Source organism: Nonomuraea sp. NPDC003804 (assembly GCF_040610675.1).
Lineage (GTDB): Bacteria > Actinomycetota > Actinomycetes > Streptosporangiales > Streptosporangiaceae > Nonomuraea.
This window is the reverse complement of sequence record NZ_JBEXMT010000026.1, coordinates 57672-113597: the sequence shown is the minus strand read 5'-3', so window position 1 is coordinate 113597 and position 55926 is coordinate 57672. Positions and strand designations below refer to the sequence as shown.

Sequence of the window (55926 nt, the reverse complement as noted above, 5' to 3'; positions counted from 1 at the left end):
CTGCCCTCATCGGCTGGCTGGCGGTGGCCTCGGCGCTGCTCGTCGCCGTCGTCACCCTGGCCGCCTGGCCGTTCGCCGACGGGCTGAGCCTGTGGCGGGTGGCCTGGATGGGCCTGCTGCGGACGCTCGATCCGGGCACCATGGGAGGCGACGACGGCAACTGGTTCTTCGTCTTCATGATGCTCGTGGTCACGCTCGGCGGCATCTTCATCGTCAGCGCCCTGGTCGGCGTGCTCAGCGCCGGCCTGGACACCAAGCTCGACGAGCTGCGCAAGGGGCGCTCCCGCGTGGTCGAGCGGGAGCACACCGTCGTCCTCGGCTGGTCGGAGGAGATCTTCGCGGTCGTGTCCGAGCTGGTCAAGGCCAAGAAGAGCGAGCGCAGGCCGGTCATCGCCGTCCTGGCCGACCGCGACAAGGTCGAGATGGAGGAGGAGCTCCGTGCCCGGCTGGGCGAGATCGGCAGAACCCGCCTGGTGGTCAGGTCCGGCGATCCGGCCGAGCCGTCCGCGCTGGCCCTGGTCAGCCCGGACGCGGCGCACTCGATCCTGATCCTCTCGTCGGACGACGCCGAGCTCGTCAAGACGCTCCTGGCGCTGGGCAGCAGGCGGCGGACGGCATCGGGTCCGTCGGTCGTCGCCGCCGTCACCGACAGCGGCAACCTCACGGCCGCCCGCATCGCCGCCGGCCCCCACGCCGAAGTGGTGGACTCGCAGAACCTCGCCGCACGGCTGGTCGTCCAGTCCTGCCGGCAGTCCGGCCTGTCGGCGGTTTACACCGAGCTGCTGGACTTCGACGGGGACGAGATCTACATGTGGACCGAGCGGATGCTCGTGGGCCGGATGTACGGCGAGGCGCTGTTCGCCTTCGACACCGCCACGGTCGTCGGGCTGCGGCTGGGCGGCGGCCGGGTGGTCCTCAACCCGCGCAGCGACACCGTCATCGGCGAGGGCGACCAGCTCATCCTCATCGCCGCCGACGATTCGGAGATCCGGCCGGCCACCGCGCCGCCCGCCGTCCTGCCGAACACCATCGGGCTACCACCGGTCCCCCGGGCGGAACCGGCCAGGACGCTGATCCTGGGGGACAACCGCCGCCGACGGCGCATCCTGCGGGAGCTCGGGCATCACCTGCTGCCCGGTTCGGAGATCCACCTGGTCGGCCCGGTCGCCGAGGACGTCCCGCTGCCGAGAGACGTCCTCGTCACGGCGAAGCAGGGAGACATCACCGACCGCGCCACCCTCGAAGCGCTCAATCCCGGGATCTACGACCAGGTGATCGTGCTGTCGTGTGACGCGTACGAGCCCCAGAAGGCCGACGCCCGCACGATGGTGACGTTGCTGCACCTGCGTGACATGGACACGGGGGCGGCGATCGTCAGCGAGATGAACGACGAGCGGAACCGGCTGCTGGCCCAGGTCGCCGAGGCCGACGATTTCGTGGTGGGCGGTCGGCTGGTCAGCATGCTGCTCGCCCAGCTGGCCGAGAACAGGCACCTCGGCCAGGTCTTCGACGCGCTGCTGGCGCACGACGGGCCGGACATCTACCTCGAGCCGGCGGAGAACTACATCACGCTCGGCGCGTCCTCGACTTTCGCGACCGTGATCGAGGCGGCCCGCCGGCGCGGCGAGACGGCACTCGGGTACCGGCTGTCGTCGGACAGCGGCACAGCGCCCCGTTACGGCGTGCGGCTCAACCCGCCCAAGTCCGAGCACCTGGCGTTCCGGCCCGGCGACCAGGTCGTCGTGGTGGCCGACAGGTGACAACCTGACGAGGCCGTCCCTGATGATCAGGGACGGCCTCGTCAGGTTGTCATGAGGCCTTCAGATGCGGCTCCAGGAGCTTCGCCCAGGCGGCGCTGACCTTCTCCCACTCCTGCGGGCAGCGCTCCGCCCTGGCCGCCGGCAGGAAGGAGTCGTCCGCCTCGCCCACCAGATCGGCGAACTTCTCGGGGTCGGAGCCGTAGACGAGGCAGGCGTAGTTGTAGCCCCGCTGCTCGTCCATGGAGTGCTCGTCGTAGAACGGCAGGGAGTCGCGGTCGGTGTCGGCCGCGGCGATGAAGTACGACTGGGCGGCCTGCAGCGCGAAGTTCTCCCCCTCCTCGCCGGCCTGGATCATGAAGATCGCGGACAGCTGGTCGACGGCGTCGTCCTCCTTGCCGACCGTGGGAAGGTCGAAGATGCTGATGACGGCGTGGCCGAGCTCGTGGAAGAGCGTGTCCATCAGGACACCGGCGATGTAGTCCTCCTTCTCCTGGTCGGTGCTGAAGTTCTCCTGGGCCTTGGCGACAGCGTCGGTGAGCAGCTCGTAACAGATGGTGATCTTCTTCTCGTCGGGGCTCCAGAAGGCGTTGGCCTGCTTGCATTCCTCGGCCGCGAGGGTGTAGTCGCCTTCCGGCAGCTTCAGCACGTCATTGAACAGGTCGGCCGCCTCCTCCAGCATTTTCTCGTCCTTGAAATTCTTGGCCATCGCCTGGTTCACCTCGTCCTCGGCATCCGCCACGACAACGGAGAACGCGCCTTTCGCTCCGCTGTGGCTGTCGGACGCCGCGGGGCTCTTCTGCCGGGCGGCCGTCGGCTCGGCGCCGCACGCCGTGAGCATCGTCCCGGCCAGGCACGCCGCGACGGCGATTTCTCTGATCTTCAGGGTCATGCGGGAAACCCTGCCGGTCAGGCATTGACAGTCAGTAGACACCGGCCATGGGCCGGTGCCCGGCGACGCACCAGGTCGTCAACGGCCGTCGGGGCCGGGATCCAGGAGAGCCGAGTCGGCGATCTCCTGGGACAGCGCGCGGGCCTCCTCCTCGTACTTCCGCGCCAGATCGGGGTGGCCGGCCTGGCGGTACGCGGCGGCGAGCCTGGAGGCGTTCTCCAGCGCCATCTGCATCAGGCCCTGCTTGCGGTACGCGGCCAGAGCCTCGGCGTAGCAGGGGATCGCTTCCTCGTATCGCCCCAGGGCGGTGAGCACGACGCCTTTGATCGAGATCTCGAAGGCCGCGACGCCCACCGAGGCCGCCAGCGCGATGGCGGCCTCGGTATGGGCGAGGGCTTCTTCCGCCTGCCCGATACGGAGAAGGATCTGGGAGAGGTACGTCAGCGTCCTGGCTTCCACGCGCGGGTCGCCGGACCGGCGGGCCGTCGCCACGGCGCGCCGTGCCACGCGGACCGCTTCCGGCCAGTCCTGCCGCGTGGCGATGGTGAGGGCGAGCAGCGTGCCGCTCTCGGCGAGGAGGATCCCGTCGGCCGCCTGCCCGACCGCTTCGCGCAGGAGCGGCTCGGCGTCGGCTCTGCGCCCCATCGAGTACAGCACGCTCGCCAGTACGCACGCGGCGCCGGCTCCGGTCTCGCGGTCTCCCCGGTCCTTGGCCGCCTGGCGGAGCCGTTCCGCCGCGCCGCTGAACTCGCGGTGGTGGACGACCCGGTCCACCCGTTCCTCCAGCAGGCGCAGGAGGCGGACCGCCAGATGGATGTCGGCGGCCTGCCCGAGCAGCGGCCAGATGCCCGCCAGCTCGGTCTCCAGCCAGGCGGAGGCCTCCTCCTCGCCGGAGAAGCTCAGGCCGGGCCGGGGGCTCGAGCCGGACCAGGATCGCCCGAGCCCCCATGCCGTGCAGGCGTTCTGCAGGGTGGCCAGCAGGTGACCGGCCAGCCGGTCGACCGCTTCCTCCCGCTCGGGATCGGGTTGCCGGCGGGCGTACACCTTGAGCAGGTCGTGGTAGCGGTAGCGGCCAGGAACGGGCGACTCCAGCAGGCTGAGGTCGACGAGCGACTCCAGGAGATGCTCGCTCTCGTCCTCGTCCAGGTCGAGCAGGTCCGCCGCCGCGGCCAGCGGCAGATCGTCGCAGTCCGGCGCGGCCGCCAGCCGGAAGGCCCGTGCCTGCGCGGGGGTGAGCTGGCGGTAGGACATCTCGAAGGTGCTCTGGACATCCAGTTCTCCGGCGCGGAGCGCGTCAAGCCGGCCGCGCTCGTCGAGGAGTTCGGCGAGCATGGACTCGACGGTCCTGAGGCTGCTGAGCGCCAGCCGGGCGCCCACCACGCGGATGGCCAGCGGCAGATGCGCGCACAGGGCCACCAGCCGTTCGGCCGCGGCCCGCTCGGCCGCCACCCGCTCATGACCGACGATCCGGGAGAGCAGATCGACGGCCTCCCCGGGCGTGAGCGTGGCCAGATCGACCCCGTGGGCGCCACCCAGGCCCGGCAGCTTGGGCCGGCTGGTGACCAGCACCGCGCAACCGGGACTGCCGGGGATCAGCGGGGTCACCTGAGCGGCGGCCCGGGCGTTGTCCAGCACCAGGAGCATCCGCCGGTCGGACAGCAGCGAGCGGAACAACGCGGAACGCTCCTGCACGCCCTCGGGAATCCGCTCGTCGCCCACGCCCAGGGCGTGCAGGAACGACGCCAGCACCGAGGAGGGGTCCAGCGGAGCCGGATCCGCGCCCCGCAGATCCACGTACAGCTGCCCGTCGGGGTAGTCCTGCCGCAGAGCGTGGGCCAGGCGCACGGCAAGCGTGGTCTTGCCCACCCCACCGATCCCGGAGACGGCGACCACCGGGGGCGCCTGCCTTCCGGTTGCCCGCAACGCGCCGAGGAGGCTGTACGTCTGCGCCGCGCGGCCGGTGAAGTCAGGGATGTCGGGCGGTAGCCGGCAGGGAACAGGCGGGGCCGGTCGCCGCTCACCGGCATGGCGATGGGAAGCGGCCAGGGCCGGGTCACCCGAGATGATCTGCTGGTAACGGGCGGCGAGGTCCGTCGAAGGGGCGACGCCGAGCTCGCGGGCCAGGAACCGCGTGGTGTCGGTGTAGACGCCGATGGCCTCGCTCTGGCGGCCGGAGCGGTACAGGGCGAGCATCAGTTGCCCCACCAGGCGTTCCCTGGCCGGGTGGGCGCGGGTCAGCTCCGTCAGTTCGGCCACGAGGTACTGATGGCGGCCGAGCGTCAGATCAGCCTCGATCCTGGCCTCGAGAGCGGACAGCCGCAGCTCGGCGAAGCGGGCCCGCTGTCCTTCGGCCCACGCGCCGGGCAGTCCGGCCAGCGCCTCCCCGTGCCAGAGTCGCAGCGCGCTCGCGAGCGTGTCGCCGGCCTCGGCCGGTGGGGCCTGCCGAGCCTGCCGGACCAACGTGGTGAAGTCGGAGGCGTCCAGGGAGGCGGAGCAGCCATACGCTCCGCCGACCGACCGGATGGCTCCCTCACCCAGCACGGCCCGCAGGCGGGACAGGTACGTGCGCACGGTGGCCGCCCCGGTCCGCGGCGGTTCGTCCGCCCACACGATGTCCACGAGCTGGTCGACGGTCAAGGATCGGCCCTCGGCCAGCAGCAGGGCCGCCAGGGTCAACCGCTGCTGCGGGGAGCCGAGCTGGAGTTCCTCCTCGCCCCGCCAGCCACGAACCGGCCCAAGCACCTCGAAACGCACAGATCACATCGTAGGTTGCGGCATACGACGAGTCCGGCAACTCCGGCAGGGCGGGGATAAATGCCGGGACAGATCGCGGCAATGGGACCGGTTATCGCCTGTCAATGCCGCCCTGTGAGGCTCCAGCTCGTCCGTTGAGAACACGCTCAAGGAGAACTGATGAGCAACGAGATCGAGTTGACCGACGCCGAACTCGCGTCCGTCGTCGGCGGTGTGTGGCCGGATCTGGACTTCAGCCTGCCGGACTACATCGAGATCGGCCACGGCAGGGGCTGCCTCTGCCCGGGCCGGCCGAACCTGTACTAGCGGTTCGGGCCTGTCCGAGGGGACCCGGGCCCGCGTCTGAGGGGCTCGGATCAGTGTTGAGAGGCTCGCGCCCCGTTTGACGGCAAGGGCTGGAAAGAGCGCCGCCGGGACAACCCGGCGGCGCTCGTCATGTGAGGAGTCAGTTGATGCGGCAGGTGTACCGCAAGGAAGCGCTACGACATCACCGGCGAGCGCAAGCTCAGGTTCCTTCGTCCAGCGAGATTCCCCGGGGGTGGATCGGCACCCTGTGGGCGGTGGTCGCCGCGCTGATCCTCGCCCTGGTCGTCATGAGCCTGCGGGTGGCGGGGAAGCTGTGAGGAAGGTTCGGCTGGTCCAGCAGAGCACGGCGGTGGACTGCGCGGCCGCCTGCCTGGCCATGGTCCTCAACCACCACGGCCACGGGGTGTCGCTGCGCGACGTGCGGGACAGGACGGGGGTCGGGAGGGACGGCCTGTCGGCGCGTGACATCATGCGCGCCGCCCGAGGATACGGGCTCAAGACGCGGGCCTTCTCGCTGGAACCGCAGGCGATGGCCGGCAAGCCACTTCCGGCCATCGCGCACTGGCGGTTCGAGCACTTCGTGGTGGTGGAAGCGTGGACCCCCCGCCAGGTGACCATCGTGGACCCGGCGGCAGGAAGGATGACGCTCAGCAGGAGGGAGTTCGCCAGGGACTTCACCGGCGTGCTGCTGACCTTCGAACCGGGACCCGGTTTCACCCGGCAGCCCCGGGCTCGCGGGTGGTGGCACTCGCCGGTGGTGCGCGCCGCCGTACGCGACAAGAAGGCGCTGTTCGCGCAGATCATCGCCGCGTCGGCGCTGCTGCAGGTGATGGGGTTGCTGCTTCCCGCGGCCTCCGGCGTGATCACCGATCGGGTGCTGCCGGGAGGCGATGAGGGGTTGCTGGCGTTTCTCGGGATCATGCTCGCGGTCGGGGTGCTCACCCACCTGGCGGTGGGGCAGCTGAGGACGCTGCTGCTGGCGATGTTGCGCACACGCGTCGACGGGGAGATGACCGAAGGGATCGTCGCCCATCTGATGGCGCTGCCGTACCGGTTCTTCGCCCTCCGGGGAGCGGGGGACCTGGTGACGCGGACCGCCAGCCTGGCCCAGGTACGTGCCCTGCTCAGCGGGCAGATCGTCGCGGCGATGCTGGACGGGCCGATGGCCGCCGGCTATCTCGTCCTCCTGCTGGCCATCGAGCCGAGCTTCGGACTCGGCCTGATCATGATCGCGGGCCTGGAGATCCTCGCGCTGTTGCTCACCCAGCGCAGGGTCGGCGAGCTCATCACCCGCGAGCAGATCGCCCAGGCCGACGCGCAGACCAAGCTGATCGAGTCCATCAAGGGCATGGAGAACCTCAAGGCGGCGGGCGCCGAGCAGCGCGCGTTGAGCCGCTGGCGGGAAGCGTTCGGTCGTCAGCTGGCCGCCGCGCAGCTCGGCGGGCTGACAGCGGGCTCGGTCACCTCGGCGACGGCGACCGTGCGGTTCGCGGCCCCGGCCGCGTTCTTCTGGATGGGGGCCTGGCAGGTCCTGTCCGGGGACCTGAGCCTGGGACAGGTCCTGGCGCTGAACGCGATCGCCGTGGCGGCGCTCACCCCGCTGGGGTCGCTGATGGGCAGCCTGCACCAGCTCCAGACCGTGGGTGCGCACGTGGAGCGGCTCGACGACATCGCCGCCACCCCGCGCGAGACGTTTCCCGTCCAGGCGGAACGGCCGTCGGCCGTGGGCTTCATCCGGCTGCGCGACGTCAGCTTCCGCTACGACCAGCGGTCCCCGTGGATCCTGCGCAACATCTACCTGAGCATCAGCCCCGGAGAGAAGATCGCCCTGGTCGGCAGCTCCGGATCGGGCAAGAGCACGCTCGCCCGGCTGCTGCTGGGCCTCTACCAGCCGGACGAAGGCGAGATCTTCTACAACGGGCAGCCCGCCTCCCAGATCGACATCAGGCACCTGCGCACCCGTTTCGGCATCGTCAACCAGGAGCCCGTCCTGTTCAGCGGATCCATCAGGGAGAACATCTGCCTCAACGACCCTGACGCCTCCTACGAGCGCATGGTGCGAGCGGCCCGGCTGGCCCACATCCACGACACCATCGACGCCATGCCGATGAAGTACGAGACCATGCTCACCGACGGCGGGCTGATCTCCGGAGGCCAGCGCCAGCGCATCGCCCTTGCCCGCGCCCTGCTCACCGAGCCTGCGGTGCTGCTGCTGGACGAGGCGACCAGCCATCTGGACACCAGGACCGAGGCCATCATCGAGCACAACCTGAGCCACCTGCCGATCACCCGCATCGTGATCGCCCACCGGCTGAGCACGGTACGGGACGCCGCGCGGATCTTCGTCATCGACAAGGGCAGCGTCGCGGAGGTCGGCGACCACGACCATCTCATGAGCCGGAGAGGCCGATACGCGGCGCTGGTCGGCCATGACGCCTCCGCTGCGATCACCCGCGACCAGTCCTGACGGGTGGATTCCGCAGGTCCTCGCGGCCGGCGCCCGCGCCCCTTCGCTCCTCGTCCCGGCGGCCCCGAAACCGCGGGCGGGTCAGCTGATCGCGTGAAACAGGATGCCGTAGGTCTCCTGGGTACTGATGGTGATCTCCCGCCAGCCCAGCGGATTGTCCTCCAGCAGGTAGGTGCCGCGATCGGTCCTCGTCATGTCCAGACGGCCCAGATCCTCGAAGGCCGACTCGTCGAGCCGCTGCCTGATCCTCCCCACGGCCTCCGCACAGCCGGACACCCCCTCCTTGGCCGCCATCGCGGCCCTGGCCTGCTCGGTCATGTAAGGCTCGGTGCAGATGCGCGAGATGGAGTCGCTGCCCATCAGGCTGAGGAACGCCTGCGCCTGCTCGACCTCCTCCGGCAGCCCGCTTCCGGAGAACCGGTCCACGGTGGTCAGCGTCGTGGCCAGACACAGGAACCAGGCGACCCCCAGGACCGCCGGCTTGACCCCGCGCAGCCTCCCCTTCCGGTAGAGGACGAACCCGACGATCGGCAGGGCAACGACTCCGACGAAGCTGACGACGGTGAACAGGAACACCATGACGGCCAGCCCGACCAGGATCGCGGCGAACCCGCCCGTTCCCATCCCGCCCAGCGCCTGCTGCACCGCCCCGGGACCCTGATCGCCCCAGACCTGGCGGTTCTTGGCCGCCAGCTCGTCGATGACGCTCGACCCGCCACCAGGCGGCGGGTCTGCATGAGACAGCCTGGGGGCCGACATGCGGGGCGGGGTGCTGGGGACGTGGTGGTCGCGGTACACGCCACCGGACGAGTCGCGTACCTGGTCACCCCATTGGCCGTTCTCGCTCCACCGGGTCTTGCCCTGGGGGTCCTGGCGCCAGCCGGGTCCGTACATGGTGGTCCTCTTCAGGGTGTTCCGGCAGTCGTGTCTGCCGGTCGGGGGTCGGGTGGGCTTGCTCCGGGTTCGCGCGGCGCCGTGCGCCGCGCGCCTCGTCGTCCTCGGTGCCGCCCGCCGTATCGACGTCGTCGGAGGCGGGCAGCGGCGGGGGTCAGCGGGTGGCTTCGCTGCTTTCCCTGACGGCCTCTTCGACGTCGCGCTGGGCGACACGGGCGCTGCTCACCCTGGCGATCGCCCGTGACTGGTTGATCCCGTAGTTGTCGTTCCACCAGATCCGGCCGACGCCCATGATGTAGCCGTCCGTGATCCGCAGGGTGACCGCGTTACTGCGTCCGCTGCTCCACCCGCCGACCGCCGTCGACTGCAGCTGACCGTTGCACACCCCGCGCGTCTGGCTGGGCCGTTGGCAGTGCTTGAGCTGGATGGTCATGTGCTTGGAATAGCCCCAGGTCTGGTTGCTGGAATTGAGGTACGCGCAGGCGACGGCCGTCCGCGAGTCGTAGAAGACGTGGACGTACGCGGCGGTGTCCCCGCTCTGGATCCGCACCGGCGTGTGCAGGATGCGCACGCCTTCGCAGCTCGCCGACTGGGCCGACTGCGCCGGCTGGGCCGAGGCCGCCGCCGGTGAGACCAGCAGTCCGGCTGTGAGCAAACCTATGAACGCGGCACGCATGAGTTCTCCTCGTGTCGTTGGCATGCCAGACAGGTTGGCCAGGAAACGACATCGGTGGAAGGATTTTGGAACTTGAACTGTCCCACCGCCCATACAGCGCTCTGACCTGCTGTTTCAGCGGCCCGGCAACGGTTACACGGGGGATCGCATGAACGTGGATGAAACGGCCGACGCGCTCGGCCATGCACTGGACGAGGCCGCCGCGGGCTTACGCGAAGCGCTGGAATCCGCAGGGAAACAGCAGAAGTACCTGGTGCATCGCGTGAGAAACGCCACGGCCTCGATGGTGTCGAACTGGTTGTCCGGTCAGCGCCAGCTCACCAAGGGCACCAGGCTGCCGGGTGTCGAGGACATGCGCGACATCGTCACCGCCCTCGAGGTGTCCGGCGATCGTGCCGACCGGCTGCTGGCCGTCGGCGAACGGATCGACGACCTTCGCGGCACCCTGGAGAAGACCGGACGTGGATGGCGCCAGAACGCTGCCGGCCGTATCGCCTCCGCCGCAACGGGGTCTCCTGACGCACCGCCGCCGTCCGCCGTCTCGCCGGACCCCCTGACCGCCACGGTGAGACCGGCGGTCGACGCCACGACCGCCGCGGTGGGATCGACGGTCGATGTCACGGCAGCCCCGGTGGGATCGACGATCGACTTCACGACAGCCGCCATGGGATCGGCGGTCGACGCCACGGCAGCCGCGGTGGGACCCGTGGTCGGCTCCACGGCGGCCACCGTGGGCTCGATGGCCGGCTCCCCCACGTCGCCGCCCGTTGCGGGGGCGCTCTCCGCGGCGCCGCCATCCGTTGTGGCCTCGTCCGGCGGCGCTCCGGTGTCCGTGACGGCATCCATCGCCGCCGCACCGCCGCGCGCTGCCGGAACGTCGCAGCCAGACGTCAGGGATGCGCGTGCCGTACCCGTGGACACGCGAGACGTCGGGGTCCTGGCCGACCCGGAGCGCAACCACGGCGGCGGAACCGGGGGCCGGGGCAGGACCCCACGGACGGTCCCGGTGACACACGCCGCGCTGGCCGCCGTCGTCCTGGCGGGGCTGGCGTTCTACGGCGGCACCCTCGTCGGCGGCACCGACCGCCGCGCGGGCGAGGGCACCGAACGCTGCGGCGCGTGGACGCACGCCGGCCAGGGCGTGCAGCTGCAGCCCTGCATCAAGGTCAGCGACGAGACCCTCATGGTAAGGACGCGGCTGCGGGGACCCGTCGGGATCAAGACCGACATGGCCGTCCAGCTGTACGACCCGATGACCGAGCTGCCGGTCTCCCAGCAGCTCAAGTGCCACCAGATGTACATCACGGTAGAGGGGCAGGTGCAGTCGTGCGGGTACTTCGCGGTCCGGACCCTCTCCGGGCGGGACTACGCCGCGAGAAGCTCCTGGAAGATCGAGAACGGCCCGGCGTTCATCGGCGAAGTCCTCAGCCCCACGCTGCGCTGGTGACGGACGCGGTCCATCTGTCGCCCGTCCGCTACGCCGGCCCCGCCTTGGTCGGCCCCACCGACCACCTCGACCCCTACCGGTGACGCCCCTCGCTGGTCAGCACTGACCTGGGAACATCCTTAAGGGCCGCGTCCGGCTTGCAGCGGTTACTCGTGGGTGTCGACGGGATCAATGACGAGGTCCTGAACGCGGGGAAGCGGAGCCGGATCATCGTCGAGGGAGTAGACCTCAAGGCACGACAGGTAGCCGTCCTTGACGAACAGCAGTACACCGTCACCACGACCCGTCACGCTGGCGGAGACCAGCACGCCGTCCCGCACCGGGGACGCGTCCGAACGGCGAGCAGTTCCTGGACCGAGATCCCGCGTCGCGCAACCACAGCCGCATCGACGCAGGACGATCACCTCAGGAACCTGCGCTCGCAGCTCGTCCACGCCAGGAAGGTCCTGAGCGAGAAGGGCCAGGATGACGGCTTGCTCCTCCTCGGACAGCGTGCGCTCGTGATCGGCCATATCGCCAAGGTAACCGTTCTTCCACACCAAGGGCGTGCCGACGCGGCCGACACGTGGCGACCTGCTCAGGGCTTCCGGGCAGTTGGAGTCCAGCCATGTGGCGGTCAGGTCCCGGCAGATCGCAAACCGTGAACCACGCCGCCGGGCAGGGTCATCGACGCGTCGAGGTCGACGTGCTTCATGCGTCGGTCACGTCCGGGAGCGTACGGGGGCTCGAGTGCCCTGTCACCCGGTTTCTCGATCTTTGAGTGCTTTGGATCGGGTAAGGCGGACCAACAGGACGGGTGGACCCAACTTTCTGCGCACCGGCCGATCGTTTTCCCCGCGCGTGCGCCCTCGCCCGAAGGAGGATGACGACGTGGCCGAGAGCGTGATCCCGCAGCAGGGCATGTGGTTCGAACATGCCTTGGAGTACGAGATGGACCCCCAGAACGGCATCCGCCCCGCGCGTTGTGTTGTCACGCGCATCGCCGAACCGGGTGTCACAGTCCTGCCCCAGGTGCTCTGGCGGCGACTTGACGACTCAGACGAGGACAGTCTGAGCAGCATCGACACCGACCTGTTCGACGACGTCGTGCTGCGCTGGCTGACTCCTGAGGAGTGCGCTCTCGCGGTCATGGAGGCGCGATTCCACGAACATTGAGACCACCGGCGCACAACCATCGCGAGGCGCGGCCAGGAAACCGCCAGGGCAGCCGCGCCCCGGACGTCCACTGCGAAGGGCGACCCCAAACGACCGGCGCGGGAGCATTTCGGCCAGCCGCGGCGAGGTGTGGCTCGAGAACGGCCGGGGCAGTGAGGCGGGAGCCGGAAACGGGTACTGCCACCGCCGCCTGGTGCGATCCGAAGCTGGGCACGAGGATCAGCGCGGGGCGGCGGCGGGTGTGCGGGCGGCGGCTCGGGTGACGATGCGCGTGCGGGTCCACCGGGCCATGGCGCCGCGGCGTTCCAGTTCCAGGACGACGAGGAGGCCGAGGGCCGGTACGGCGCCGCCGACGACCGCGCCCGCGAGGAGGGCGAGGTACGGCGCGCCGGAGCGGGCGAGGCGCCGGAGCGCCGGGGCGGGCCGTCCGGTCTCCGCGTCGCGGAACGTGACGTGTACGGACGCCCGGCCCGGTGTGGCGCCGTCCTCACGCGCGGCCGGGATGAGGATGAAGATGACCAGCCCCGTCACCGCGTACGACAGGCCGGGCAGGAGGTCTCGCAGGAGGGCGTCGGCGGGCATCGGGCCGCCGGTGAGGAGCCGGTGGGCCTGGACGGCGAGCAGCCCGAACAGCGGGGAGGCGAAGAACCACACCACGCCGTCGAGCAGCATGGCGAGTGTCAGCCGTCCGATGGTGGGCGGCGCGAGGTCCGGGACGGGTGCCGGCCACGGATCCGGCAGCAGCCGGGCGGCCGGGACCCCCAGTGCCCAGCCGAGTCCCGCGCCGGCCGTGTTGATGATCAGATCGTCCAGGTCGAACAGCCGATACGCGCAGGGGTAGAGGCCCCACAGGCCGGTGAGCTGGGTCAGCTCGATCGCCAGCGAACCGGCGAAGGAGATCAGCAGGGTGCGCGGCAGGCCGAGCCGCTGCCGGTAGCGCAGCAGGAAGCCCATTGGCACGAACAGGGCGACGTTGAACACGATCTGCAGCATCGACCTGCTGTACAGCGCGGCGAACAGGCCCTGTCCGGCGTTCTCCCTGATCACGTCCTGGACGCTCGACAGCGGCTGCCAGCGCGGCGTCGCGAGGCTCTGCCGGATCGCGCAGAAGTCCGGCGTCACCTCGGGCAGCGGGAACAGGGTGAAGGCCACCACGCCGCAGGCGTACAGGACGAGCATCGCCGTGACGAACCCCGACCATCGCCCGATGCGCCCGAAACGGCCGTACTGCCGGGACACGAAGGGCAGCAGCAGCAACGCGATGGCCAGCGGGGCGAGCAGCAAGGCGATTTTCGCCTGGGTCAGGTAGATCTCCACAAGGGGCGGAGTCTAGCCAGAAAGGACATATCACCCTAAATTCCGCATACACCGCATCCGCCCCACATGTCCTCTGCCGCCGTGCTCGCCCGTTCGTCGACGCGACCGCGTCGAAGACGCACGCCGTGCACGGGGAAGCGGGGCGCCCGAGAGCCCTCGCCGCCGCGCCCGGCCGGGGCGGCGGCGAGGAGATGGGTCAGGTCACCGGCTCCGCCTGTGAGTGGCGGAAGACGCGCGTGTCCCAGACGGCGACGCCCGCCAGCACCAGCAGCCCGACGACGGTCAGCGCGAGCGGCGGGACGGCGGGCACCAGCAGCCCCACGACGACCATCGCGCACAGCACGCCGATCGCGACGATCCGGCCGGTCGACAGGGCGCCGAACACGGCCCGCTTGAACATCGTGTGCCCGGCCAGGTAGAGCACGGGCCCGCCGAGCGCCATCAGCACGGTCCAGGGGCTGGAGTGCCCGCCGGGGTGCGCGATCACCAGTTCGTCGCCGACCGCCGAGACGATGATGCCGGCCACCATCGGGATGTGCATGTAGGTGTAGGCGGAGCGTCCGAGGCGTCCGGGGTCGTCGGAGCTCTCGATGCGTTCCGCGGCGAGGTCGGCGGTGAGGTCGAAGTAGACCCACCACATGGCGATGCTGCCGAGCAGGCAGACGGCGAAGGCGACGAACGTCAGCGCGTCGGTCTTGGCGTCGGCCAGCGTGGTGCCGGTGACCAGGATCGACTCGCCGAGCGCGATGATGACGAACAGCTGGCAGCGCTCCGCCATGTGCCCGCCGTCGATCGTCCACTCGGTGGTGGTGGAACGTCCGAGCCCGGGGGTGCGGAAGCCGGCCGCCGGCGCGCCGTAGTCGATCAGCAGCGCGACCACCCAGAGCGCCGCCTGCGCGGTGCCGCCGAGGATCGCGCCCGCGATCCAGAACACCGCGGAGAGGGCGAACCAGAACCCGACCCCCAGGAACACCCGTTGCAGCGCGTGACCGCGGGTGAGCAGGGCGACCACGATGGTACGGCCGATCTGGATCGCCACGTAGGCGCACGCGAACCAGATCGCCCGGTCGCCGAACGCCTCGGGCACCGCGGCCGCCATGACCAGGCTGGCCAGCATGAGCCCGGCCAGCGTGAGTCTGATCACCGGGTGGTTGGGATCACAGAAGTTGGTGGTCCACGCGGTGTACATCCACGCCCACCACACGGCCAGCATCAGGAACAGCGTCTGCAGCGCGCCCCCGGCTGTCGGGTGTTCGAGCAGGAGGTGGGACAGCTGGGTGACGGCGAAGACGAAGACCAGGTCGAAGAAGAGCTCGAAGGGGGCGACCCTGGGGCCCTCCGCGTGGAGGCGCAGCACGCTCATCGGGGCGTGACGCCTTCCGGGCGGGCGCCGCGGGCCCCGGCGGCGGACTCGGGCGCAGGCGTCTGCGATAAGGAGTCAGGCCCGGCGCTGCGCCGGACATCGATCAGGAGCGACATGCGGCACACCTTAGTGACACCGGCCCCCTGATGTTCGCGTCAGGCCTTTCCGGAAGCCCGCTGGCGCTGGTTGTAGCGGCCGACCTTGGCCCGGTTGCCGCACACGTCCATCCGGCACCAGCGGCGGCTGCGGTTCTTGCTCACGTCGAGGAACCACAGCACGCACCGCGGGTTGCCGCACGGCCGTACCCGCTCGGGGCGCTCGCCCAGCTCGCGCACCAGGTCGGCGGCCGCCGTCCACGCGGCGTGCCAGGACGGGTCGTCCAGCACCAGCTTCTCGTACGGCCCGCCGTCGCCGATCTGGGGCCGCCGGCCGCCGTGGGAGAGCACGGCGTTGAGCGGCGCGGAGCCGCGCCCTTCGAGCTGGTCGCGCATGGCGGCCCTGGCCTGTGTCAGGCGGTCGCGGACCCGCTCGAGGTCGTCGCCGCCGGGCAGGTCGTGGTCGGCCAGCCAGGCCAGCACCCCTTCGGGCGTGTCGAACTGGTCGACGAGCGCCCCGTTCTCCACCCAGACGGTGTCGACCAGGTCCAGCCCCAGGGGCTCGTCGCGGAGCGGCCGGATCCTCAAAACTAACCCCTCAAGATGAGTTGACCGGTTAATGTCGGCCATGCTATCACTTAACCACCAAACCTCGTTTAGGGAGTTAATGATGACGATCGCGTACCGCACCGCGGTGATCGACGGGCTTGACGTCTTCTACCGTGAGGCCGGCGACCCCTCGGCGCCCACGCTTGTCCTGTTGCACGGCTTCCCGACCTCGTCGATCGCCTACCAGGAGCTGATCGCCGAGCTGGCCGACGAGTTCCATCTGATCGCGCCCGACTACCCCGGCTACGGGCACAGCTCGGCGCCCTCCGCGCAGGACTGGGAGTACACCTTCGACCACCTCGCCGACGTGGTCGACCGGCTGCTCGACTCGATCGGCGTGACCCGCTACGCCGTCTACGTGCACGACTACGGCGCCCCCGTGGGCTTCCGTCTCGCGGTGCGCCACCCCGAGCGGATCACCGGCATCGTCACCCAGAACGGCAACGCCTACGAGGAGGGCCTGACCCCCTTCTGGGAGCCGATCAGGGCCTACTGGGCCGAGCCGTCCAAGGAGAACGGCGACGCCCTGCGCGGCCTGCTCACCCGGGACGCCACGCACTGGCAGTACACCCACGGCGTGCCCGACACCTCGCTGGTCAACCCCGACAAGGAGGCCTTCGACCAGGCGCTCCTCGACCGGCCCGGCAACCAGGAGATCCAGCTCGCCCTGTTCCTGGACTACGGCACCAACCCGCCCCGCTACCGGGAATGGCAGGACTACCTGCGCACCCACCAGCCGCCGCTGCTGGCCGTCTGGGGACGCAACGACGAGATCTTCGGTCCTGACGGCGCGCGCGCCTTCGCCCGCGATCTCCAGCAGGCGCGCATCCACCTGCTGGACGCCGGCCACTTCCCGCTCACGACCGAACTGGAGCAGAGCGCCGCCCTGATCCGCGACTTCCTCCGCTCGCTGCGAACCTCGCTATGAACGGGGTCCAGCTGAAGAGCGTGCTGACGGCGACCGTGGCCGCCCTGGCCGGGTTACTGCTGCTGGCCGCCGTCACCAGCTTCACCGGGCTGGCGCTGTTCGCGCTGCCGTTCGCGGCCACCGCCGGGATCGTGGCGCTGGCGCCGAGCGCGCCGTTCGCGCAGCCGCGCAGCATCGTGCTCGGCCACGTCAGCGCGACGGTCGTCGCGCTCGTGCTCACCGCGCTGGCCGGCCCGTCGGTGTGGACGGCCGCGGTCGCGGCGGCGCTGTCCACGGCGCCGATGATGCTGCTGCGCGCTCCGCACCCGCCGGCCGGCGCCACCGCGGCGCTCGTCGGTCTCACCGCCCCCGCGCCGCTGTTCCTGCTGAGCCCGGTGGTCACGGCCAGCGCCGTCGTGATCGCGGGCGGCGTGGTGCTCGGCCGGATCCTGCCGGGCCACCGCTACCCGGCCTCCTGGCGGTGACGGCCGGTCACAGTCGCGGCTCGTCGGTGCCCAGCTCCGCCGTCCTCTTGAGTTCGGTGCCCAGCTCCGCCGTCCTCTTGAGGTCGGCCAGCCAGGCACGGATCGAGGCGTCGAGCGCCGCGCGCATGCCCTCGGGGTCGGCCTCGACGGGGGCGCCCGCCCAGGACTCGCGGGTGCGCACCAGCACCCCGCCGTCCACCGGCTCGAACGTCCAGACGTGGACCCCGTCGATGCCGTGGGCCGGGCCGCCCCAGACGATGCGGCGCCGCGGGACGAGTTCGGCGACGGTGGAGCTGATGCCCAGGCCGTGGGTCTCCCAGTCGAAGACCGCGCCGACCGCGAGTTCCTGGCGCAGGGCCGCGGTGTCGATGCCGGCGTTCCAGGTGGGCCAGGCGTCGATGTCGGTGTGCAGCCGCCAGACCTGGTCGAGCGGGGCGCGCACGAGGGTCTGGTGCTCGACGATGACGGGGGCGTGGAGGTCGATGTCCATGGGGGATCCTTCGCTGTCGGTGATGGCGGGGTGTCAGTTGTCGGCGATCCAGGAGCCGTGGATGCCCGCCACCACCCGGCGGGGCAGGTGCACGGTCGCCACCGGCGCCCCGCTCAGGTCGGTGGCGTCCAGCACCAGCAGCTGGGAGGCGTCGGCGTGCAGGTCGCTGACGACGGTCAACAGGTAGCCGTCGTCCTCGCGGGTCGCGCCCTGGGCGGGCACGAAGACCGCCTCGCTGGGCAGGCGCCCGTCGCCGACCGGCAGGATCTGGCGGCCACCGGTGACCCGGTCGTACTTGACCACCCCGTAGCCGCCCACACCCCGCTCGTCAGGGAAGGAGACGGCGTAGTGGTAGCGGTGCTCGCGGCCGAGCAGGTCGTCGTTGATCGTCGGGAACTCCACCACCAGGTCGTCGACGACCTCCTCGGCGACCGTGCCCGCGCGCATGTCCACGGTCCACCGCCGGGTCAGCGACCGCGAGTTCGGCACGACGCCACGTCCGGGCAGGCCCGCCCACCACTTCCATGACTGCTCGAAACCCGCGCGGTCCATCGCCGGGCCCTCGACCACGATCCGCCCCTGGGCGTCCTCGTAGGCGTTGGCGGTGTGCAGCAGGTTGCCCGGCTCGACGTCGAACCACCGCACCTTCGCGGCTCCGCCCTTGCCGCGCGGCATCACGCCGATGCGCGTGGCCTGGGCGTCGCTCCACGCGTACGGGATGCCGGAGGTCTCGGTGTGGTCGAAGGTCACCGACCCCTCGACGAACACCACGAAGTGCTCGGTGATGGCGAAGTCGTGCTTGAGGGAGGCCGTCGCCCCCGGCACCTCCTCGCTGAGCACGATCTCGCCCGCCGCCGAGGCCACGTGGTAGGTCAGGTAGGGCGGGAACGGCGAGGAGCCGAAGAAGTGCAGCTCACCGGTGACCGGGTCGCTCTTGGGGTGCGCGGTCATCACCGTGGTCAGCTTGCCGGCGAAGTCGTAGGCGCCGACGGTCTCCAACTCGGCGGTCAGCTCGAACGGGTAGTTCGCCTCGCACAGCGCCAGCAGCTTGCCCGCGTGCTCGATCACGTGCGTGCCGGCCGTGCTGGCGGTCAGGTCCGGGCCGCTCTCGGTCATGTACGGCGCGCCGTCCAGGGCGGGGGTCCGCACCCAGCGGTTGCGGTACCACTCCGCCCTGCCGTCGCGCAGCCGGATGCCGTGGACCATGCCGCTGCCCTTCCACCAGTGGGTCGGGGTCACGCCGGGCTTGGGGTTGTGGCTGTTGCGGACCAGCCGGCCGTTCAGCTCGACCGGCAGGCTGCCCTCGACCACCAGGTCACGGGCGGTGATCTCGTCGACGTGGGGGGCGTAGTGACCGGTCAGGTAGGGCGTGTTCACCAGGTGCGTCCTTTCAGCGGGCGACGGTCGCCGCCAGGAGGTGGGGGCCGCCGCCCGGCGCCGAAGGCACCATGGCGACAGCCCCTTTCTTTAGTTAGAAGTTATAACTAAAGTATGCATTCATCACCGAAGGGCGTCAACCGGCACCGAACCGCTTGTGCCCCGGCACAACGGGCTCGCGCGCCTCCCAGCCGCTTCATCCGACGTGACCTGCGAAAACCCCCGTAGAACGCCTGCCTTCGTCCCAGCCACCCGCGACTGCGGTCGCTCCAAGCACGGCATGAAGTCGCCATCTCGATGCCTTGATGGCCGTCAGGAGACCGTGATGAGGTCATGTTCCGTCGGGTCGATCGCAGACGTCCCTTCCGATGACGGGGAGACGGAACCATGCACAGGAAACGCGTAAGGGTTGCGCCCTCGGCCCCTGTCCCGGGAGCCCGCGATGGCGGTGCGTGAGCGGCTGACGCGGCCGCCGGTGCCGCTCGACCAGGTGCCCGAGGTCACGGTGTTCCTCCGGCGGCTCGGTCTGGGAACGCTGCGGCAGGACGCGGTCACCGCGTTCCTCGGCCGCAACGACAGCTGGGCCGGCGTGACCGACGCCGGTGTCCCGGTCTTCGTGAAGAAGACCCTCGGCCAGGCGGACCTGGTCCGCCGGAAGGTGACGCGGTCCAGCGCGATGAGCACGCTGCTCGACGGGCATGCGGCGATCAACGCGCCCAGGCTCCTGGGCGGCGACGCCGCGTCCGGCCTGATGGCCTTCGCCCTGCTGGAGGACGCCCGCAGCGGAGCCGACCTCGCCGCCGAGGACGCCTTCACCTGGGAGCTCGCCCGCGCGGCCGGTGTCCAGATCGGAACGCTCCACACCCTCCAGGCCCCGCCGGCGGTGGCCGAGGACACCTCGGAGCCGCCGCTGCCGCCGCTCGGCCGCCTGTCGGCGCTCCCGCTGAGCGTCTACGCGGCCGCGAGCGGGGCGGAGCTGGAGGCGTGGGCGATCCTGCACAACGACCCCGCGGTCGTCGAGGCGATCAACGAACTGTCCCGGTGGGAGAAGCGCGCCCCCCGCGTCCTGGCGCACTGCGACATCCGGCTCGACCAGTTCCTCCACCACGACGGCACCCTCTACCTGACCGACTGGGAGGAGACCAGGCAGGCCGACGCCGCGCGCGACGTGGGCGCCTTCGCCGGCGAGTGGCTCCACCGGGGCGTGCTCGGCATGGCCGGCAGTGACGACATCGTGAGCGACCGCGAGGTCGTCGCCAACGGCGCCCGCCGCTTCGAGGCGCTGCGGCCGTCCGTCGAGTCCTTCTGGTCGGGCTATCTCCAGGCCCGGCCGGAGGCGCGGGCCGACCGCGAGCTGGCGGCCAGGGCGGCGGGCTTCGCCGGCTGGCACCTGATCGACCGGGTCATCGCCGCCGGCCACCAGCGCGGACGGCTGTCGCCGCTGGAGCGTGCCGCGGCCGGGGTCGGGCGCGGGCTCCTGCTCGACCCCGCCGGGTTCGTCACCACCCTGGGCCTGGGAGGCGGGCGATGATGCGGGCGCTCGACAGGGTGCGCGTCGGCGCGGACCTGACCTCGGCCACCGTGGACGGCCGGGACGTCACCGCAGGCAGCCCCAAGGCGCTGCGCACGGCCCTGGCCGACGCGCTGTACGAGGCCTTCCACACCGGCGGCGACCCCAGGGAGGGCCGGCCGCGCCGGCTGTCCCGCGACCCCGGCTTCGAGCAGGCGCTCCGCGCGATGGTGCCGCACAGCGGCACCCGCGTCCTGGCCCCCGTGGAGCCCGGATCACCCGGAGTGGTCCGCCTGAACGGCGTGCGCGTGCTGGTCCCGGAGGCGCGGCTCGATGCCGCGGCCGACGGCGGGCCGTCGCGCTGGGTCACCCTGCCGGCCGTCATGCCGGCGCTGTCGCCCGGCTTCCTGCTGGTCAACGGATCGCTGGGCCACGGCATGGAGGAGGGCGTGTTCGTGCGGGTGTACGCCGGAGCCGACTCGCCCGACGCGGCACCCGGGCTGTGGGGCGCGATGCTGACCCGGCTGGAGGAGCTCCGGCTGCCCTACCGGGCCAAGGTGCTCTCGGCCCGCGCCCACTACCCGCGCCGCGACAGCATCGTCGTCTACCTGGGGCGGCGTTCGTGGCATGCCGTACCGGACGTCGCGCGGGCCGCGGCCGCGGCCGGAGGGCTGCGCCGGGACCTGTCCGTCTACGTCGCCGAGCTCGGCCGCGGCGTCGGCTGGGCCTGGGAGCCGCGCGATCCCCGGCCGGGGATGCGCGGGCTGAGCTTCGGCGAGCACCGCTCCCACGCCGTCGCCGCCGGGCTGCTGGCCCACGCCGAGCGGGGCGGCGACCGGGAGCACGCGGTGAGCGAGGCGCTGCGGGACGCGGGGGTCGTGCCCGGCGCGGTCCACCGCAACCTCGGCTCGCCGGTGCTCCCCTTCGAGACCTCCGGGCCCGAACCCGGGCCCGGATCCCACGAGATCCAGGAAAGGAGGTGAACGACATGTCGATCGAGACCCTCATGAGGGGTGCCGACGCCTACACCTCGCTGGCCGAGGTCGCGGCGCTCCCGAGCGGCGACGGCAGTGACATCAACACCATCATCTACAGCATCTGCACACTGAGCCTCGACGGTAATTGCTGACGTGATCGCCGTGGCGGTGTCGTGGGCCCGCGACACCGCCCCGGATGGGGAGTGACATTCACCGAGGAGGTTTCATGGCTCCCGCGCTGCTGTTCCCGTTCCAGCCCGCGCATCCCGACGTGGTCGTGCCCTTCGGGGAGCTGGTGGCCGGCGGCCTGGCGAGCCGGCTCTGGATGGGGCAGTCCGTGATGGCCGAGTCCCACCAGACGATCGCCTACCTGGCGGGCCGGGGGATCAAGGTGGCGTCCGGGCTGAGCGTGACGCTGATGCCGTTGCGCCACCCGATGGAGGCGGCGGCGCAGGCGCGCAGCCTCGCGGTGCTCACCGGCCGGCCGGTGGTCGCCGGGTACGGCGCCGCCACCCCCGAGCTGGTCAGGGCGCTGCGCGGCGCGCCGTACGAGCGGCCCGCGACGGCCGCGGCCGGGTACGCCGAGGCCATGCGCGGCGTTCTCGACGGCGGGGTCTCCCGGCACGCCTGCGAGGCATGCGTGGCCGGCGGGGCGCTTCCCCCGATGAAGCACGCGCCCGTCGAGGTGGGTCTGGGCGTGCTGCGCCCCGGCATGGCGCGCAAGGCCGGCGCCGTCGCGGACGTGGCCATCACCTGGATGACGCCGCCCTCCTACGTGCGGGACACGCTGATCCCCGCCCTGTCGGAGGGCGCGGCGGGGCGCGGCCCGGTGCCCCGCGTCGCGGCCGTCGTGCACGTGGCGCTGGCCGACGCCGGCCGCGACCCGCGCAGGCTCGCGCTGGCCGGCGCGGGGCCCCACCTGCGGGCCCCCCACTACACCGACATGCTGAGGCGGGCCGGGGTGCCCGCCGACCCGGACGACCCCGACGCCGGCGCCGCCGCCCTGGTGGAGTCTGGGGTCTACGTGTACGGCACGCCGGAGGAGGTCGCCGAGCGCCTGCGGGACTACCACGAGGCGGGCGTCGACGAGATCGTGCTCAACCCGGCGGGCGTCATGCGGACCGAGGGGTACCAGGCCGCGCTGGCCGACGCCGAGCTGATCCTCGGCGCGATGGCGGGCGCCGATGATTAGCGTGCCGCCCTTCCGCGCCGAACGCCTGCTCGTGCTCGCCACCGGGTCGCTCGGCGCCGCGTTCCTGCCGTACTGGCTGAACTGGCTGAGGCACGGCTACGGGCAGCTGGACGTCCGGGTGGTGCTGACCCGAAGCGCGGAGCGCTTCGTGACCCGGCAGGCGGTCGCCGCCATCAGCGGCAAGGAGGTGCCGCTCGACGTCTGGCCGGACACCGCGGAGCCGAGCTCGCCGCACGTGGAGTACGCGACCTGGCCGGACACCGTGCTGGTCTACCCGGCGACCTACCACTTCCTGAGCCGGTTCGCCAACGGCCTCGGCGACACACCGGTGCTGCTGGCGCTCCAGTGCACCTCCGCGCTGATCGGGATCGCGCCTGCCCTGCCGCCCGGCGCCACCGGCTCGTACGCCTACCGGCGGAACCTCGCGGCGCTCGAGGCCCGGCCCAACGTCGTGGTCGCCGACCCCGTCCCGACGCTGAGCACCCACACCAGGAAGCGGGACGGCCTGGGCGCCGCCCCGCTCTTCACCCTGATCGAGCAGGTGGAACGGCTACGCGAGGAGAGGGGTTCATGAGCGAGACCGTCGAGTCCTTCGGCTCGGGCTTCCTGCGCACCACGATCGTCGGGAACGGCGAGGACGGCTACGTGTGGACCCGGCGGCCAGGACCCGATCGGCGTGACGCGATGCGGATGCCCGATCCCGCCGTGCTGGCGGCCGTCCGGGGGGTGCCGCCAGGACGGGTCAGGCTCACTCTCCCCGTGCGCGGCGACGGCGCCGGGATGGCCTACCGGACCGATCAGGCCACCACCCTCGCGGGTGTCTTCCGCAAGGGACACCCGGACGTGGCGCGGATCGCCGCCGACACCCTCGCGGAGACCGGCGCGACCCTCGCCAGGCTGCACGCGGCACCCCTGCCACCGGCCGACCTGCGGCCCCCTGAGGGCCCGCGGCGTTTGCTGTCCTGGTTGCGGAACGGGGAAGGGCCCCGCGCCGCGCCCGAACTGCGCCGGCACGCGGCCGAGATCCTCGGCCCGAACCGGACCGCCACGGTCGCGGGGTGGTGCGTGCCGGAACGGCCGCGCGCGCTGCTGCACGGCGCCCCCAGCCTCGGCGTTCTCCTGCCGCTGACGCCGGACCACGACGGCGCCCTGCTGACAGGGGAGAACCTGAGCGCCGGCGCGCCGGAGTCCGACGTCGGCTGGCTCGTCGGGGAACTGGTGGAGTTCCGCGAGCTGACCGACCGGTTCGGCAACGGCGCGCTGGACCACGACGCCCTCATCCGCCGCGTGCTGGACGGGTACGCCGCCCCCCTGGACCTGGCCGCCGTGGGCAGGAGCGCGACGGTGCGCTTCCTGAGCCACGCGCACGACTTCGCCGCCTACCTCCAATGGCACGACATCCTCGTGGACTACCTCAGGATGGTCGCCGACGTGATCGACGCGGCGGAGGCCGGGCGGCTGGTCCCGGGGTGACGGCCGACGTGATCCTCTTGCTGCCGGGGATGCGGCGGAGTGCCGCGTTTCAGGCGAGCAGGGCGCGCGTGGCGGGGACGACCTCCCGAGCCCACCGCAGGAGCTGGGTGGCGTCGGGGTTCTCCGGCCAGTAGACGAAGGTGTCGAAACCGGTCTCGGTGGCCAGGTCGGCGAGCACCTGTGCCCATTCCTTCGCGGTGGCACGGATCGGGGTCTCGCCCTCCAACCGTACGGCGGCGCCCCGGGTCTCGGTGATGTCGCCGACCAGCTGCGCCATCCGCGTGATCGACGCCGGGTCGCGCCCCGCCTCGCGGGCGGCGTTGTCGATGAGGTCCTGGGAGGAGCGCCACTTCTCGTAGGGCAGGTAGTGCGGGATCGGCGCGGCCCAGCCGTCGGCCAGCCGTCCGGTCAGGGCGTGGGCGCGCGGCCCGACGCTGCCCACCCAGATGCCGACCTGGTGGGCGGGGGCGGGGCCCGCGTGCACGCCGTTGACGGTGTAGTACTCGCCCTTCACCCGCACGTTCTCGCCCGGCCGCCACATGGCGCGGATGATCTCGATGCTCTCCTCCAGGGCCCGCAACGCCTCGGGAGAGGTACGGGACGGCCCGCCCATGGCGGTGATCGCGGGCCAGAAGGCGCCCGAACCCAGCCCGAGTTCGAACCGGCCGCCGCTCAGCAGGTCGAGGGTCGCGGCGGTCTTACCGAGCATCGCGGGACCGCGCAGGGGCAGGCTGGCCACGTCGGGGAAGACCCGCAGCCGTTCGGTCTCGGCCAGGACGGTGGCCATCAGCGCGAAGGCGTCGGCGTGCGCGGCGGCGTACGGGTGGTCCTGGACGCCGAGCAGGTCGAGTCCTTCCTGGTCGGCGAGCCGGGCCAGGTCGCGGATGGCGTTGATGCTCGCGGCGTCGGGCGCGAGCTGGATACCGAACCGGGGCGTCACGTGGCCACCTTTCCGCGGCGCTCCGGGGAGCGACACCGATGATCTCGGGAATTCTAGTTTCCGGTCGGCTACAACAAATCTCCCCTCAGGTCCGAATCCCGACACCCCGCCCGATGTTTGCCGCATTGCATGACAAATTAGGACAAAACTCCATATGGCGGTGCTGTAATGGGCGCATGCACAACCCCCCGAACGTCGACGGGCGGGACGACACCGGCGCACCGGCCTCCGAGGAACTGCGCGCGCTCGTCCGCGACTGCCTGGACGACGTGGACGAGCTGGTCAGCCGCTACATCCCGAACGTCGCCACGCTCGACGGCTACGAGGGGACGGTCTCGGCCGAGGAGCTGCGGGACACCGCCCGCGCCTGTTTCGAGCTGTTGCTGCGGCTGATCGGCGGCCTTCCGGTGAGCGACGACCTGCGCGAGGTGCCGGCCCGGCTCGGCCGCCACCGCGCCCACCAGGGTGTGCCGCTCGAGCGGCTGTTGCAGGCGGTGCGCATGGACTTCCGGGTGCTGTGGACCGCTTTCCTGGAGCGCATCTCACCGGCGGACCTGCCCGAGCTGACCCGCTCGGCCGTACGGGTCTGGAACGCCGTGGAGTTCCACACCGTGAACGTGCACGCCGCCTACCTCGACGAGGTCGCCGTCCTCGCCCGCCGCCAGGAGCGCGAGCGCACCGCGCTCGTCGGCAGGCTGCTGTCGTCCGACGGCCGCGATCCGCAGCTCGTGGCACAGGTGGCGACCCTGCTCCAGGTCCGCGCGACGTCGGGGTTCGCGGTCGCGATGGCGCCGCAGGAATTCCAGCAGGACCTGCGCGGCGCCGTGGCGTCGCGGCTCACCGCCGGCGTCACCCACCTGCAGGACCACAACGGCTTCCTCGTCCTGATCGCCGAGCTGCCGCGCGCGGCTCGCGCGGTGCCGTCCCGATGGCTGCACGACGTGCCGTGCGCGCTCGCGCCGGTGGCGGCCGGGCTGTCCGGCGTGCCGGACATGGTGCGGGTGGCCGAGGCGATCGCCGCGACGATGGACGGCGGCGCGACCGGCGCCGTCGCGCTGGGCGACGCGTGGATGCCGGTCGCGGCGGCCCGGCTGGGCCCGATCGCCGGGCTGCTGGCCGAGTCGGTGCTGTCCGGCCTGGACCCGCTGCCGCCGTACGAGCGTGACCGGCTGCTGGAGACGGTGACCGCGTACTGCCGGTCGGGCTCGATCGCGGCGACCACCCGCGAGCTGTACTGCCATCGCAACACGGTGCTGAACCGGCTGAACCGGTTCGCCGAGCTGACCGGCTACCAGCCGACCAGCCCGGTCGACGCGGCGACCGTGCTGTTCGCCCTGCACTGCGCGCGCCACCGCGCCCCCTGACCTCCGGTTGTGCAGATGCACACCTGCGGCGCCGCATGACGGAGCGTTTCGTCATTGTTCGTGCATGGTTCATCGCGCATTGTGTTGTGCATGCCCTAAGCCGGCCGCTCCGCCGGCCACGATTTCGGGGGACCATCCATGCATCTCACTCCACGCGAGCAGGAAAGGCTGACGCTCTTCGCGGCCGCCGAGCTCGCCCGACGGCGGCTGGCTCGCGGCGCGCTCCTCGGCGCGACCGAGTCCATCGCCCTGGTGTGCGACGAGATCCTGGAAATGGCCTGGGACGGCACGCCGCTGGAGACCATCCTCAAGCGCGTGCCGGGCATCATCCCGCACGACCGGCTGCTGCCGGGCGTGGCCGAGGCCGTCCCGAGCCTCCAGGTGGAAGCGCTCTTCCCGCACGGCTCCAGCCTGGTGCACGTCGCCGAGCCGTTCGGCCCCGCCGACCCCACGGGGCCCGGCGCGGTGCTGGCCGCCGGGGACCACGTCGAGCTGGCCCCCGGCCGCCCGCGCGCCGCCCTGGAGATCGCCAACACCGGCGACCGGCCGATCTGGGTCTCCTCGCACTTCCCGCTGGAGAAGGCGAACGCCGCGCTCGCCTTCGACCGCGACGCCGCCCGCGGCCACCGGCTGGACATTCCCGCGGGAACCGCCGAGCGCTTCGCGCCCGGCGAGAGCCGTACCGTCACCGTCGTGGCCCGGGGAGGGACCCGATGACCCGGATGTCCCGGGGCGCGTACGCGTCCCTGTACGGCCCGACCACCGGCGACCGGATCCGGCTCGCCGACACCGGCCTGTGGGTGGAGGTCGAGGCCGACGACACCGAGCCGGGCGAGGAGCTCCTGGGCGGCTGCGGCAAGACCGCCAGGGACGGGCTGCTCGTCACCGGCCGCGCGCCCCGCGACAGCGCCCTGGACATGGTCATCCTCGGCGTCGTGGTCATGGACCCGCTGATCGGCGTCCGCAAGACCAACATCGGCATCAAGGACGGCCGGATCGTCGGCATCGGACGCGCGGGAAACCCGGAGGCCACCGACGGTGTGGAACTGGTCGTCGACTCGCACACCGCGATGATCACCGGCGAGGGGCTCATCGCCACGCCCGGCATGGTCGACTCCCACGTGCACCTGTCCAGCCCCGAGGTCGTGCCCGCCGCGCTGTCGGCCGGCGTCACCTCCCTGGTGGGCATGGGGATCGGCGGCGTGTGGGACGTGGGCGCCAACCCCGCCTACAACCTGCACACCCTCATCGAGGCCTGGCGTGACACGCCGGTCAACGTCGCGTTCCTGGCCCGCGGCTCGTCGTCCTCGCAGGACCTGCTGGAACGGGCGGTGCTCGCCGGAGCCGGCGGATTCAAGATCCACGAGGACTGGGGGGCCACCCCCCGGATCGTCGACACCTGCCTGGGCGTCGCGGAGGCGGCGGACCTGCCCGTCGCGCTGCACACCGACACGCTCAACGAGTCGGGCAACCTCGCCGACACCCTCGACGCCACGCGGGGGCGGACCGTCCACGCCTACCACGTCGAGGGCGGCGGCGGGCACCCCGATCTCCTGGAGATCGTCTCCCAGCCGCACGTCCTGACCTCCTCCACCACGCCCACGCTGCCCCTGACCGCCGCTACCGTCGCCGAGCTGCTGCCCATGACGCTCACGGTCCACCGCGGCCACCACGGCGTGGACAGCGATCTGTCCATCGCGGCCGGCCGGGTGCGCGAGCACGCCATCGCCGCCGAGAACGCCCTGCACGACCTCGGCGCGATCAGCATCGTCAACTCCGACTCGATGGGCATGGGCCGGATCGCCGAGACGGCACGCCGTACCTGGCAGGTGGCCCACGTGCAGGCCACGCTGGCCGGAGAGACCGGCCCCGGCGTCGTCAACAACGCCCGGGTGCTGCGGTACCTGGCCAAGATCACGCTCAATCCGGCCATCGCCCACGGCATGACCCCCGACGTGGGGTCGCTGCGGCCCGGGAGCATCGCCGACATCGTGCTGTGGCGGCCCGTCACGTTCGGCGCCCAGCCGGAGCTGGTGCTCAAGTCGGGCTTCGTGGCCTGGGGGCTGTCCGGCTCCGGCTCGGGCTCCACACGGCTCACCCAGCCCCGCGTGATGAAGCCGTACTTCGGCGGGCTCGGCGCGGCCCCGCGCCGGCTGTCGACCGTCTTCGTCTCCGGGGCCTGCCTCGACGACCGCGCCGCCCGCGCGGCCCTGCCCTCCGGCATCCGCTACACCGCCCTGCGCGACAGCCGGGGGCTCACCTGCGACGACATGGTCGCCAACAGCGCCGTGCCCGACGTGCGCGTCCCGACGACACCCGACCCCGTGCTGGTGGACGGCCGCCCGGTGGACATCCACCACGCCGCCGACCTGCCGCTGACCCGCCTGCAGAACCTGGCCTGACATGCTCGATCTCAAACTGCGCAACGCCCGCATCCGTACCGTCGACGACCTGCGGCCACGCGCCCGCACCCTCGGGGTGTTCGCGGGGCGCGTCGTCGGCCTCGACGACGCGGTGGAGGACCTTCCCGCCCGCACCACGCTCGACTGCTCGGGAGCCGTCGTCGTCCCCGGGTTCGGTGACGCCCACAACCACATGGCCTGGTTCGGCCAGTCCCTCGGCGAGCTCGACCTCGCCGGCGCGGCCACGCTCGACCAGGTGTACGACGCCGTCGCCCGCCGCGCGGCGGGACTGCCCGCCGGCGCCTGGATCGTCGGCTCCGGCTACGACGACACGGTCATGGGCGCCCACCCCCACCGCCACGGGCTGGACCGGGCGGCCGGTGGCCGGCCGGTATGGCTGAAGCACCGCTCCGGCCACATGTGCGCGGTCAGCAGCGAGGTGCTGCGGATGGCCGGCGTGCTCGACGGCAGCGCGCGGGAACCCGACGGCGGCGTGGTGGTCCGCGATCCCGGCGGCGCGCCGACGGGGCTGCTGCAGGAACGCGCCCAGAGCCTGGTGTCCGCCCTCGTCATGCCGTACCCCGTGGCCGAGCTCGCGGAGGCGATCTCCCGGGCGAGCGCCGTCTACGCCGCCGAGGGCCTCACCCACGTCGTGGAGGCGGGGATCGGCCTCGGCCTCATCGGCCGCAGCCCGGTCGAGGCCGTCGCCTACCAGATCGCCCGCGAACGCGGCGGCCTGCGCACGCGGGTGGAGCTCATGGTGGCCGCCGACAACATGCACGCGCTGCGCGCGCACACCGACGACGCCATCACCACCGGGCTCGACCTCGGTCTGCGCACGGGCTTCGGCGACGACCGGCTGCGGCTCGGCCCGATGAAGATCTGGCTGGACGGCTCGCTCATCGGCAGGACCGCCGCCGTGTCCGAGCCCTTCTGCGGCCACGACCACGCCGCAGGCGTCTACCAGGACAACCCCGACGACATGCGCCGGCTGATCGTCGCGGCGCACCGGGCCGGCTGGCGGGTCGCCGCCCACGCGATCGGCGACAGCGCCGTCGACCTCGCTCTCGACGCGTTCGCCGAGGCCCAGCGCGCGGCGCCGCGCGCCGACGTACGGCACCGCGTCGAGCACTCCGGCGTCGTCCGGCCCGACCAGCTCGACCGCTACGCCGAACTCGGCGTGGTCCCCGTCCCGCAGGCCCGCTTCCTGCACGCCGTCGGCGACACCATGGCCCAGGCGCTCGGCCCCGACCGCACCCCGTGGATGTACCGGCACCGCTCCTTCCTCGAGCGGGGCATCCGGGTCCCGGGCAGCTCCGACCGGCCGGTCGCGCCGGGAGCGCCCCTGCTCGGCATGCAGTCCATGGTCGAGCGTCTCAGCAACACCGGCGTCGTGCTCGCCCCCGACGAACGGGTGACCGCGGAGCAGGCGTTGCGCGCCTACACCCTCGACGCCGCGTGGGCCAGCCACGACGAGGCCAGGCGCGGCAGCATCAGCCCAGGCAAGTGCGCGGACTTCGTGCTGCTGTCCGACGACCCCGTCGAGGTGGACAGCGACCGGATCGGCGCCATCGAGGTCATCGCGACCTTCGTGGACGGTGCCTGCGTCCACGGTGCCGACGCCATCGCGGCCGGCACGACTACGACACTCCCGCCCGCAAGGAGTCACCCATGAACACACCCCGCCATGCCGCCGCCGGACCTCCGCCGGGCACCTCTGTCGTCGTGACCGGCAAGGACGCGGCCCGCGTCGCCTTCGCCGCCTTCGTCGGCACGGCCCTGGAGTGGTACGACTACTTCCTCTTCGGCACCGCCGCGGCCATCGTCTTCAACCGGCTGTACTTCACCACGCTCGACGCGACGGCCGCCACCATGGCCGCGTTCGCGACCTTCGGCGTCGGCTTCGTGGCCAGGCCGTTCGGCGCCCTCATCTTCGGCTGGCTGGGCGACCGCATCGGACGGCGCCCCGCCCTGCTGATCACCGTGGTGATGATCGGCGTGGCGACCGGCTGCATCGGCCTGCTGCCCACCTTCGCGGCCGTCGGCGTCTGGGCGCCCGCGCTGCTGGTCCTGCTCCGGCTGCTCCAGGGCATCGCGGTCGGCGGTGAATGGGGCGGCGCCGTCACCCTGGCCGTGGAGCACGCGCCGCCGGAGAAGCGCGGCCGCTACGCCGCCATGCCGCAGATCGGCTCACCCGTCGGCACCCTGCTCTCGTCCGGCGCGTTCGCTCTGGCGCTGCTCGTGCCGGAGCAGCAGTTCGACTCCTGGGGCTGGCGCCTGCCGTTCCTCGCGGCCTTCCCGCTGCTGGCGATCGCCTTCTACATCCGCCGCAAGGTCGAGGAGTCGCCGCTGTTCGACCAGCTTCTCAAGCAGGACGAGCGGGCCAAGATCCCGGCGCTGGAGGTCCTCCGCACGGGGTGGCGGCGGCTGCTGGTGGCGATCGCCTCGGCGCTCCTGGGCATCGGCGGCTTCTACATCCTGACCACCTTCGTGATCAGCTACGGCACCAGCCAGCTGGGCATGTCCCCCGGCCTCATGGTCAACGCCACCCTGGCGGCGGCCGCCGTCGAGATCGTGGTCATCCTCGTCATGGGGCGGGTCGCCGAGCGTATCGGCCCCGGCCGGGTGACGCTGTGGGGCGGTCTGCTCGGGGCCGTGTGCGCCTTCCCGCTCTTCTGGCTGATCGACACCAGGAACCCGGCGGTGATCGTGCTGGCGGTGACGGCCGGCATCGGCGTGGTCTCCATCGCCTACGCGGTCTCCGGCGCGCTGCTCACCGAGCTGTTCCCGGCCCGCCTGCGCTACAGCGGGGTGGCCCTGGCCTACAACCTGGCGGGCGCGCTGACCGGCTTCCTGCCCTTCATCGCGACCGGGCTGCTGAAGACCAGCGGCGGCGCCTCGTGGCCGGTGGCCCTGCTGCTGGCGGGCCTGTCCCTGATCACGGCGCTCGGCGGGTTCCTGGGCGAGCGGCTGCGTGTGAAGGACAACGTGGTCACCGGCTGATCCCGCGTGCCGTATGGGCGGACTTCCACGGATCGGGAGTCCGCCCGGACAGGCGGGCGCCGGCCGTACGGGGCACTCGCCCGGACTCGCCTAGCGGAGCGCCCATCGGGTGATCGCGGCCGCGATCGCCTCGGGCTGGTCCTCTGTGGCGTGGTGGCCGGACGGCCCGATGTGCTCGATCTCCAGGCCGGCGATGTTGTCTTTGCACCAGGCGGCCACCTCCGGAGTGATGAGAAGGGTGGGCGAGGAGTCGAAGGTGAGCAGCAGCTTGGGCACCTCGGGGCTGGCGGCCAGCCAGGCGTCGTAGGCGGTGACGCGCTCCGCCACGTCGGCGGGTTCGCCGTCGAGCGGGAGCGAGCGGGCCCACCGCAGCACCGGCCGGCGGCTCTCGCGGGTGGGGTAGGGGGCCAGGTAGGGGGCCAGCCCCTCCGGGCTCAGCGGGGTGAGGACGCCACCGGTGTAGGCGGTCTCGATGAAGAAGTTGCGATCGAGGACCAGGTCCTCGCCCTTGGGTGAGCGCATGGCCTCGGCGCGGTCGCGGGGGCCGTCGCCCAGTTCGCTCCAGGACATGGGGCGGACGATGGTCTCGAAGAAGGCGACGCCGCGCACGCGCTCGGGGTGGCGTGTGGCGTGGTCGAAGGCCAGGGCGCCGCCCCAGTCGTGTCCGACGAGCACGACGTCCCGCAGGCCGAGGGCGTCGAACCAGGCGTCCAGGTACCGCGCGTGGTCGTCGAAGGTGTAGGCGATGTCGGGCTTGCCGGACCGGCCCATGCCGATCAGGTCGGGGGCCAGCAGACGGGCGGGCCCGCCGATCGCCGGCAGGACGTTGCGCCAGGAGTGGGACGAGGACGGGTTGCCGTGCAGGAAGACGATCACGGGGCCGCTGCCGGTGTCCTCGTAGTGGATGGTCGAGTCCAGGACGTCGATGGAAGGCACGATCGCACCAATCGTTAGTGGGACAAACGTTTATGACACGAACGAACGTATATCGTTAGGGCGACTAACGCAAGAGGCTACGATCGTCGGCATGACCACCAGCGACATGCGGCACCACGGCGACGACCCGGCCACCCCCGCCCGGCTGCGGCGGACACCGAGCCGGCTGCTGTCACTGGCGGCGGCGCACGCCGACCGGCTGGTGGGCGCCGGGCTGGCCACCGCGGACGCCCGCAAGTGGCACTACGCCGTCCTGGCCGCCCTCCAGGAGTCAGGCCCGGCCAGCCAGGCCACGCTGAGCCGCCGCACCGGCATCTACCGCAGCGACCTGGTCGCCGTCATCAACGAACTCGCCGAGCGGGGCCACGTCGAACGCGCCCCCGACGCGACCGACCGGCGCCGCAACGTCATCACCCTGACCGGCAAGGGCCGCGACCAGCTGAACCACCTCGACACCCTGCTCGCCAGCCTCCAGGACGACCTGCTCGCCCCCCTGGACGCCGCCGAGCGCGAGCAACTGGCCGACCTCCTCACCCGCCTGATCGCCCACCACTCCCGGACCACCGACGACACCTGATCCCCCGCCGACGTGCGTGACACGCTGGCCGGCGTTCCCGACGCCCGCCTGGCGGACCTCGCCGAGCGGTGGGGACGGATCGAGGAGTTCTTCACGCCGCCCGACACCGGCTACCTGGTCACGCTGATCGGGGAGCTGCGGGAGCTCGCCCGGCGAGCGCAGGCGGACGGGCAGCTCATCTACTGCTGGTGGTGCCTCTAGAAACGGGGCTCATCGGCTGGCGGCGAAGGGGGACCACCGCGCGCACCGCCGGGGTGGCGGTGCGGGCCGGCCCAGGTCCAGGTCGACGCCGGTCGCGGCGCGCAGCCGGCGGCGGTGCTGGGCGTCCAGGACGGCGAGCGCCGGATGCCCCGCGTGCGCGTCCAGCAGGAATCTCGCCTCCGGCATGGCGGCGGCGATCTCGCGCCAGAGCTGTAACAGAGCGGCGCGCATGTCGCGCGGCCACTCCTCCAGCACGGCGTCGAGCCGGGCGTCGAAGGCCCGGTACCAGCGGCGCTGCACCTCGCGCAGGAACTCCTCGATCGCACCGAACTCGGCGGTCACCTCCGCCGCCAGCGCGGCGGGCACGACCGGCTGCCCCGTCGCCGCGACCTCGGCCAGTACGGCATGGACCAGCTGATGACGACGGCGCACCCGATCCCATGACATGGCCTCGACCTACTCTGTGTCGGTGACATACACAGTGTATGTCGTATGCTCGGCGCATGTCATCTGTCAAGGGCCGGCGGGAGCAGTACGCGCAGGAGACCCGGTCCGCTCTTCTCGAAGCGGCCCGGCGCCGCTTCGCCGAGCAGGGCTTCGCCGGGACGGCACTTGAGGACGTCGCGGCCGACATCCAGGCCAGCCGCGGCGCGGTCTATCACCACTTCGCGAACAAGACGGCGCTGTTCGAGGCGGTGCTCGACAGGCTGGAGACCGAGATGATCCACCGCGTGATCGAGTCGAGCGCGCGGGCCGACGACCCCTGGCAGGCGGCGATGGCGGCCGTTGAGGCGTTCCTCGACCACTGCTGCGACCCCGACTACGGGCGCGTGGTCTGGCAGGAGGCGCCCCGCGCGCTGGGACTGCAGCGGTGGAAGGAGTACGAGGAGAAGTACGCCTACGGGCTGATCGGGCAGCTCATCCGGGGCCTCATGGACAGCGGCGAGGTCCCGCCGCTGCCGCTGGAGCCGATGACCCGCATCAGCTTCCACATTCTCGGCGCCGCGGGGATGGCCCTGGCCGAGTCCTCCGACGCGGACAAGCCTCGCGTCAGGGACGAGTACTCGCGGGCGATCCGGCATCTGCTGAACGGCGCCCGCACCGCCAGGCCGGAGACCGGAACGGTCACCCGCCCGTCCACATCGCCGCCAGCGCCATGAGGTCACGGGCCGACACGCTGGGGGCGGTCATCACGCTCGGGTACGGCGTGCCGCGCCGGTCCAGCCAGGCCCCGGCCAGGCCGGCCCGCATGGCCCCGTCGACGTCCCAGGGATGCACCGCGACCAGGGCCGCCTGTTCGGGCCGCACCCCCGCCCGGCCGACCGCGTACTCGTAGGCGGCGCGCGCCGGCTTCCAGACCCGGGGGCCGCTCACGTCCAGCCTGGCCTCCACCAGGTCCAGCACCCCCTCGCGAGCCAGGATCCCCTCGGTCGTCGCGGCGGCGCCGTTGGTCATGGTGAGCAGCCGGATGCCGCCGTCCCGCAGCGTCCGCATGCCGTCGGGGACGTCCGGATGCAGCCGCAGCTCGGTGAAGGCGCGAAGGATCCGCTCGATCGCCGCGTCGGCGTCGATGTCCCGGCCGGCGAGCAGGCCCCTGAGCACGTCGGCGGCGATCGCGGCGAACTCGGCGTACCCGCCGGCCGCGGTGAGCGCGAACCCGTCGCGCAGCACGCTCGCGAACCAGGTGGCCACGAGGTGCCCCGGCAGCCCGACGTCCTCGAAGCGGGCGCGCAGCGGGTCCATGTCGGTGAGCGTCTCGTTCACGTCGAAGATCACGACATGCGGTCTCGTCCGCGGTCCGTCGGTCATGGCTCCTCCTCCGGGCGAAGCGAGCAGGCCGCCGCCGTCGCGGCGGCGCGCGGGCGAGCGCAGGCCCACGTCAGTCCATTCCCGGTACGGCGCGCGGCGTCACGAAGCGGCGGGCGCGACCCCCACCCGAGATAAGCAACTCGCGTTGACTAGCACACTTTTGTCAACTAGAGTTGCTTACATGTCCGGTGCCGAGATTCCCTCATCCCAGGACCCCGCCGACGCGCTGGCGGCCGTGGCGGCGTTGCGGCGCCTGGCCGACCAGATCGAGGACGCCGCCGTCGAGCAGGCCATGCGCGCCGGCTGGAGCTGGCCGCAGGTCGCCGAGGCGCTCGGCGTCACACGCCAGGCCGTCCACAAGAAGCACGCCAAGCGGCTCATCGCCGCGGGCGTCACGCTCAGGAGACGCTGACGATGTCCACCTTCGACAAGTACCTTCAAACCATCATCGAGAACGGCGCGGCCGAAGCCCACGCCGACAGGTCGGCCACGATCGAGGCCCACCACCTCCTGCTGGCCATCGCCGGCGAGCCGGAGAGCGCCACCCGGCAGGCGCTGACCGAGGCCGGCCTCGACCGGCAGGCCATCCGCGACGCGCTCGACCGGGAGTTCGAGCACAGCCTGGGCGGGGCGGGAGTGTCCCTGGCGTCGTTCGACCTTCCCCGGCCGAGCCCCGCCGCCAAACGCCCGACACAGCTGGGGGCCTCGGCCAAGCTCGCACTCGAGCGGATCGCCCGCTCGCACCGCAAGAAGGACCTGCGACCGGCGCACCTGCTGCTCGCGATCCTGCGGGCCGAGGTCGGCATCGTGCCGAGGGCGCTGGCCATGGCCGGCGTCGACCGCGCCGGCCTGCAAGACCGCGTCCTGCAGACGCTCACCACCGAGACCACCTGACCGGCGGGCGCGGCTGAGGCCGAACGGCCGCTCCGGCGGGCCCTTCCGCCACACCGCCCTGGCGCGTTACTGGCCGAACCGGCCCCCACACGCCCTCGGCGCCTTCCCGTTCTCGGCATCCCCTGCATCCCCTGCATCCCGGCAGCCGCATCTCCGCAACCGCATCCCTGGCATCCCGCCATCCCGCCATCCCGCGCGTGTCACCCCGCATCCGGCATCCCGCACGCGCGCAACACCCGGCATCCCGGCGTCCCGGCATCCCGCATGTGCGCATCCGCGGCGCCCGGAGCCTCGGAACCTCGGAACCTCGGCATCGCCGGTGTTCTCGATCGGTGCCGACACGCCCGGACACCGGGCCACCGCACTCCTCCGTGCCCATCGCCCGGCGCGCGAGGCCGTACGCCGGGCCGTACCCCCGGAGTAGCGCCGCCGCGCGTTCCGTGGCGCGGCATCTCGAAAACACCCATCCACGAGCGGGTCCGTGCCGCCCTGGCACGGCCCGCGCGATCCCGAAGGACACCCTCATGCTCACACGCACCGCCCGCCTGCTGCTCATCACCGGGGCCATGGTCGCCGCAGGCGCCATGCCTCACGCCGCGTCCGCCGGGCCCGGCCACGCCGGGGTCCAGCGCGTGCTCGACCGCGCCGTGACCGAGGGCGGCGTTCCCGGCATCCTCGCCGAGATCCGCGACGGCCGGCAGCGCTGGTACGGCACGGCGGGCGTGGCCGACACCGCGACCGGCAGGGAGCGCCGCCCGCAGGACCGCTTCCGCATCGGCAGCACCACCAAGGCGTTCGTGGCCACCGTGATCCTTCGGCTCGCCGCCGAGGGCAGGCTCGATCTCGACGACACCGTGGAGAAGTGGCTGCCCGGCCTGGTCCGCGGCAACGGCCACGACGGCGCGGCGGTCACCCTCAGGCAGTTGCTCGGCAACACCAGCGGGATCTACGACTACCTGCAGGATCAGGCGGCGGTGAACCAGCACGAGTACCCCACCCCTGAGCAGCTCGTCCGCATCGCGGTGACCCACCCGCCCGTCTTCCGGCCCGGCACGAGCTGGGGGTACTCCCAGACCAACTACGTGCTCGCCGGCATGGTCGTCGAGCGCGCGACCGGCAGGACGCTGGCCGACGAGATCGCCCGGCGGATCACCGGCCCGCTCGGACTGTCAGGGACGTACCTGCCGCGCGCCGACGACCTGACGATCCGCGGGCCGCACTCCCTGCACTACACCAGGCTCAACTCGCCCGACCCCGACGCCAAGATCTACGACGTGACCGAGTTGAACACCTCCCCGTTCTGGGCGGCCGGCGGCATGATCTCCACGGCCGGAGACCTCAACCGGTTCTTCCGCGCGCTGCTGGGCGGCCGGCTCCTGCCGCCGGCCCAGCAGCGCGAGATGTTCACCACGGTCCCGACCAAGGACTGGATCCCCGGCACCGCCTACGGCCTCGGCGTCTCCTCGATGAAACTGCCGTGCGGCACGACCGTCTGGGGCATGGGCGGCGCCATCTTCGGCTCGTGGTCGTACACGTACGGCACCCGCGACGGCAGCCGCGTGCTCGCGACCAACGTCAACGGCGACTGGGCCCGCGGCCCGTGGAAGGACCCGCTCGGCATCTTCACCGACGTGCTGGAGGCGGAGTTCTGCCCCGGCGGCGCCTCCCGGCGGTCGTAGGCACCGCGGCGGGACCGGGGACGCGACCCGGTCCCGCCGTTCTGCTCGGTGCTTCTCGTCGAGCAGGCGGCCGAACTGCTGCTCGAACTGCCCGCACCCGCCGGTGTCAGGGCGGGGCTGTTCCGGATGATGGCCGATCTTCCCGGAGTGTGTTCGCTCGGCGGCGTGCGGGACCCGCTCGGCCGCGCCGCGGACGGGGTCGCCCTGCGGACCTGCGAGCCCGGCTACGGCACCGACCTGCAGCTCCTGTTCGACAAGGACGCCGGTCGCCTGCTGTCGGTGAACAGGTCGGCCGGCTCGCAGGGCTGCTCGGACCTCCGGCCCACCGGGTGGAGCGCCGTCCTGGAGACCGGCTGGACGGACGAGTCGCCCGAGCTTCCCGCGAACCACTCGTGACCGCTTGACTTGAACCCCGCTTCAGGTTTCAGACTTCCGGCGAGGCCGTCGCCGCTCGCGACGCCGTACTGAACCTGACTCGCGGAGGAATCGCCATGCCGGAACAGCCGACCGCCGACCTGTGGCCCGACATCGCCCGCCCCGACGCCGGCACCGTCCTGGTGACGGAGTCGCCCGCCCAGCACCGCGCCACGGTGGAGCAGGCCGTCGCCGGCCTGGAGCGCGGGCCCTGGCCGGAGGGGCTCCTCTCGTTCAGCGCCTTCGCGAGCACCGACGGGGAGAAGGTGCTCACCTACACCCAATGGGCGGACGGTGGCGCCGACCGGGAGTTCACGGCCGGCGCCACCCGTGCCGAGCCGGTCGAGTACCGGCTCTACCGCACCGTCCCGAAGAACGGCGTGCCGTCTCCCCCGCAGGACGGCCCGCCGTCCCCTTCGGGGGACCGCCCGCCGTCCCCCGGGATCCTCGTGGCGGCCGGTGTCGGGTTCGACGGCCCTGACCCGGAACGGCAGCGGCGCTGGGTCGACACCGTGCTGGCCGCGCTGGACGGCGAGACGGCACCCGCGCCGGGCGGGATCTCGGGCTACTTCCACATCAGCACCGACGGCACCCGCGCGCTCGCCTACGCGGAGTGGACCGACGAGCAGGCGCACCGCGACGCCGTCGAGGGCTCCGGTCAGGGCACGGTGGGGTCGTCGCCCGGGTGGCGGCTGGTCAGGGAGTTCCCGGGGGTGACGAGCGGCGGCTTCACCCGCTACCGCCTGCTGCGCAGCCTGTCCACGCCCGCACCGGGGACCCGGGACGAGACGGGAACCCGAGACGAGGTCGGGGCGAAGGATGAGGTCGGGGCGCAGGACGAGGTCGTGGACAACCCGACCGGCTGGGTCGCCGCGCACATCCAGGCCTACGTCGAGTCAGACGGCGCCCGTGGCCACCTGTACCAGGGCTGGCCGACGCTGCTGCTCACCACCCGGGGCCGCCGGTCGGGCAAGCGGCGCCGTACCGCGCTGATCTACGGCCAGGACGGCGACCGCTACCTGCTGGTGGCCTCGAACGCCGGGTCGGCCCAGCATCCCGCCTGGTATCTCAACCTGATCGCGGATCCCGAGGTCGACGTCCAGGTCGCCGCGGAGAAGTTCACCGCCCGCGCCCGTCTCGCCACCGCCGAGGAGAAGGGGCCGCTGTGGGAGCGGATGACGGAGATCTTTCCGCTCTACGACAGCTACCAGGAGAAATCGGCTCGCGACATCCCGCTGGTGATCCTCGAGCGCCTTGACGGCAAGAAGAACTGATCCAGAATTCGGTCCACTCATAATGCCTGCTCCAGCCGGGTAAGAACGCCGTATGAAGGTGAAGGCCGAGGACATTGGAGTGCTGCTGCTGCGCGTGCCCGCCGGACTGCTGCTCATGGGGCACGGCGCGCAGAAGCTGTTCGGCTGGTTCGACGGCGGCGGCCCCGACAAGACCGGCGAGGTGATGACCGCGCTCGGATACCCGCACGGCAAGCTCGTCGGCACGGTCGCGGGGCTCGGCGAGCTCGGCTCCGGCGCGGGGATCGCCCTGGGCGCGGCCACACCGGTGTCGGCCGCCGGACTCATCGCCACGATGACCAACGCGATCGTCGCCGCCCACCTGCCGCAGGGGCTGTGGGCGCAGCACGGCGGGTTCGAGTACCCGCTCGTGCTCGGCACGGCCGCGACGGCGCTGGCGGTGCACGGCCCTGGCAGCCTGTCGGTCGACGCGATGCTCGGCGTCGAGCGCAAGGGGCTCACCTGGGGGATGGTGGCGCTGGTTCTCGGCGTCAGCAGCGCGGCGGTCGTCCTCTCGTTGCGCCGGCAGAACCAGGCCGGCGAGGCGGAGAATCCGTAGATCGGATGAGCCGTTCGCCGATCTCATACGTCAAACGGTCATGAGGATCTGGCGAATCGCGCTTCTCCCGGCGCTCCTGCTGTCCCTGGGACTCTCCTCCGCGCATCCCGCCCAGGCGGCGGACGTCGAGACGAAGGTGCTCGTCGCGCTCCGCAAGCAGGGCGGTTTCGCGGGCTTCGACGACCGGGTGACCGTCTACACCAACGGGTGCGTACGGCTGAGCCGCAGGACCGGGCCGACCGTCGACAAGTGCCTGACCAAGAAGGAGGTCGCCGCACTTCGCGGCCACCTGAAGCACCTGCGCCTGGGCCGCTCCGAGGCGCAGCCGCAGGGGGCCGACTTCATCAAGTACACGATCAGCTACAAGGGTCACCGCGCCAGCCGCTACACGCTGACCACCAGCTGGAGCCCGGTCGTGCGGAACCTGGAGCAGCTCCTCGAGAGGTACTGGGCACCGGACTGAGGCACGACGTCGTGGGCGCGCCGGCCGTCCGGATCGCTGGGCGCCCAGCGGACAGACACGTCGGCGATCTCGGCGTCCTGCGCGAGCGACCTCCCGTGAAGGACCGGCGACCTCCCGCTGGGAGCCGGCGAGCACCGGTTGAGAGGGCCGACGACCCCCGGGAAGGACCGGCGAACTCCCGCGCAGCGCGAGCAACCTCCCATGGGGAGCCGGCGACCCCCACTGAGGGTCGGTGGCCTCCGCTGAGGGTCGGTGGCCTCCGGTGGAGGGCGGGTGCAGGGGGCCGGGCGAAGGGTGGGTGGGGCTCAGGAGGCCGTCGAGCGGTCGCAGAGGGCCCGGTCGATCAGGTCGCCCACGGCCTTCTCCTGCGCCATGGACCGCTGGTCGCCCAGCTGCGTGCTCATGGACACCACGACGCTGCGGCGGCCGTCCGCCGTGACCCCGGTCCGCGTCTTGTACCCGTAGTCGTCGCCGCCGTGGTGCCAGTAGACGCCCCCGCACGACAGCGGCCGCGAGCCGAGCCCCAGGCCGTAGCGGGCTCCCGGCCAGACCGCCTCGTGGGCGGGGGCCCTGACGGTCTTCTTCATCTCGGCGAGCTGCTCGGCGGGCACCAGCGTGCCGCCCAGCAGGGCGCGCAGGAACCGGTTGGTGTCGGCGGTGGTGGAGATGAGGCCGCCGGCGGCGTCGCCGTCGAAGTGCTTGGTAACGTCCAGCGGGGCGGCCGGCGGAATGATCAGGTAGCCCCTGGCGTGCGGGCGCGGGACGTCGTTCGAGGTCCCCGACCACACGGTACGGCGCAGCCCGAGCGGCCGGCTGATCCGGTCGGCGACCTCCTGGTGCCACGCCCGCCCGGTGACCTTCTTGATGATCATGCTGATCAGCAGGTAGCCGGTGTTGGAGTAGCGCCAGGCGGTGCCGGGCGCGAAGTCCGGCTTGTGCTTCACGGCCTTGGCGACGATCTCCTCCTCGGTGAACCGGTCGTACCGGTGCTCCAGGAGCTCCTCGACCGAGGCGTAGGCGGGGTAGGCGTCGTAGATGCCGCTGGTGTGCTGGAGGAGCTGGCGGACCGTGATCTTGCTGCCGTCGTTGCCGTTGCCCTGGACGACTCCGGGCAGCAGTTCCTCCACCGTGTCGTCGAGGGAGAGCTTGCCCTCGGCCGCGAGCTGCAGGATCACGGCGGCCACGAACGTCTTGGTGGTGCTGGCGATCCTCAGGTAGCCGTTGGCGGGGACGGGGCGCCGGGTCCCGTGGACGGCGGTGCCGCTGGTGGCTACCAGGTTCGCGCCGGTCGGGGTGACCACCCGGGCCTGCACGCCGATGGTGCCGATCTTCTTGAGCGCGTCGACGTCGCGTTGGAGGTCGGCCTGGCCGTACCGCGGCGTGGCGGTGGCGCCGGCGGGGAGGGCGGTGGCGAGCACGGCCGCGGCCACGGCGGTCAGCAGCGCGGCGCGGGGTGTGTGACGCATGTGTTCTCCTGGGTGTTCGGATCTAGCCGGGGACTGCCCGCGGCAGCCCCCGGGATCGCGCGGAGGCCCCGGGACGGCCGGTGCCGTGAAGGCCCTGGACGCAGGGGGGAGCCGGGGAAGGCCCCCCGTCGCGGGTTCGCGATTCGACCCTAGAAAAGGGAAACGGCCAGGTGATCGGCCGTGAGCGGGGTTCCGGCGTCGGCCGGAGGGAGGATCTGCGGGCCGTACGGGCAACTTTGGATGCGTATGGCGGGAAGACGCTCTCCCCCGCTCTAAGGTGGCGTGGTGATGGGGAGGATCCCGGCCGCGCGGCGGTGGTTCGCCGAGCACCCGCGCGTGGCCGACGTCATGCTCGCCGCCGCGCTGACCACGGAGGTGCTGCTGGTCAGAGTGAGCGTCGGGATTCCCGACGATCCCGGCAGGACGGCCGTGGTAGGGGCGTTGCTGCTCGCGCAGGCCGTCCCGCTGCTGTGGCGCAGGTCGCGGGCCTGGCTCGTGATGGCCGTGGTGAGTGTCGCCTACATGGCGTTCGAGATGGCCGATCCCATGATCGGGTTCCGCGACGGCCTGTCCGTGGGGTTCGCCGTCTACGCCGTCGCCCGCTACACGTCCCCGCCGGCGAGCCTGGCGGCGGTCGGCGCGGGGGTGGTCGTGGTGCTCGCGCCCGATGTGGTGCTCAGACCGCTGGCGGGCATGCCGCTGCCGCCCGACCTGCGCCCCGGGTTCGTGGAGGGTCTGCTGGTCATCGGGCTGCTGTGGGGGGTGTGGCTGCTGGGCAGTTCCCAGCGCCACATCCGCGCCGACGCGGCCACGCTGCTGGAGCTGACCGCGCGGTTGCGCGCCGAGCAGGAGGTGAGCGCCGCGAGGGCGGTGACCGCCGAGCGCTCCCGCATCGCCAGGGACCTGCACGACCTGGTGGCCCACCACGTCAGCGCCATCGCCATGCAGGCGCGGGTCACGGCCGAGGTGCTGACCGACGATCCCGAGCTGGCGGGCCGCGGCATGGCGGGGATCGGGACGACCGCCGACACGGCGCTGCTGGAGATGCGCAGAATGCTCAAGCTCCTGGCGGACGACGAGGCGGGAGCGGCGGGGCCGCTCAGCCCGGAGCCGTCGCTGCGGCACCTCCACCGGCTCGCGTCGGCGGCGCGGGCGGCCGGCGGCGAGGTCGAGGTGAGCGTCGAGATCGGTCCCGACGGGGAAGGCGGGGTGCCGCCCGCCGTCCAGGTGTCGGCCTGCCGGGTGGTGCAGGAGGCGCTGACGAACGTCCTCAAGCACGCGGGCCCCACCTCGGCCCGCGTCGAGGTGCGGCAGGTGGGAGAGGAGCTCGTCGTGATGGTCGCCAACGCCCCCGGTCCGCCGGGGCACGTGCCCATGACGGGCTCGGGGCTGGGACTGATCGGCATGCGGGAGCGCGTCGCGCTGTTCGGCGGCACACTCAGCGCCGGTCCTCTCCCGGACGGCGGCTGGCAGATCCTGGCGACCTTCCGATGGGAGGGGGCGGGGTGACGACGGTCCGGGTGCTGATCGCCGACGACCAGGATCTGGTCCGGGCGGCCCTGCGCGCCATGCTGGACCGGCGGCCGGGTCTGGAGGTGGTCGGCGACGTGGCCGACGGCGAGCAGGTGGTGGCCGCCGCCGTCGAGCTGCGGCCTGACGTGGTGCTCATGGACGTGCGCATGCCCGGCATGACGGGGATCGAGGCGACGGGACGCATCCTGGGCGCCTGGCCGCACCAGGGTCCGGCCCCGAGGGTGCTGGTGCTGACCACCTTCGACCTCGACGAGTACGTCCACGCCGCGCTGCGCGCCGGGGCCAGCGGTTTCCTGCTGAAGAACTCCTCGCCCGACCAGCTCGCCCACGCCGTCAGGGTGGTGGCCGCCGGGGAGGCCATGCTGGCGCCCGCCGTCACGCAGCGGCTGATCGGCGCCTTCGCCGCGATCCCGCCCGCCCTGCTGGCCCGGCCGGCGCCGGCCGAGGGCGCGGGACGGCTGGACAGCCTCACCCGGCGGGAGCTGGAGGTGCTCATGCTGGTCGCCAGGGGCCTGTCCAACGCCCGGATCGCCGAGAGCCTCAACCTGTCGGAGGCTGGGGTGAAGAGCAGGGTCAACCGCATCCTCACCCGGCTCGGCCTGGACAACCGCGTCCAGGCGGCCATCCTGGCGCACGAGTGCGGCCTCCTCGATGGCGGCTGAGCGGACCCTCACCTCCGATAGGTCACATTTCCCACATATGACGCACTGACCTCTTGAAAAGCTGACTGACGGGGGTCACGCTTCGTGCACATGGAGGTAAAGATCGCCTAGGAGCGCCCGTGACCCAGTCCCCCCGGCACCGGCGAGCGATCCTGTTAGGGATCCTCGCGATGCTCGCCCTCCTTCTCCCCTTCGGCGTCGCGCACGCCGCACCGGAACCACAGAAGATCAGCGAAGCCGTCCGCGCCGACCTGTCCCAGGACGACAAGGCCAGGTTCTGGGTGCGGTTGAAGGGCGAGGCCGGCCTCAGCGCCGCGCACCGGGCCACCACCAAGGTCGACAAGGCCAGGCAGGTCTTCGCCGCCAAGACGCAGCACGCCAGGGCCTCCCAGGCGAACCTCCGCAAGCTGCTCGAGGCCCGCGATGCCGAGTTCACCCCCTTCTGGATCGTCAACGCGGTCGTCGTCACCGCCGACGCCAAGCTCGCCGCCGAGATCGCCGAGCTGCCCGAGGTCACGGCCATCGAGCCGGTCAGGACGCTCTCCCTGCCCAAGCCCGTCCCCGGTACGGCGGAGGCGAAGGTCAACGCCGTCGAGTGGAACGTCGACCGCGTCAACGCCCCCCGCGTCTGGAACGAGCTGGGCACCAGGGGTGAGGGTGTCGTCGTCGCGCACATCGACACGGGCGCCCAGTTCGACCACCCGGAGATCGCCGCGCAGTACCGGGGCAGGATCCCGGGCGGCGGCTACGACCACAACTACAACTGGTTCGACCCCGCGCGGGTCTGCCCCAGCCCGGCCCCGTGTGACAACAACGGCCACGGCACCCACGTCATGGGCACCATGGTGGGCGCCTCGGGCATCGGCGTCGCGCCCGGCGCCACGTGGATCGCCGCCAAGGGCTGCGAGGGCCAGACCTGCACGGACGCCTCGCTGCTGGCGGCCGGCCAGTGGGTGCTCGCGCCGACGGACCTGACCGGCGCCAACCCGCGCCCCGACCTGGCCCCGGACATCGTCAACAACTCCTGGGGCGGGCCCGGCTTCGACCCCTGGTACAAGGCGACGGTCGACGCGTGGATCGCGGCCGGGATCTTCCCCATGTTCGCCAACGGCAACGAGGGGCCCGCCTGCCGTACCAGTGGCTCGCCCGGCCAGTACGTGACCGGCTACAGCACCGGCGGCTTCGACGTGAACAACGTCGTCTACAGCCGCTCCAGCAGGGGCGAGGGCGAGAACGGCGAGATCAAGCCGAACATCTCGGCGCCCGCCGTGAACGTCCGCTCGTCGGTGCCCGGCGGCGGCTACAGCAGCTTCACCGGCACCTCGATGGCCTCGCCGCACGTGGCGGCCACGGTCGCGCTGATCTGGTCGGCCTCGCCGCGCCTGCAGGGCGACATCGCGGCGACACGGCCGCTGCTGGACGGCACCGCGATCGACGTCAACGACACCACCTGCGGCGGCACCGCGGCCGACAACAACGTGTGGGGCGAGGGCCGGCTCGACGCCTTCGCCGCGGTCAGCGCCGCGCCACGCGAAGGGCTCGGCGGGCTCAAGGGCACGATCACCGCGGAGGGCGCGCCGGTCCCGGGCGCCACGGTCGCCGTCACGGGGCCGCTGAGCCGTACGGTCACCACCGGGCAGGACGGCGCCTACACCCTGCCGCGCCTGGTGCCCGGCGAGTACCGGATCACGGTGACCAAGTTCGGCTACGGCGAGGCCACCGCGACCGCCACGGTCGTCGCCGAGCAGAGCACGACCACGGACGTGACGCTGACGCCGACCGCCTCGGCCGTCGTCTCCGGTACGGTCACCACCGCCGGCACGCCCGAACCGGGCGCCACGGTCGCCGCCCGGGGCACGCCGGTCAGCGCGGTCACCGACGCGTCGGGCAGGTACCGGCTGACGCTGCCGCACGGCAGCTACGAGCTCACCGTCACCCCTGCCTCCCGCTGCTCCAGCGGCGCCACCGCCGAGGTCACCGTCGCGGGCGACGTGACCAAGGACATCGAGCTGCCGCTGCGCGGCGACAACTTCGGCTACACCTGCAGGAGCGGCTCCGACGCCTACGTGGCCGGCACCGAGAAGCTCGCGCTCACCGGCGACGACGAGGCGACGCAGGTGACGCTGCCGTTCACCGTCCCCTACTACGGCACGGGCCAGTCGCGCGCGTGGGTGACCACCAACGGCTTCGCCTCCTTCGCCACCGACCGGGCCACCTCGGGCAGCAACGGCACCCTCCCGACGACCACGGCGCCCAACCTGGCGGTCTACCCGTTCTGGGACGACCTGGTGGTGGACGCCCAGGCGGGCGTCTACACCGCGACGAGCGGCACCGCTCCCCGCAGGACCTTCGTCATCGAGTGGCGGAACGTCACCTTCTACTCCGACACCACCCAGCGGATGTCGTTCTCCGTCGTGCTGGGCGAGGACGGCTCGATCGGCTACCGCTACAAGGACGTCGACAGCGAGCGGGAGCAGGGGTCGAGCGCCACCGTCGGCATCGAGAACGCGGGCGGCACCGACGCCCTGCTGTACTCCTACAACGCCGCGGCGCTCGCCGACGGGCAGAGCCTGACGGTGACGCCGAGCAGGCACGGCCTGGCGATCGGCACCGTCACCGACGCCAACGACGGCGACCCGCTCGCCGGGGCGCAGGTGAAGATCGGCGACGTGGCGACCTTCACCACCGGCGCGGACGGCACCTTCTACGGGCAGGTCCCTGCCGGCGACTACGCGGTGGAGGTCTCCAGGGAGCACTACGGCACCTTCTCCAAGCAGGTCACCATCGCGCCCGGCACGCTCACCAGGATCGACACCGCGCTGGTCACCGGGCGGGTGAGCGCCTCGGTGGCCGAGGTGACCGTGGTGATGCCCGCGGGGGCGAGCAGGACCCGCACGGTGGAGCTGACCAACCTGGGCTCACCCACCGCCTACACGGCCACGACGGCCGACGGGGCATGGCTCTCCGTCACCCCGGCCGCGGGCGAGCTGGCCAAGGGGCAGTCGGCGGCCCTGAAGATCACCGCCTCCGGCGACGGGCTCCAGCCGGGCAGCGTCAGGACCGGCACGCTGACCGTCCGCTCGGCCAGCGGCCGGCAGCCGGTCATCGAGATCAAGGTGACGGTCGCGGTGCCGAAGCTCCAGGTGGCCGTGGACGCGGGCGGCACCAAGGCGCTGGTGGACGGCGAGGGCGATTCCTGGACGGCCGACCGGAAGTACGCCCAGGGCGCCCACGGCTACGTCGCCACCTCCTCCTCGACGCACTCCACGACCAGGACCATCCAGGGCACGACCGAGCAGGAGCTGTTCCGCCGGGTCAGGGAGAACATGCTGGAATACCGCTTCGACAACGTCCCGTCCGGCACGTACACCGTGGAGCTGGGCTTCGCGGAGACCAGGTCGATGGCGATGGGCAAGCGCGTCTTCGACGTGATCGTCGAGGGCCAGCTGGCCATCCCGGCGCTCGACCTGGCGCTGGAGGCCGGCACGTACACCGCGGTGACCAGGCAGCACACGGTGAAGGTGACCGACGGCCAGCTCAACGTGCGCTTCGCGGCACGCAAGGGGGCGCCGATCGTCAGCTTCGTCCGCATCTCGGAGCGGCCCGACAAGCCGTGACATGACGCCGCGGCCCCCTCCGCCCGGAGGGGGCCGCGGCCGTTTACCGGGCCGGTCGCCCGGTCCGCCATCCACCGTTCGGTGGATTCGCGGATCAGCAGGATCGGCCGGTGATCGTGGCCGCGCGGCCGATTCGCCGCCGGGCGCGGCGGATCATGCTTCTCGCATGGCAGTCATCGAGGTCAGCGACCTGACCAAGCAGTACGCGGACCTGACGGTCCTGGACAGGATGTCGTTCTCCGTGGAGGAGGGCGAGATCTTCGGCATCCTCGGCCCCAACGGAGCCGGCAAGACCACGACGGTGGAGTGCGTGGAGGGCCTGCGGCGGCCCGACGGCGGGTCGATCAGGGTGCTCGGGCTCGACCCGGTCAAGGACGGCCGCCGGCTGCGGGAGCGCATCGGCGTCCAGCTGCAGCACACCCAGCTGCCGGAGAACATCAAGGTGTGGGAGGCGCTCGACCTCTACGCCGCCTTCTACGCCGAGCCCCGCGACTGGCGGCGGCTGCTGGAGGAGTGGGGCCTGGCCGACAAGCGCGACGCCCGCTTCGGGAAGCTGTCGGGCGGCCAGAAGCAGCGGCTGTTCATCGCGCTGGCGCTGGTGGGCAACCCCCGGGTGGCCTTTCTCGACGAGCTCACCACGGGGCTCGACCCGCAGGCCCGCCGCGCCACCTGGGAGCTGATCAAGCAGGTCAGGGCGTCGGGCGTGACCGTGGTGCTGGTCAGCCACTTCATGGACGAGGTGGAGGAGCTGTGCGACAGGGTGGCGGTCGTCGACCGCGGCTCCGTCGTCGCGCTCGACACCCCCGCCGGCCTGATCGACGCGACCGACGCCGAGCACCAGATGCGCTTCACGCTCATGGCGGGCGAGGCCACCGACCCGGCGGTCCTGCTGGGCGGCCTGCCCGGCGTCTCGGGCGTGTCCAGGAACGGCGGTCAGGTGGTCGTCACCGGACGGGGCGACTTCGCCACGGCCGTCACCGCCACCCTGGCGCGCAACCACGTCCTGGTCGCCGACCTGCGCATCGACAAGCGCACCCTCGACGACGCGTTCGTGGCCCTGACCGGCCGCTCCTTCCACCGCTGACCACCCGTTCCCCAGGGAGACCCGCCATGACCGCGATCACCAAGCTCACCACCGTCGAGCTGAAGCTGCTCGTCCGCGAGCCCGGCTCGATGTTCACCGTCCTCATCCCCCTCTTCATCCTGGTGATCTTCGGCAGCTCGATCAAGCCGGGCGACACCGTGCTGCTGCCCATGTCGCTGGCGATCGCCGTGGGGCTCGTGGGCCTGTACATGCTGCCCACCACCCTGGCCACCTACCGGGAGCGCGGCATCCTGCGCAGGCTCTCCACCACTCCGGTCCGGCCGGGGAGCATGCTGGCGGTCCAGCTGATCCTGCAGCTGGTCCTCGTGGTGGCCACCTGCGGCCTGCTGATCGCCGTCGCGGGGACGATCCTCGGCGCCGACCTGCCCGACCGTGTCCTGTCGCTGGCCGCCGCCTTCGCGCTGGGCACGGCCGCGATGTTCGCGATCGGCCTGCTCATCGCGGCCGTGGCCGCCAACGGCCGCGCCGCCAACGGTGTGGGTGTCCTGCTGTACTTCCCGATGGCCTACCTCGCCGGACTCATGCAGCCGACGAGCCAGATGCCCGTTTTCCTGGCCCGCGTCGGCGCGTACACTCCCCTGGGCGCCTTCAGGCAGGCGCTGCAGGACGTCTGGGCGGGCGGTACGCCGAGCCTCCTGCTACTGGGCGTCATGGCCGCGTACGCGGTGATCGTCAGCCTGGCCGCGGCCAGGTTCTTCCGCTGGGAGTGATCACGATGTCGGTGGCGGGTGAGCGCCTCGACCGATGGGAGAGGCGCCTGGACGGCTTCATGTCCGCCACGCCCTACCTGCTCCTGGTGATCTCCACGACGCTCGCCTGGCTCACCGGTGACTCCGCGTGGGACCACCGCCTGGTCACCCTCGGCCTGGCCGCCCTCGCCGCCTCCTGGATCTGGGTGATGACCGCCCGCCGCCACTCGTGGCGGTCGAACGGCACCGCGGGGGCCGTCTACCTCACCGGCCTGGTGGTCCTGATCGCGGTGCTGAGCACCCGCGGGGTGTGGTTCGCCGGCTTCTTCGCCTTCACCGGCTACCTCCACTCCTGGCACTACCTCCAGGGGAAGTGGAGGTTCGCGGGAGTGACCGCCACCGCGGCGATCTGCATCACCGCCTACACCGGTGGGCTGCCCGCGCCCACCCCGTCCGCCGTCCTGACCCATCTCTTCTTCATCGCCGCGATCGTGGCCGTCGTGAGCCTGTTCAGCTTCGTCGGCGAGGTCACGGCCGAGCGCAGCGCCGAACGGAAGCGGATGGTGGCCCAGCTCGAGGAGACGATGCGGGAGAACGCGGGGCTGCACACCCAGCTGCTGATCCAGGCGCGGGAGGCAGGCGTGCTCGACGAACGGCAGCGCATGGCGGGCGAGATCCACGACACCATCGCCCAGGGGCTGACCGGCATCATCACCCAGCTCCAGGCCGCGGCGCACGCCAAGGAGTCGGGCGAGGACCACGCCGAGTGGCGGCGCCACGTCGACAACGCCACCCGCCTGGCCCGCGAGAGCCTCGCCGAGGCGCGCCGGTCCGTCCACGCCGTCGGGCCCGGCCAGCTGGAGTCGGCCCCGCTCCCCGACGCGCTGGCCGAGGTGGCCGGCGCCTGGTCGGAGTTCAACGGCGTGCGCGCCGACGTCACCACGACCGGTACGGCCCGCCCCCTGCATCCCGAACTGGAGACGACCCTGCTGCGGACAGCCCAGGAAGCCCTCGCGAACGTGGCCAAGCACGCACGCGCCACCCGCGTCGGGATCACCCTGTCGTACATGGAGGACCTGGTCACGCTGGACGTGCGCGACGACGGCGCGGGCTTCGACCCCGAGCGCGTCGCGGACGGCGGCGGTTTCGGCCTGACGTCCATGCGCCGGCGGGTGAGCCGCCTGGCGGGCACGCTGGAGATCGAGTCGGAGCCCGGCGGCGGCACCGCGATCTCCGCGAGTGTCCCCGCCGTCACGAGGGAGGCCCCGCATGTCTGAGACCCCCGTCAGGCTGCTGATCGCCGACGACCACCCCATCGTCCGCGACGGCATCCGCGGGATGTTCACCGCGGACCCGCGCTTCGAGGTGGTCGGCGAGGCGGGCGACGGCGCGCAGGCCGTCGAGCTCGCCCGCGCGCTGCGCCCCGACGTCGTCCTCATGGACCTGCGGATGCCGAGGATGGACGGCGTGACGGCCATCAAGAAGCTCGCCGAGATCGGCAGCACGGCCCGCGTCCTCGTGCTCACCACCTACGACACCGACAGCGACGTGCTGCCCGCCATCGAGGCAGGAGCCACCGGCTACCTCCTCAAGGACGCGCCGCGCGACGAGCTCATGCGGGCCGTCCACGCGGCGGCCCGCGGCGAGGCCGTCCTGTCCCCGTCGGTCGCCACCCGCCTGCTCGGCCGGGTGCGCGCGCCCGTCGACCCGCTGAGCGCCAGGGAGCTGGAGGTCCTGCGGCTGATCGCCCAGGGCACCACCAACCGCGAGGCGGCGGCGCGCCTGTTCATCAGCGAGGCCACGGTCAAGACCCACGTGCTGCACATCTACACCAAGCTCGGCGTCAACGACCGCGCGGCGGCCGTCGCGGTCGCCTACCAGCGCGGGCTGCTCACCCTCGACGACGGCTGACCACTACTTCTTCAGCACCACCGTCCCGCGGGACTCACCCGGATAGACCATGACGAGGAACCGCTGGCGAGCGTCGCCGTCCTCCTCCAGCGCGGCCGCGCTGCCGCGCACGTGCACGCGGATCCGGTAGCGGCCCGGCCCCTTCACGAGCGGGTCGGGGAAGGTCTCGTCCTCCCAGGTGGACAGCTCGCCCGTGGGGCTGGTGTAGCCGATCTCGACGACCTTCTCCCAGCCGGCGCGCTCGACCGGGGGACGCCTGCCGTACCCCTCGACCGTGACGCAGACGTGCATCGCCTCGTCCGCGGTGAGGACGGAGACCTCGCCGTCGACGGCTCCCACGAGGTCGTTGCCGAACGCCTTGTCGAGCGACGCGCCGTTCCAGTCCTCGTTCTCGACGGCGGTCACCGCGCCGAAGTCCGACCACACCGGCGCCGTGCCGCGCACCGCCGGCCTGATCCGCGGCCGGCGCGGCGGGCCGGTCGCGCAGCGTTCCTTGGCGGTCGCGTTGAACGCGTCGTTCTCCGCGTCCTGCCGTTGCCGCTCGGCCTGTTCCCTGGCGTCCACTTCGGGGCAGAGCAGCGCCAGCGCCTGCGTGGTGCCGACGCCGGCGACGTCCACGCCGGTCCGGGCGCGGAGCCGCTCGATCTCGCCGGGGTCGGCGCGCATGCTCGCCCGGCACAGGTTCCTGCCGAGGGCGACCAGTTCGCTGTCGGTCCGGTCGCCGAGCGCCCGCGGTAGGACATACGTCTCCCGCCGGACCACGCAGACGAAGGCCTGCTCCCTGTCGGCCCTGCTGACCGGTCGGCTGCCGTAGCCGAGGTGCCAGCGATCGCAGCTCTCGTCGCCGGGCCACGTCGCCTTCCCCAGGGCCGCGTCACCGGTCTGCAGGCTCAGCAGGAGAAGGACGGCCACCGCGGCGGCCGCCGTACGGGAGATCCAGCCCCGCCGCCGCGTGCCGGGCACCCGCACCGCGACCAGGATCAGCACGCCGGCGAGCACGTCGCACGCGTTCCAGAGGGCGAACCCGTCCAGGGCGAAGAACGGCGCCCATGACCGCGCGCACTCCGCCTCTACCGCCAGATCGACCGCCGCGAACCCGAGCGTCATGAGGGAGCCCCACGTCAGCCCGAGCCCGGTCAGCCAGCCCACGGCGCGGCCCCAGCGCGGCGACCCCGTGCGCACCAGAAGCAGCCAGAGACCGAACCCGACGAGGACGATCACCGGTTGCGGCACCATGGCCAGCGGCTGGAGCACCATGCCGACCTCGTCGTAGAGATCGAAGCCCGGGCACGCAACCCCCCACCCCGAGACGATGACGAGACCGGACTCCGCGAGGAAAGCGGCCGCGAAGAGCACCACGACCAGCGCGAGGGCGACCGCCCAGAGGACGATTGATGATCGCCGTAACATGGGCCGCCACCCTACCGCCCGGCTCCGACAGGCCGCCGGAAACGACCTAGCTGAACGGGGTCCTGGGGCGGTCCTGCGGCTGCTCGTCGACGTAGATGTCCACCTTCTCGTTGTAGAAGGCGATCAGCCCGCCGATCCGCTGGCTCTCGGGCAGCGGCGTGCGGTACGACCAGGCCAGATCCCTGCGGCCGTTGACCGTCCAGTACTCCGCCGTCCCCTTGTACGGGCACTGGGTGGCGGTGTCGGTCGGCTCCAGCAGGTCGAAGCGGACGTCCGTCTTCGGCAGGTAGTACCGCGGCGGCAGCCCCGTCTCGAACAGGATCACCGGGCGCGTCGAGTCGGCCACGGTCACGCCGTCGACCTCGACCCTGACCCGGCGGGAGCTGGGCAGGATGTCGACGCGTGTGTAGGGGTCGCGAGGGTGGACGTAGACCTCCTCGTCCTCCTCGAACCAGGCGTCCATCGCCGACCACTCCAGCCGGACGTACTCCCGTAGCTCCTCGATCGGGGAGTCGGGGTGGGTGAGGGCCGCGCCGGCCGCCTCCTTGCCGTCCACGACGACGGTGTGGACGACGCCCTCGCCGCGGCTGGGCGAGTGGGTGGTGGCGCCGGTCGGCTTGAGCTCCGCCCGCTCGAGGTCGGCGAGGGGCAGGTAGTAGGTCGGGTAGTGGGGGCTCTCCCAGACCAGGAGCGCCCGCGTCGTGTCGACGATCTTGCGTCCGCCGAGGTAGGTGCGCACGCGCTTCGCCGTCGGCTCGACCTTCAATCGGCTCTTCATTCCTTCGCCAACCCCGCGGGCGCCCGGCCTATTCCTCAGGCGAGTGTGCGCGAGTGTATTGACGCTGCCGCAGGTAGAGGTTAACGTCATCTCAAAATTAAAAGGAAACCTTACTAATAGTTTCCTGATCAGGCCTCCCATCCCACACCCCGTTCACCCCCCAACAGGATGTCGGAGCATCGATGAGACACACCGTCCTCAGCAAGGTCCTCGCAGGCGCGGCGGCGTTACTCATGCCGCTCACCGCGGCAGCCGTCGTCCCCGCCGGCGCGTACGGCGCCGCCACCTCCACCAGCTCGGCGGCCGCCTTCGCCGCCTGGGCACCGTGGACCGCCTACACGGCCGGCACCCGCGTCACCTACAACGGCGTCGAGTACGAGTGCCTGCAGAGCCACACCTCCCAGCCCGGCTGGGAGCCGCCCAACGTCCCCGCCCTGTGGAAGGTCGCGGGCGGCGGCGGAGGCGACACCACCGCGCCATCCGTCCCCGGCAACGTGCGCTCCACCGGCGTCACCTCCAACAGCGTCTCCCTGGCCTGGAACGCCTCCACCGACAACGTCGGCGTCACCGGCTACGAGATCTACCGCGGCGGCACCCTCGTCACCACCGTCACCAGCACCACCCACACCGACACCGGCCTGACCGCCAACACCGCCTACACCTACACCGTCCGCGCCCGCGACGCCGCCGGCAACCAGTCCGCCCACAGCACCGCCGTCACCGCCACCACCACAGGCGGCGGCGGAGGCGACACCACCGCGCCGTCCGTCCCCGGCAACGTGCGCTCCACCGGCGTCACCTCCAACAGCGTCTCCCTGGCCTGGAACGCCTCCACCGACAACGTCGGCGTCACCGGCTACGAGATCTACCGCGGCGGCACCCTCGTCACCACCGTCACCAGCACCACCCACACCGACACCGGCCTGACCGCCAACACCGCCTACACCTACACCGTCCGCGCCCGCGACGCCGCCGGCAACCAGTCCGCCCACAGCACCGCCGTCACCGCCACCACCACAGGCGGCGGCGGAGGCGGCGGCAACAAGGTCCTCGGCTACTTCGTCCAGTGGGGCGTCTACCAGCGCGCCTACCACGTCAAGAACATCGACACCAGCGGCTCGGCGGCGAAGCTGACCCACATCAACTACGCCTTCGGCAACGTCCAGAACGGCCAGTGCACGATCGGCGACAGCTACGCCGACTACGACCGCTTCTACCAGGCGGGCGAGAGCGTCGACGGCGTCGCCGACACGTGGGACGCCGGCGCCCTGCGCGGCAACTTCAACCAGCTGCGCAAGCTCAAGCAGAAGTACCCGAACCTCAAGGTGCTGTTCTCCTTCGGCGGCTGGACCTGGTCCGGCGGCTTCGGCCAGGCCGCGCAGAACCCCACCGCCTTCGCCGAGTCCTGCTACCGCCTGGTGGAGGACCCGCGCTGGGCCGACGTCTTCGACGGCATCGACATCGACTGGGAGTACCCGAACGCCTGCGGCCTCACCTGCGACACCAGCGGGCCCGCGGCGTTCAGGAACCTGATGTCCGCCCTGCGCACCCGCTTCGGCTCGGGCAACCTGGTCACCGCGGCCATCACCGCCGACGGCACCAGCGGCGGCAAGATCGATGCGGCCGACTACGGCGGCGCCGCGCAGTACGTCGACTGGTACAACGTCATGACCTACGACTTCTTCGGCGCGTGGGCGGCCCAGGGCCCGACCGCCCCGCACTCGCCGCTCACCAGCTACAACGGCATCCCGATCGCGGGCTTCCACTCCGACAACGCCATCCAGAAGCTGAAGAGCAAGGGCGTCCCGGCCGGCAAGCTCCTGCTCGGCATCGGCTTCTACGGCCGCGGCTGGACCGGCGTCACCCAGGCCGCGCCCGGCGGCACGGCGACGGGCCCCGCGCCCGGCACGTACGAGCAGGGCATCGAGGACTACAAGGTCCTCAAGACCCGCTGCCCCGCCACCGGGACGGTCGCGGGCACGGCCTACGCCTACTGCGGCAACCAGTGGTGGAGTTACGACACGCCGAGCACGATCGGCGGCAAGATGAGCTACTCGAAGGACCAGGGCCTGGGCGGCG

54 protein-coding genes (2 of these 54 running past the window's edge) are annotated in these 55926 nt (G+C 71.9%); 37 read left to right on the top strand and 17 right to left on the bottom strand.

Annotated features, from left to right (window positions below; genetic code table 11):
* Positions 1–1760, top strand: partial view of a potassium transporter TrkA gene (locus ABZX22_RS31410; protein ID WP_354915864.1) — the 3' portion only. 55 nt of this gene lie to the left of the window's left edge; only the last 1760 of its 1815 coding nucleotides appear in the window; its start codon lies beyond the left edge, outside the window; it ends in the stop codon at positions 1758–1760.
* 49 nt (positions 1761–1809) lie between these two features.
* On the opposite strand, the gene ABZX22_RS31405 is transcribed toward ABZX22_RS31410, so the two are convergent.
* Both ABZX22_RS31405 and ABZX22_RS31400 read right to left on the bottom strand, forming a co-directional pair.
* Entirely contained in the window at positions 1810–2649 is an 840-nt protein-coding gene (locus ABZX22_RS31405) for a DUF4344 domain-containing metallopeptidase (protein WP_354915862.1), read from the bottom strand.
* A gap of 78 nt (positions 2650–2727) precedes the next feature.
* On the bottom strand, positions 2728–5403 hold the full coding sequence (locus ABZX22_RS31400) for a BTAD domain-containing putative transcriptional regulator (RefSeq protein WP_354915860.1): 2676 nt from the start codon (positions 5401–5403) through the stop codon (positions 2728–2730).
* A gap of 159 nt (positions 5404–5562) precedes the next feature.
* Between ABZX22_RS31400 and ABZX22_RS31395 the strand changes: the two genes are divergently transcribed.
* The 3 genes from ABZX22_RS31395 to ABZX22_RS31385 all read left to right on the top strand — a co-directional run bounded on the left by ABZX22_RS31395 (position 5563) and on the right by ABZX22_RS31385 (position 8176).
* Positions 5563–5709 (top strand): hypothetical protein, encoded by a 147-nt coding sequence (locus ABZX22_RS31395; protein ID WP_354915858.1) that lies wholly within the window; start codon positions 5563–5565, stop codon positions 5707–5709.
* A gap of 146 nt (positions 5710–5855) precedes the next feature.
* Entirely contained in the window at positions 5856–6026 is a 171-nt protein-coding gene (locus ABZX22_RS31390; protein ID WP_354915855.1) for a hypothetical protein, read from the top strand.
* Positions 6023–8176, top strand: a complete 2154-nt coding sequence (locus ABZX22_RS31385; protein ID WP_354915853.1) for a peptidase domain-containing ABC transporter — start codon at positions 6023–6025, stop codon at positions 8174–8176. Before ABZX22_RS31390 ends, ABZX22_RS31385 begins: the two co-directional genes overlap by 4 nt.
* Positions 8177–8257: 81 nt before the next feature.
* Here the strand turns inward: ABZX22_RS31385 and ABZX22_RS31380 are convergent, their stop codons facing one another.
* Together ABZX22_RS31380 and ABZX22_RS31375 are read right to left on the bottom strand one after the other, a co-directional pair.
* Entirely contained in the window at positions 8258–9070 is an 813-nt protein-coding gene (locus ABZX22_RS31380) for a hypothetical protein (protein WP_354915850.1), read from the bottom strand.
* Positions 9071–9224: 154 nt separating this feature from the next.
* Entirely contained in the window at positions 9225–9746 is a 522-nt protein-coding gene (locus tag ABZX22_RS31375; protein WP_354915847.1) for a hypothetical protein, read from the bottom strand.
* Between the two features lie 148 nt (positions 9747–9894).
* Between ABZX22_RS31375 and ABZX22_RS31370 the strand changes: the two genes are divergently transcribed.
* On the top strand, positions 9895–11193 hold the full coding sequence (locus ABZX22_RS31370; protein WP_354915844.1) for a hypothetical protein: 1299 nt from the start codon (positions 9895–9897) through the stop codon (positions 11191–11193).
* A gap of 146 nt (positions 11194–11339) precedes the next feature.
* On the opposite strand, the gene ABZX22_RS31365 is transcribed toward ABZX22_RS31370, so the two are convergent.
* A complete protein-coding gene (locus ABZX22_RS31365) occupies positions 11340–11705 on the bottom strand; it encodes a hypothetical protein (RefSeq protein WP_354915842.1) in 366 nt (121 codons plus the stop codon).
* 358 nt (positions 11706–12063) lie between these two features.
* Here ABZX22_RS31365 and ABZX22_RS31360 point away from each other — a divergent pair, with 358 nt between their 5' ends.
* The gene (locus ABZX22_RS31360) at positions 12064–12348 is read left to right on the top strand and encodes a hypothetical protein (RefSeq protein WP_354915839.1); all 285 of its coding nucleotides are present in this window, start codon (positions 12064–12066) and stop codon (positions 12346–12348) included.
* A 219-nt stretch (positions 12349–12567) separates the two neighbouring features.
* Here ABZX22_RS31360 and ABZX22_RS31355 read toward each other — a convergent pair whose 3' ends face one another.
* The 3 genes from ABZX22_RS31355 to ABZX22_RS31345 all read right to left on the bottom strand — a co-directional run bounded on the left by ABZX22_RS31355 (position 12568) and on the right by ABZX22_RS31345 (position 15711).
* Positions 12568–13665 (bottom strand): VanZ family protein, encoded by a 1098-nt coding sequence (locus ABZX22_RS31355; RefSeq protein WP_354915836.1) that lies wholly within the window; start codon positions 13663–13665, stop codon positions 12568–12570.
* Positions 13666–13861: 196 nt separating this feature from the next.
* Positions 13862–15028 carry a low temperature requirement protein A gene (locus tag ABZX22_RS31350; RefSeq protein WP_354915833.1) on the bottom strand — a complete coding sequence of 389 codons (1167 nt, stop codon included), beginning with the start codon at positions 15026–15028 and terminating at the stop codon, positions 13862–13864.
* Positions 15029–15183: 155 nt separating this feature from the next.
* Positions 15184–15711, bottom strand: a complete 528-nt coding sequence (locus tag ABZX22_RS31345) for a CGNR zinc finger domain-containing protein (RefSeq protein WP_354915830.1) — start codon at positions 15709–15711, stop codon at positions 15184–15186.
* A 79-nt stretch (positions 15712–15790) separates the two neighbouring features.
* Between ABZX22_RS31345 and ABZX22_RS31340 the strand changes: the two genes are divergently transcribed.
* Both ABZX22_RS31340 and ABZX22_RS31335 read left to right on the top strand, forming a co-directional pair.
* Positions 15791–16660: an alpha/beta hydrolase gene (locus ABZX22_RS31340; RefSeq protein WP_354915827.1), complete on the top strand. Its 870-nt coding sequence runs from the start codon at positions 15791–15793 to the stop codon at positions 16658–16660.
* Positions 16657–17124 (top strand): HPP family protein, encoded by a 468-nt coding sequence (locus tag ABZX22_RS31335; protein WP_354915825.1) that lies wholly within the window; start codon positions 16657–16659, stop codon positions 17122–17124. Before ABZX22_RS31340 ends, ABZX22_RS31335 begins: the two co-directional genes overlap by 4 nt.
* A 7-nt stretch (positions 17125–17131) precedes the next feature.
* Here the strand turns inward: ABZX22_RS31335 and ABZX22_RS31330 are convergent, their stop codons facing one another.
* Positions 17132–17614 (bottom strand): SRPBCC family protein, encoded by a 483-nt coding sequence (locus tag ABZX22_RS31330; protein WP_354915822.1) that lies wholly within the window; start codon positions 17612–17614, stop codon positions 17132–17134.
* A 33-nt stretch (positions 17615–17647) separates the two neighbouring features.
* Complete coding sequence (locus ABZX22_RS31325) at positions 17648–18991, bottom strand: carotenoid oxygenase family protein (protein ID WP_354915819.1); 1344 nt, start codon at positions 18989–18991, stop codon at positions 17648–17650.
* A gap of 442 nt (positions 18992–19433) precedes the next feature.
* Here ABZX22_RS31325 and lxmK point away from each other — a divergent pair, with 442 nt between their 5' ends.
* The 6 genes from lxmK to ABZX22_RS31295 all read left to right on the top strand — a co-directional run bounded on the left by lxmK (position 19434) and on the right by ABZX22_RS31295 (position 24143).
* Positions 19434–20522 carry a class V lanthionine synthetase subunit LxmK gene (gene lxmK, locus ABZX22_RS31320; RefSeq protein WP_354915816.1) on the top strand — a complete coding sequence of 363 codons (1089 nt, stop codon included), beginning with the start codon at positions 19434–19436 and terminating at the stop codon, positions 20520–20522.
* The gene (locus tag ABZX22_RS31315; RefSeq protein WP_354915813.1) at positions 20519–21484 is read left to right on the top strand and encodes a T3SS effector HopA1 family protein; all 966 of its coding nucleotides are present in this window, start codon (positions 20519–20521) and stop codon (positions 21482–21484) included. Before lxmK ends, ABZX22_RS31315 begins: the two co-directional genes overlap by 4 nt.
* A gap of 5 nt (positions 21485–21489) precedes the next feature.
* The gene (locus ABZX22_RS31310; protein ID WP_354915811.1) at positions 21490–21630 is read left to right on the top strand and encodes a hypothetical protein; all 141 of its coding nucleotides are present in this window, start codon (positions 21490–21492) and stop codon (positions 21628–21630) included.
* A 74-nt stretch (positions 21631–21704) separates the two neighbouring features.
* Positions 21705–22670 carry an LLM class flavin-dependent oxidoreductase gene (locus tag ABZX22_RS31305; protein WP_354915809.1) on the top strand — a complete coding sequence of 322 codons (966 nt, stop codon included), beginning with the start codon at positions 21705–21707 and terminating at the stop codon, positions 22668–22670.
* A complete protein-coding gene (locus tag ABZX22_RS31300) occupies positions 22663–23244 on the top strand; it encodes a flavoprotein (RefSeq protein WP_354915807.1) in 582 nt (193 codons plus the stop codon). The genes ABZX22_RS31305 and ABZX22_RS31300 overlap by 8 nt, the downstream gene beginning before the upstream one ends.
* Positions 23241–24143, top strand: a complete 903-nt coding sequence (locus ABZX22_RS31295; protein ID WP_354915805.1) for a hypothetical protein — start codon at positions 23241–23243, stop codon at positions 24141–24143. Before ABZX22_RS31300 ends, ABZX22_RS31295 begins: the two co-directional genes overlap by 4 nt.
* A gap of 49 nt (positions 24144–24192) precedes the next feature.
* On the opposite strand, the gene ABZX22_RS31290 is transcribed toward ABZX22_RS31295, so the two are convergent.
* Positions 24193–25083: an LLM class flavin-dependent oxidoreductase gene (locus ABZX22_RS31290; protein ID WP_354915802.1), complete on the bottom strand. Its 891-nt coding sequence runs from the start codon at positions 25081–25083 to the stop codon at positions 24193–24195.
* Positions 25084–25259: 176 nt separating this feature from the next.
* Between ABZX22_RS31290 and ABZX22_RS31285 the strand changes: the two genes are divergently transcribed.
* From ABZX22_RS31285 to ABZX22_RS31265, 5 genes are all read left to right on the top strand, one after another.
* Positions 25260–26447: a helix-turn-helix domain-containing protein gene (locus ABZX22_RS31285; RefSeq protein ID WP_354915799.1), complete on the top strand. Its 1188-nt coding sequence runs from the start codon at positions 25260–25262 to the stop codon at positions 26445–26447.
* 138 nt (positions 26448–26585) lie between these two features.
* On the top strand, positions 26586–27164 hold the full coding sequence (locus tag ABZX22_RS31280) for an urease subunit beta (RefSeq protein WP_354915796.1): 579 nt from the start codon (positions 26586–26588) through the stop codon (positions 27162–27164).
* Positions 27161–28849, top strand: coding sequence for an urease subunit alpha (locus tag ABZX22_RS31275; RefSeq protein ID WP_354915793.1), 1689 nt, complete (start codon positions 27161–27163; stop codon positions 28847–28849). Before ABZX22_RS31280 ends, ABZX22_RS31275 begins: the two co-directional genes overlap by 4 nt.
* Position 28850: 1 nt before the next feature.
* Positions 28851–30524, top strand: a complete 1674-nt coding sequence (locus ABZX22_RS31270; protein WP_354915791.1) for an amidohydrolase — start codon at positions 28851–28853, stop codon at positions 30522–30524.
* Complete coding sequence (locus ABZX22_RS31265) at positions 30521–31852, top strand: MFS transporter (protein WP_354915788.1); 1332 nt, start codon at positions 30521–30523, stop codon at positions 31850–31852. Before ABZX22_RS31270 ends, ABZX22_RS31265 begins: the two co-directional genes overlap by 4 nt.
* A gap of 90 nt (positions 31853–31942) precedes the next feature.
* Here the strand turns inward: ABZX22_RS31265 and ABZX22_RS31260 are convergent, their stop codons facing one another.
* Positions 31943–32788 (bottom strand): haloalkane dehalogenase, encoded by an 846-nt coding sequence (locus ABZX22_RS31260; RefSeq protein WP_354915785.1) that lies wholly within the window; start codon positions 32786–32788, stop codon positions 31943–31945.
* 91 nt (positions 32789–32879) lie between these two features.
* Between ABZX22_RS31260 and ABZX22_RS31255 the strand changes: the two genes are divergently transcribed.
* Positions 32880–33365 carry a MarR family transcriptional regulator gene (locus tag ABZX22_RS31255; RefSeq protein WP_354915782.1) on the top strand — a complete coding sequence of 162 codons (486 nt, stop codon included), beginning with the start codon at positions 32880–32882 and terminating at the stop codon, positions 33363–33365.
* Positions 33366–33377: 12 nt separating this feature from the next.
* Complete coding sequence (locus tag ABZX22_RS31250; protein ID WP_354915779.1) at positions 33378–33566, top strand: hypothetical protein; 189 nt, start codon at positions 33378–33380, stop codon at positions 33564–33566.
* Between the two features lie 9 nt (positions 33567–33575).
* Here ABZX22_RS31250 and ABZX22_RS31245 read toward each other — a convergent pair whose 3' ends face one another.
* Positions 33576–33998: a hypothetical protein gene (locus tag ABZX22_RS31245; protein WP_354915777.1), complete on the bottom strand. Its 423-nt coding sequence runs from the start codon at positions 33996–33998 to the stop codon at positions 33576–33578.
* A 71-nt stretch (positions 33999–34069) separates the two neighbouring features.
* Here ABZX22_RS31245 and ABZX22_RS31240 point away from each other — a divergent pair, with 71 nt between their 5' ends.
* On the top strand, positions 34070–34726 hold the full coding sequence (locus tag ABZX22_RS31240) for a TetR family transcriptional regulator (RefSeq protein WP_354915774.1): 657 nt from the start codon (positions 34070–34072) through the stop codon (positions 34724–34726).
* Here the strand turns inward: ABZX22_RS31240 and ABZX22_RS31235 are convergent.
* Positions 34692–35375 (bottom strand): haloacid dehalogenase type II, encoded by a 684-nt coding sequence (locus ABZX22_RS31235; RefSeq protein WP_354915771.1) that lies wholly within the window; start codon positions 35373–35375, stop codon positions 34692–34694. The two genes, ABZX22_RS31240 and ABZX22_RS31235, sit on opposite strands and share 35 nt — an antisense overlap.
* 181 nt (positions 35376–35556) lie before the next feature.
* Here ABZX22_RS31235 and ABZX22_RS31230 point away from each other — a divergent pair, with 181 nt between their 5' ends.
* The 7 genes from ABZX22_RS31230 (at position 35557) to ABZX22_RS31200 (ending at position 40676) form a co-directional block, all read left to right on the top strand.
* Entirely contained in the window at positions 35557–35787 is a 231-nt protein-coding gene (locus tag ABZX22_RS31230; protein WP_354915768.1) for a hypothetical protein, read from the top strand.
* A gap of 2 nt (positions 35788–35789) precedes the next feature.
* Complete coding sequence (locus ABZX22_RS31225; protein WP_354915765.1) at positions 35790–36269, top strand: Clp protease N-terminal domain-containing protein; 480 nt, start codon at positions 35790–35792, stop codon at positions 36267–36269.
* A gap of 524 nt (positions 36270–36793) precedes the next feature.
* The gene (locus ABZX22_RS31220) at positions 36794–37948 is read left to right on the top strand and encodes a serine hydrolase domain-containing protein (protein WP_354915762.1); all 1155 of its coding nucleotides are present in this window, start codon (positions 36794–36796) and stop codon (positions 37946–37948) included.
* Between the two features lie 48 nt (positions 37949–37996).
* Complete coding sequence (locus ABZX22_RS31215; RefSeq protein WP_354915759.1) at positions 37997–38344, top strand: hypothetical protein; 348 nt, start codon at positions 37997–37999, stop codon at positions 38342–38344.
* 95 nt (positions 38345–38439) lie between these two features.
* Positions 38440–39636 carry a nitroreductase family deazaflavin-dependent oxidoreductase gene (locus tag ABZX22_RS31210; RefSeq protein ID WP_354915757.1) on the top strand — a complete coding sequence of 399 codons (1197 nt, stop codon included), beginning with the start codon at positions 38440–38442 and terminating at the stop codon, positions 39634–39636.
* A 52-nt stretch (positions 39637–39688) separates the two neighbouring features.
* Positions 39689–40213 (top strand): DoxX family protein, encoded by a 525-nt coding sequence (locus ABZX22_RS31205; protein ID WP_354915755.1) that lies wholly within the window; start codon positions 39689–39691, stop codon positions 40211–40213.
* A gap of 40 nt (positions 40214–40253) precedes the next feature.
* Positions 40254–40676 carry a hypothetical protein gene (locus ABZX22_RS31200; protein ID WP_354915752.1) on the top strand — a complete coding sequence of 141 codons (423 nt, stop codon included), beginning with the start codon at positions 40254–40256 and terminating at the stop codon, positions 40674–40676.
* Positions 40677–40981: 305 nt separating this feature from the next.
* Here ABZX22_RS31200 and ABZX22_RS31195 read toward each other — a convergent pair whose 3' ends face one another.
* Positions 40982–42142: a serine hydrolase domain-containing protein gene (locus tag ABZX22_RS31195; protein WP_354915749.1), complete on the bottom strand. Its 1161-nt coding sequence runs from the start codon at positions 42140–42142 to the stop codon at positions 40982–40984.
* A 288-nt stretch (positions 42143–42430) separates the two neighbouring features.
* On the opposite strand from ABZX22_RS31195, the gene ABZX22_RS31190 reads away from it, so the two are divergent.
* The 7 genes from ABZX22_RS31190 (at position 42431) to ABZX22_RS31160 (ending at position 51659) form a co-directional block, all read left to right on the top strand.
* Complete coding sequence (locus ABZX22_RS31190; protein ID WP_354915747.1) at positions 42431–43651, top strand: histidine kinase; 1221 nt, start codon at positions 42431–42433, stop codon at positions 43649–43651.
* Positions 43648–44337, top strand: coding sequence for a response regulator transcription factor (locus tag ABZX22_RS31185; RefSeq protein WP_354915744.1), 690 nt, complete (start codon positions 43648–43650; stop codon positions 44335–44337). Before ABZX22_RS31190 ends, ABZX22_RS31185 begins: the two co-directional genes overlap by 4 nt.
* A gap of 119 nt (positions 44338–44456) precedes the next feature.
* Positions 44457–47954, top strand: a complete 3498-nt coding sequence (locus ABZX22_RS31180; protein ID WP_354915742.1) for a carboxypeptidase regulatory-like domain-containing protein — start codon at positions 44457–44459, stop codon at positions 47952–47954.
* 166 nt (positions 47955–48120) lie between these two features.
* Entirely contained in the window at positions 48121–49038 is a 918-nt protein-coding gene (locus tag ABZX22_RS31175) for an ABC transporter ATP-binding protein (RefSeq protein ID WP_354915739.1), read from the top strand.
* Between the two features lie 26 nt (positions 49039–49064).
* A complete protein-coding gene (locus ABZX22_RS31170; RefSeq protein WP_354915736.1) occupies positions 49065–49769 on the top strand; it encodes an ABC transporter permease in 705 nt (234 codons plus the stop codon).
* 5 nt (positions 49770–49774) lie between these two features.
* Entirely contained in the window at positions 49775–51025 is a 1251-nt protein-coding gene (locus ABZX22_RS31165) for a sensor histidine kinase (RefSeq protein WP_354915733.1), read from the top strand.
* Complete coding sequence (locus tag ABZX22_RS31160) at positions 51018–51659, top strand: response regulator transcription factor (protein ID WP_354915730.1); 642 nt, start codon at positions 51018–51020, stop codon at positions 51657–51659. The genes ABZX22_RS31165 and ABZX22_RS31160 overlap by 8 nt, the downstream gene beginning before the upstream one ends.
* Before the next feature lie 3 nt (positions 51660–51662).
* Here the strand turns inward: ABZX22_RS31160 and ABZX22_RS31155 are convergent, their stop codons facing one another.
* A complete protein-coding gene (locus tag ABZX22_RS31155) occupies positions 51663–53069 on the bottom strand; it encodes a hypothetical protein (protein ID WP_354915727.1) in 1407 nt (468 codons plus the stop codon).
* A 46-nt stretch (positions 53070–53115) separates the two neighbouring features.
* Positions 53116–53847, bottom strand: coding sequence for a DUF427 domain-containing protein (locus ABZX22_RS31150; protein WP_354915724.1), 732 nt, complete (start codon positions 53845–53847; stop codon positions 53116–53118).
* 182 nt (positions 53848–54029) lie between these two features.
* On the opposite strand from ABZX22_RS31150, the gene ABZX22_RS31145 reads away from it, so the two are divergent.
* Positions 54030–55926: the 5' portion of a glycosyl hydrolase family 18 protein gene (locus tag ABZX22_RS31145; protein WP_354915721.1), read on the top strand. The gene runs 74 nt beyond the window's last position; 1897 of the gene's 1971 nt are visible here — the first part of the coding sequence; the start codon lies at positions 54030–54032; its stop codon lies beyond the right edge, outside the window.

What these genes read in the sequence shown, in the direction of transcription:
- ABZX22_RS31405 (WP_354915862.1), bottom strand. Translation starts at nt 2,649, where the DNA reads ATGACCCTGAAGATCAGAGAAATCGCCGTCGCGGCGTGCCTGGCCGGG.
- ABZX22_RS31395 (WP_354915858.1), top strand. Translation starts at nt 5,563, where the DNA reads ATGAGCAACGAGATCGAGTTGACCGACGCCGAACTCGCGTCCGTCGTC.
- ABZX22_RS31390 (WP_354915855.1), top strand. Translation starts at nt 5,856, where the DNA reads ATGCGGCAGGTGTACCGCAAGGAAGCGCTACGACATCACCGGCGAGCG.
- ABZX22_RS31380 (WP_354915850.1), bottom strand. Translation starts at nt 9,070, where the DNA reads ATGTACGGACCCGGCTGGCGCCAGGACCCCCAGGGCAAGACCCGGTGG.
- ABZX22_RS31375 (WP_354915847.1), bottom strand. Translation starts at nt 9,746, where the DNA reads ATGCGTGCCGCGTTCATAGGTTTGCTCACAGCCGGACTGCTGGTCTCA.
- ABZX22_RS31370 (WP_354915844.1), top strand. Translation starts at nt 9,895, where the DNA reads ATGAACGTGGATGAAACGGCCGACGCGCTCGGCCATGCACTGGACGAG.
- ABZX22_RS31365 (WP_354915842.1), bottom strand. Translation starts at nt 11,705, where the DNA reads ATGGCCGATCACGAGCGCACGCTGTCCGAGGAGGAGCAAGCCGTCATC.
- ABZX22_RS31350 (WP_354915833.1), bottom strand. Translation starts at nt 15,028, where the DNA reads ATGAGCGTGCTGCGCCTCCACGCGGAGGGCCCCAGGGTCGCCCCCTTC.
- ABZX22_RS31340 (WP_354915827.1), top strand. Translation starts at nt 15,791, where the DNA reads ATGATGACGATCGCGTACCGCACCGCGGTGATCGACGGGCTTGACGTC.
- ABZX22_RS31335 (WP_354915825.1), top strand. Translation starts at nt 16,657, where the DNA reads ATGAACGGGGTCCAGCTGAAGAGCGTGCTGACGGCGACCGTGGCCGCC.
- ABZX22_RS31330 (WP_354915822.1), bottom strand. Translation starts at nt 17,614, where the DNA reads ATGGACATCGACCTCCACGCCCCCGTCATCGTCGAGCACCAGACCCTC.
- lxmK (WP_354915816.1), top strand. Translation starts at nt 19,434, where the DNA reads ATGGCGGTGCGTGAGCGGCTGACGCGGCCGCCGGTGCCGCTCGACCAG.
- ABZX22_RS31315 (WP_354915813.1), top strand. Translation starts at nt 20,519, where the DNA reads ATGATGCGGGCGCTCGACAGGGTGCGCGTCGGCGCGGACCTGACCTCG.
- ABZX22_RS31310 (WP_354915811.1), top strand. Translation starts at nt 21,490, where the DNA reads ATGTCGATCGAGACCCTCATGAGGGGTGCCGACGCCTACACCTCGCTG.
- ABZX22_RS31305 (WP_354915809.1), top strand. Translation starts at nt 21,705, where the DNA reads ATGGCTCCCGCGCTGCTGTTCCCGTTCCAGCCCGCGCATCCCGACGTG.
- ABZX22_RS31300 (WP_354915807.1), top strand. Translation starts at nt 22,663, where the DNA reads ATGATTAGCGTGCCGCCCTTCCGCGCCGAACGCCTGCTCGTGCTCGCC.
- ABZX22_RS31295 (WP_354915805.1), top strand. Translation starts at nt 23,241, where the DNA reads ATGAGCGAGACCGTCGAGTCCTTCGGCTCGGGCTTCCTGCGCACCACG.
- ABZX22_RS31285 (WP_354915799.1), top strand. Translation starts at nt 25,260, where the DNA reads ATGCACAACCCCCCGAACGTCGACGGGCGGGACGACACCGGCGCACCG.
- ABZX22_RS31280 (WP_354915796.1), top strand. Translation starts at nt 26,586, where the DNA reads ATGCATCTCACTCCACGCGAGCAGGAAAGGCTGACGCTCTTCGCGGCC.
- ABZX22_RS31275 (WP_354915793.1), top strand. Translation starts at nt 27,161, where the DNA reads ATGACCCGGATGTCCCGGGGCGCGTACGCGTCCCTGTACGGCCCGACC.
- ABZX22_RS31270 (WP_354915791.1), top strand. Translation starts at nt 28,851, where the DNA reads ATGCTCGATCTCAAACTGCGCAACGCCCGCATCCGTACCGTCGACGAC.
- ABZX22_RS31265 (WP_354915788.1), top strand. Translation starts at nt 30,521, where the DNA reads ATGAACACACCCCGCCATGCCGCCGCCGGACCTCCGCCGGGCACCTCT.
- ABZX22_RS31255 (WP_354915782.1), top strand. Translation starts at nt 32,880, where the DNA reads ATGACCACCAGCGACATGCGGCACCACGGCGACGACCCGGCCACCCCC.
- ABZX22_RS31240 (WP_354915774.1), top strand. Translation starts at nt 34,070, where the DNA reads ATGTCATCTGTCAAGGGCCGGCGGGAGCAGTACGCGCAGGAGACCCGG.
- ABZX22_RS31235 (WP_354915771.1), bottom strand. Translation starts at nt 35,375, where the DNA reads ATGACCGACGGACCGCGGACGAGACCGCATGTCGTGATCTTCGACGTG.
- ABZX22_RS31230 (WP_354915768.1), top strand. Translation starts at nt 35,557, where the DNA reads ATGTCCGGTGCCGAGATTCCCTCATCCCAGGACCCCGCCGACGCGCTG.
- ABZX22_RS31225 (WP_354915765.1), top strand. Translation starts at nt 35,790, where the DNA reads ATGTCCACCTTCGACAAGTACCTTCAAACCATCATCGAGAACGGCGCG.
- ABZX22_RS31220 (WP_354915762.1), top strand. Translation starts at nt 36,794, where the DNA reads ATGCTCACACGCACCGCCCGCCTGCTGCTCATCACCGGGGCCATGGTC.
- ABZX22_RS31210 (WP_354915757.1), top strand. Translation starts at nt 38,440, where the DNA reads ATGCCGGAACAGCCGACCGCCGACCTGTGGCCCGACATCGCCCGCCCC.
- ABZX22_RS31205 (WP_354915755.1), top strand. Translation starts at nt 39,689, where the DNA reads ATGAAGGTGAAGGCCGAGGACATTGGAGTGCTGCTGCTGCGCGTGCCC.
- ABZX22_RS31200 (WP_354915752.1), top strand. Translation starts at nt 40,254, where the DNA reads ATGAGGATCTGGCGAATCGCGCTTCTCCCGGCGCTCCTGCTGTCCCTG.
- ABZX22_RS31195 (WP_354915749.1), bottom strand. Translation starts at nt 42,142, where the DNA reads ATGCGTCACACACCCCGCGCCGCGCTGCTGACCGCCGTGGCCGCGGCC.
- ABZX22_RS31190 (WP_354915747.1), top strand. Translation starts at nt 42,431, where the DNA reads ATGGGGAGGATCCCGGCCGCGCGGCGGTGGTTCGCCGAGCACCCGCGC.
- ABZX22_RS31175 (WP_354915739.1), top strand. Translation starts at nt 48,121, where the DNA reads ATGGCAGTCATCGAGGTCAGCGACCTGACCAAGCAGTACGCGGACCTG.
- ABZX22_RS31170 (WP_354915736.1), top strand. Translation starts at nt 49,065, where the DNA reads ATGACCGCGATCACCAAGCTCACCACCGTCGAGCTGAAGCTGCTCGTC.
- ABZX22_RS31165 (WP_354915733.1), top strand. Translation starts at nt 49,775, where the DNA reads ATGTCGGTGGCGGGTGAGCGCCTCGACCGATGGGAGAGGCGCCTGGAC.
- ABZX22_RS31160 (WP_354915730.1), top strand. Translation starts at nt 51,018, where the DNA reads ATGTCTGAGACCCCCGTCAGGCTGCTGATCGCCGACGACCACCCCATC.
- ABZX22_RS31155 (WP_354915727.1), bottom strand. Translation starts at nt 53,069, where the DNA reads ATGTTACGGCGATCATCAATCGTCCTCTGGGCGGTCGCCCTCGCGCTG.
- ABZX22_RS31150 (WP_354915724.1), bottom strand. Translation starts at nt 53,847, where the DNA reads ATGAAGAGCCGATTGAAGGTCGAGCCGACGGCGAAGCGCGTGCGCACC.